This is a genomic window from Pseudoalteromonas sp. NCCP-2140 (genome assembly GCF_023708065.1).
GTDB lineage: Bacteria > Pseudomonadota > Gammaproteobacteria > Enterobacterales > Alteromonadaceae > Pseudoalteromonas.
In genome coordinates this window covers 230,686-288,356 of sequence record NZ_BRCZ01000002.1, presented here as the reverse complement: position 1 = coordinate 288,356, position 57,671 = coordinate 230,686, and the positions used below count along the sequence as shown (strand labels likewise).

At 41.9% G+C, this 57,671-nt stretch carries 57 protein-coding genes and 1 pseudogene (2 of these 58 only partly in view); 19 read left to right on the top strand and 39 right to left on the bottom strand.

The window, feature by feature from the left end:
- On the top strand, nt 1–1,716 hold the 3' portion of the coding sequence (locus NFU46_RS05275; protein WP_405030609.1) for an EAL domain-containing protein. It extends 399 nt beyond the left edge of the window; 1,716 of the gene's 2,115 nt are visible here — the last part of the coding sequence; its start codon lies beyond the left edge, outside the window; it ends in the stop codon at nt 1,714–1,716.
- Here NFU46_RS05275 and NFU46_RS05270 read toward each other — a convergent pair.
- Nucleotides 1,713–1,907, bottom strand: coding sequence for a hypothetical protein (locus NFU46_RS05270; protein WP_058586342.1), 195 nt, complete (start codon nt 1,905–1,907; stop codon nt 1,713–1,715). The two genes, NFU46_RS05275 and NFU46_RS05270, sit on opposite strands and share 4 nt — an antisense overlap.
- 221 nt (nt 1,908–2,128) lie before the next feature.
- On the opposite strand from NFU46_RS05270, the gene NFU46_RS05265 reads away from it, so the two are divergent.
- A complete protein-coding gene (locus NFU46_RS05265) occupies nt 2,129–2,605 on the top strand; it encodes a DUF4234 domain-containing protein (RefSeq protein ID WP_251600334.1) in 477 nt (158 codons plus the stop codon).
- Between the two features lie 69 nt (nt 2,606–2,674).
- Here the strand turns inward: NFU46_RS05265 and NFU46_RS05260 are convergent, their stop codons facing one another.
- The 7 genes from NFU46_RS05260 to yeiP all read right to left on the bottom strand — a co-directional run bounded on the left by NFU46_RS05260 (nt 2,675) and on the right by yeiP (nt 9,952).
- Nucleotides 2,675–3,994 carry a DUF58 domain-containing protein gene (locus NFU46_RS05260; RefSeq protein ID WP_251600331.1) on the bottom strand — a complete coding sequence of 440 codons (1,320 nt, stop codon included), beginning with the start codon at nt 3,992–3,994 and terminating at the stop codon, nt 2,675–2,677.
- On the bottom strand, nt 3,991–4,974 hold the full coding sequence (locus NFU46_RS05255) for a MoxR family ATPase (protein WP_054553208.1): 984 nt from the start codon (nt 4,972–4,974) through the stop codon (nt 3,991–3,993). Before NFU46_RS05255 ends, NFU46_RS05260 begins: the two co-directional genes overlap by 4 nt.
- A complete protein-coding gene (locus NFU46_RS05250) occupies nt 4,971–6,119 on the bottom strand; it encodes a DUF4350 domain-containing protein (RefSeq protein WP_251600328.1) in 1,149 nt (382 codons plus the stop codon). The genes NFU46_RS05255 and NFU46_RS05250 overlap by 4 nt, the downstream gene beginning before the upstream one ends.
- Nucleotides 6,109–7,569: a hypothetical protein gene (locus NFU46_RS05245; RefSeq protein WP_251600325.1), complete on the bottom strand. Its 1,461-nt coding sequence runs from the start codon at nt 7,567–7,569 to the stop codon at nt 6,109–6,111. Before NFU46_RS05245 ends, NFU46_RS05250 begins: the two co-directional genes overlap by 11 nt.
- Nucleotides 7,559–8,509 (bottom strand): stage II sporulation protein M, encoded by a 951-nt coding sequence (locus NFU46_RS05240; protein ID WP_251600322.1) that lies wholly within the window; start codon nt 8,507–8,509, stop codon nt 7,559–7,561. The genes NFU46_RS05245 and NFU46_RS05240 overlap by 11 nt, the downstream gene beginning before the upstream one ends.
- A complete protein-coding gene (locus tag NFU46_RS05235; RefSeq protein ID WP_251600319.1) occupies nt 8,506–9,234 on the bottom strand; it encodes an RDD family protein in 729 nt (242 codons plus the stop codon). The genes NFU46_RS05240 and NFU46_RS05235 overlap by 4 nt, the downstream gene beginning before the upstream one ends.
- 145 nt (nt 9,235–9,379) lie before the next feature.
- Entirely contained in the window at nt 9,380–9,952 is a 573-nt protein-coding gene (gene yeiP / locus NFU46_RS05230) for an elongation factor P-like protein YeiP (protein WP_055020721.1), read from the bottom strand.
- Nucleotides 9,953–10,142: 190 nt separating this feature from the next.
- Here yeiP and NFU46_RS05225 point away from each other — a divergent pair, with 190 nt between their 5' ends.
- A complete protein-coding gene (locus NFU46_RS05225) occupies nt 10,143–10,529 on the top strand; it encodes an MmcQ/YjbR family DNA-binding protein (RefSeq protein ID WP_054553214.1) in 387 nt (128 codons plus the stop codon).
- Between the two features lie 13 nt (nt 10,530–10,542).
- Here NFU46_RS05225 and NFU46_RS05220 read toward each other — a convergent pair whose 3' ends face one another.
- From NFU46_RS05220 to fadI, 3 genes are all read right to left on the bottom strand, one after another.
- Nucleotides 10,543–11,073: a GNAT family N-acetyltransferase gene (locus NFU46_RS05220; RefSeq protein WP_251600316.1), complete on the bottom strand. Its 531-nt coding sequence runs from the start codon at nt 11,071–11,073 to the stop codon at nt 10,543–10,545.
- A 134-nt stretch (nt 11,074–11,207) separates the two neighbouring features.
- Nucleotides 11,208–13,433 carry a fatty acid oxidation complex subunit alpha FadJ gene (fadJ, locus tag NFU46_RS05215; RefSeq protein WP_251600313.1) on the bottom strand — a complete coding sequence of 742 codons (2,226 nt, stop codon included), beginning with the start codon at nt 13,431–13,433 and terminating at the stop codon, nt 11,208–11,210.
- Nucleotides 13,433–14,743 carry an acetyl-CoA C-acyltransferase FadI gene (fadI, locus tag NFU46_RS05210; protein WP_054553218.1) on the bottom strand — a complete coding sequence of 437 codons (1,311 nt, stop codon included), beginning with the start codon at nt 14,741–14,743 and terminating at the stop codon, nt 13,433–13,435. The genes fadJ and fadI overlap by 1 nt, the downstream gene beginning before the upstream one ends.
- 336 nt (nt 14,744–15,079) lie before the next feature.
- On the opposite strand from fadI, the gene NFU46_RS05205 reads away from it, so the two are divergent.
- The 8 genes and pseudogenes from NFU46_RS05205 (at nt 15,080) to NFU46_RS05170 (ending at nt 23,304) form a co-directional block, all read left to right on the top strand.
- Entirely contained in the window at nt 15,080–16,036 is a 957-nt protein-coding gene (locus NFU46_RS05205) for a MoxR family ATPase (RefSeq protein WP_055020720.1), read from the top strand.
- Between the two features lie 3 nt (nt 16,037–16,039).
- The gene (locus tag NFU46_RS05200) at nt 16,040–16,984 is read left to right on the top strand and encodes a DUF58 domain-containing protein (protein WP_058586362.1); all 945 of its coding nucleotides are present in this window, start codon (nt 16,040–16,042) and stop codon (nt 16,982–16,984) included.
- Between the two features lie 2 nt (nt 16,985–16,986).
- Nucleotides 16,987–17,427, top strand: a complete 441-nt coding sequence (locus tag NFU46_RS05195) for a DUF4381 domain-containing protein (RefSeq protein ID WP_251600310.1) — start codon at nt 16,987–16,989, stop codon at nt 17,425–17,427.
- Nucleotides 17,420–18,406, top strand: coding sequence for a VWA domain-containing protein (locus tag NFU46_RS05190; protein ID WP_175082361.1), 987 nt, complete (start codon nt 17,420–17,422; stop codon nt 18,404–18,406). The genes NFU46_RS05195 and NFU46_RS05190 overlap by 8 nt, the downstream gene beginning before the upstream one ends.
- A gap of 1 nt (nt 18,407) precedes the next feature.
- Nucleotides 18,408–20,285, top strand: a complete 1,878-nt coding sequence (locus tag NFU46_RS05185; protein ID WP_251600307.1) for a VWA domain-containing protein — start codon at nt 18,408–18,410, stop codon at nt 20,283–20,285.
- Nucleotides 20,279–21,928 carry a BatD family protein gene (locus tag NFU46_RS05180; protein ID WP_251600304.1) on the top strand — a complete coding sequence of 550 codons (1,650 nt, stop codon included), beginning with the start codon at nt 20,279–20,281 and terminating at the stop codon, nt 21,926–21,928. The genes NFU46_RS05185 and NFU46_RS05180 overlap by 7 nt, the downstream gene beginning before the upstream one ends.
- Nucleotides 21,929–22,006: 78 nt before the next feature.
- A pseudogene (locus NFU46_RS05175) lies at nt 22,007–22,555 on the top strand (sigma-70 family RNA polymerase sigma factor); the annotation flags it as partial.
- Nucleotides 22,555–23,304 carry a DUF3379 family protein gene (locus NFU46_RS05170; protein ID WP_055197974.1) on the top strand — a complete coding sequence of 250 codons (750 nt, stop codon included), beginning with the start codon at nt 22,555–22,557 and terminating at the stop codon, nt 23,302–23,304. The pseudogene NFU46_RS05175 and the gene NFU46_RS05170, both read left to right, overlap by 1 nt.
- 79 nt (nt 23,305–23,383) lie before the next feature.
- Here the strand turns inward: NFU46_RS05170 and NFU46_RS05165 are convergent, their stop codons facing one another.
- The 4 genes from NFU46_RS05165 to NFU46_RS05150 all read right to left on the bottom strand — a co-directional run bounded on the left by NFU46_RS05165 (nt 23,384) and on the right by NFU46_RS05150 (nt 27,328).
- Nucleotides 23,384–24,574, bottom strand: a complete 1,191-nt coding sequence (locus NFU46_RS05165) for an amino acid aminotransferase (RefSeq protein ID WP_251600301.1) — start codon at nt 24,572–24,574, stop codon at nt 23,384–23,386.
- 73 nt (nt 24,575–24,647) lie between these two features.
- Nucleotides 24,648–25,307 carry a GAF domain-containing protein gene (locus NFU46_RS05160; protein WP_251600298.1) on the bottom strand — a complete coding sequence of 220 codons (660 nt, stop codon included), beginning with the start codon at nt 25,305–25,307 and terminating at the stop codon, nt 24,648–24,650.
- A gap of 45 nt (nt 25,308–25,352) precedes the next feature.
- On the bottom strand, nt 25,353–27,023 hold the full coding sequence (locus tag NFU46_RS05155) for a fused response regulator/phosphatase (RefSeq protein ID WP_251600295.1): 1,671 nt from the start codon (nt 27,021–27,023) through the stop codon (nt 25,353–25,355).
- Nucleotides 27,023–27,328 (bottom strand): STAS domain-containing protein, encoded by a 306-nt coding sequence (locus tag NFU46_RS05150; RefSeq protein WP_251600292.1) that lies wholly within the window; start codon nt 27,326–27,328, stop codon nt 27,023–27,025. The genes NFU46_RS05155 and NFU46_RS05150 overlap by 1 nt, the downstream gene beginning before the upstream one ends.
- A gap of 133 nt (nt 27,329–27,461) precedes the next feature.
- On the opposite strand from NFU46_RS05150, the gene NFU46_RS05145 reads away from it, so the two are divergent.
- Nucleotides 27,462–27,791 carry a translation initiation factor gene (locus NFU46_RS05145; protein ID WP_055020714.1) on the top strand — a complete coding sequence of 110 codons (330 nt, stop codon included), beginning with the start codon at nt 27,462–27,464 and terminating at the stop codon, nt 27,789–27,791.
- 26 nt (nt 27,792–27,817) lie between these two features.
- Here the strand turns inward: NFU46_RS05145 and NFU46_RS05140 are convergent, their stop codons facing one another.
- Nucleotides 27,818–30,817 (bottom strand): EAL domain-containing protein, encoded by a 3,000-nt coding sequence (locus NFU46_RS05140; RefSeq protein ID WP_251600290.1) that lies wholly within the window; start codon nt 30,815–30,817, stop codon nt 27,818–27,820.
- A 334-nt stretch (nt 30,818–31,151) separates the two neighbouring features.
- Between NFU46_RS05140 and NFU46_RS05135 the strand changes: the two genes are divergently transcribed.
- The 3 genes from NFU46_RS05135 to NFU46_RS05125 all read left to right on the top strand — a co-directional run bounded on the left by NFU46_RS05135 (nt 31,152) and on the right by NFU46_RS05125 (nt 33,253).
- Entirely contained in the window at nt 31,152–32,303 is a 1,152-nt protein-coding gene (locus NFU46_RS05135) for a chorismate mutase (RefSeq protein ID WP_251600287.1), read from the top strand.
- 129 nt (nt 32,304–32,432) lie between these two features.
- Nucleotides 32,433–32,951, top strand: a complete 519-nt coding sequence (gene dsbB, locus NFU46_RS05130) for a disulfide bond formation protein DsbB (protein ID WP_175079245.1) — start codon at nt 32,433–32,435, stop codon at nt 32,949–32,951.
- Nucleotides 32,951–33,253, top strand: coding sequence for a DUF6170 family protein (locus NFU46_RS05125; protein WP_055197970.1), 303 nt, complete (start codon nt 32,951–32,953; stop codon nt 33,251–33,253). Before dsbB ends, NFU46_RS05125 begins: the two co-directional genes overlap by 1 nt.
- Before the next feature lie 28 nt (nt 33,254–33,281).
- On the opposite strand, the gene NFU46_RS05120 is transcribed toward NFU46_RS05125, so the two are convergent.
- The gene (locus NFU46_RS05120; RefSeq protein WP_054562153.1) at nt 33,282–33,575 is read right to left on the bottom strand and encodes a helix-hairpin-helix domain-containing protein; all 294 of its coding nucleotides are present in this window, start codon (nt 33,573–33,575) and stop codon (nt 33,282–33,284) included.
- A 246-nt stretch (nt 33,576–33,821) separates the two neighbouring features.
- On the opposite strand from NFU46_RS05120, the gene NFU46_RS05115 reads away from it, so the two are divergent.
- A complete protein-coding gene (locus NFU46_RS05115) occupies nt 33,822–34,124 on the top strand; it encodes a YebG family protein (RefSeq protein ID WP_251600284.1) in 303 nt (100 codons plus the stop codon).
- A gap of 62 nt (nt 34,125–34,186) precedes the next feature.
- Here the strand turns inward: NFU46_RS05115 and putP are convergent, their stop codons facing one another.
- On the bottom strand, nt 34,187–35,698 hold the full coding sequence (gene putP / locus NFU46_RS05110) for a sodium/proline symporter PutP (protein WP_054562154.1): 1,512 nt from the start codon (nt 35,696–35,698) through the stop codon (nt 34,187–34,189).
- Between the two features lie 371 nt (nt 35,699–36,069).
- Between putP and NFU46_RS05105 the strand changes: the two genes are divergently transcribed.
- Nucleotides 36,070–37,293: an EAL and HDOD domain-containing protein gene (locus NFU46_RS05105; RefSeq protein ID WP_217874698.1), complete on the top strand. Its 1,224-nt coding sequence runs from the start codon at nt 36,070–36,072 to the stop codon at nt 37,291–37,293.
- Nucleotides 37,294–37,352: 59 nt separating this feature from the next.
- On the opposite strand, the gene NFU46_RS05100 is transcribed toward NFU46_RS05105, so the two are convergent.
- From NFU46_RS05100 to ccmA, 10 genes are read right to left on the bottom strand one after another with little or no spacing between them, the layout of a single operon-like run.
- Entirely contained in the window at nt 37,353–38,084 is a 732-nt protein-coding gene (locus tag NFU46_RS05100; RefSeq protein WP_054562156.1) for a VacJ family lipoprotein, read from the bottom strand.
- A 9-nt stretch (nt 38,085–38,093) separates the two neighbouring features.
- The gene (gene ccmI / locus NFU46_RS05095; protein ID WP_251600281.1) at nt 38,094–39,356 is read right to left on the bottom strand and encodes a c-type cytochrome biogenesis protein CcmI; all 1,263 of its coding nucleotides are present in this window, start codon (nt 39,354–39,356) and stop codon (nt 38,094–38,096) included.
- Nucleotides 39,357–39,818: a cytochrome c-type biogenesis protein gene (locus tag NFU46_RS05090; RefSeq protein WP_251600278.1), complete on the bottom strand. Its 462-nt coding sequence runs from the start codon at nt 39,816–39,818 to the stop codon at nt 39,357–39,359.
- The gene (locus NFU46_RS05085) at nt 39,818–40,387 is read right to left on the bottom strand and encodes a DsbE family thiol:disulfide interchange protein (RefSeq protein ID WP_251600274.1); all 570 of its coding nucleotides are present in this window, start codon (nt 40,385–40,387) and stop codon (nt 39,818–39,820) included. Before NFU46_RS05085 ends, NFU46_RS05090 begins: the two co-directional genes overlap by 1 nt.
- A complete protein-coding gene (locus NFU46_RS05080; RefSeq protein WP_062566817.1) occupies nt 40,384–42,339 on the bottom strand; it encodes a heme lyase CcmF/NrfE family subunit in 1,956 nt (651 codons plus the stop codon). The genes NFU46_RS05085 and NFU46_RS05080 overlap by 4 nt, the downstream gene beginning before the upstream one ends.
- Before the next feature lies 1 nt (nt 42,340).
- Nucleotides 42,341–42,820 (bottom strand): cytochrome c maturation protein CcmE, encoded by a 480-nt coding sequence (gene ccmE, locus NFU46_RS05075; protein WP_054562161.1) that lies wholly within the window; start codon nt 42,818–42,820, stop codon nt 42,341–42,343.
- Nucleotides 42,817–43,020: a heme exporter protein CcmD gene (gene ccmD / locus NFU46_RS05070; RefSeq protein ID WP_054553244.1), complete on the bottom strand. Its 204-nt coding sequence runs from the start codon at nt 43,018–43,020 to the stop codon at nt 42,817–42,819. Before ccmD ends, ccmE begins: the two co-directional genes overlap by 4 nt.
- Nucleotides 43,021–43,022: 2 nt before the next feature.
- Nucleotides 43,023–43,760 (bottom strand): heme ABC transporter permease, encoded by a 738-nt coding sequence (locus NFU46_RS05065; protein WP_054553245.1) that lies wholly within the window; start codon nt 43,758–43,760, stop codon nt 43,023–43,025.
- Between the two features lies 1 nt (nt 43,761).
- Entirely contained in the window at nt 43,762–44,448 is a 687-nt protein-coding gene (gene ccmB, locus NFU46_RS05060; RefSeq protein WP_054553246.1) for a heme exporter protein CcmB, read from the bottom strand.
- Entirely contained in the window at nt 44,448–45,068 is a 621-nt protein-coding gene (gene ccmA, locus NFU46_RS05055; protein ID WP_251600271.1) for a cytochrome c biogenesis heme-transporting ATPase CcmA, read from the bottom strand. The genes ccmB and ccmA overlap by 1 nt, the downstream gene beginning before the upstream one ends.
- Nucleotides 45,069–45,170: 102 nt before the next feature.
- Between ccmA and NFU46_RS05050 the strand changes: the two genes are divergently transcribed.
- On the top strand, nt 45,171–47,948 hold the full coding sequence (locus NFU46_RS05050) for a flagellar hook-length control protein FliK (protein ID WP_251600268.1): 2,778 nt from the start codon (nt 45,171–45,173) through the stop codon (nt 47,946–47,948).
- Nucleotides 47,949–47,953: 5 nt separating this feature from the next.
- Nucleotides 47,954–48,262: an EscU/YscU/HrcU family type III secretion system export apparatus switch protein gene (locus NFU46_RS05045; RefSeq protein ID WP_054562165.1), complete on the top strand. Its 309-nt coding sequence runs from the start codon at nt 47,954–47,956 to the stop codon at nt 48,260–48,262.
- A 30-nt stretch (nt 48,263–48,292) separates the two neighbouring features.
- Here the strand turns inward: NFU46_RS05045 and NFU46_RS05040 are convergent, their stop codons facing one another.
- The 11 genes from NFU46_RS05040 to NFU46_RS04990 all read right to left on the bottom strand — a co-directional run.
- A complete protein-coding gene (locus NFU46_RS05040; protein WP_248527840.1) occupies nt 48,293–48,697 on the bottom strand; it encodes a DUF2802 domain-containing protein in 405 nt (134 codons plus the stop codon).
- A gap of 15 nt (nt 48,698–48,712) precedes the next feature.
- A complete protein-coding gene (locus tag NFU46_RS05035; RefSeq protein ID WP_054553251.1) occupies nt 48,713–49,210 on the bottom strand; it encodes a chemotaxis protein CheW in 498 nt (165 codons plus the stop codon).
- Between the two features lie 21 nt (nt 49,211–49,231).
- Nucleotides 49,232–49,990, bottom strand: a complete 759-nt coding sequence (locus NFU46_RS05030) for a chemotaxis protein CheW (protein ID WP_055020708.1) — start codon at nt 49,988–49,990, stop codon at nt 49,232–49,234.
- Nucleotides 49,991–49,992: 2 nt separating this feature from the next.
- Nucleotides 49,993–50,763: a ParA family protein gene (locus NFU46_RS05025; RefSeq protein WP_054562168.1), complete on the bottom strand. Its 771-nt coding sequence runs from the start codon at nt 50,761–50,763 to the stop codon at nt 49,993–49,995.
- Nucleotides 50,764–50,774: 11 nt separating this feature from the next.
- Nucleotides 50,775–51,734 (bottom strand): flagellar motor protein MotB, encoded by a 960-nt coding sequence (locus NFU46_RS05020; RefSeq protein ID WP_054562169.1) that lies wholly within the window; start codon nt 51,732–51,734, stop codon nt 50,775–50,777.
- A 6-nt stretch (nt 51,735–51,740) separates the two neighbouring features.
- Nucleotides 51,741–52,505 (bottom strand): flagellar motor protein, encoded by a 765-nt coding sequence (locus NFU46_RS05015; RefSeq protein ID WP_251600265.1) that lies wholly within the window; start codon nt 52,503–52,505, stop codon nt 51,741–51,743.
- Entirely contained in the window at nt 52,498–53,661 is a 1,164-nt protein-coding gene (locus NFU46_RS05010) for a chemotaxis response regulator protein-glutamate methylesterase (RefSeq protein ID WP_251600262.1), read from the bottom strand. Before NFU46_RS05010 ends, NFU46_RS05015 begins: the two co-directional genes overlap by 8 nt.
- A 62-nt stretch (nt 53,662–53,723) precedes the next feature.
- Complete coding sequence (locus NFU46_RS05005) at nt 53,724–56,027, bottom strand: chemotaxis protein CheA (RefSeq protein WP_251600259.1); 2,304 nt, start codon at nt 56,025–56,027, stop codon at nt 53,724–53,726.
- Nucleotides 56,028–56,042: 15 nt separating this feature from the next.
- Nucleotides 56,043–56,810 (bottom strand): protein phosphatase CheZ, encoded by a 768-nt coding sequence (locus NFU46_RS05000; protein WP_054562173.1) that lies wholly within the window; start codon nt 56,808–56,810, stop codon nt 56,043–56,045.
- Between the two features lie 17 nt (nt 56,811–56,827).
- Nucleotides 56,828–57,211, bottom strand: a complete 384-nt coding sequence (gene cheY / locus NFU46_RS04995; protein ID WP_016708035.1) for a chemotaxis response regulator CheY — start codon at nt 57,209–57,211, stop codon at nt 56,828–56,830.
- Nucleotides 57,212–57,251: 40 nt separating this feature from the next.
- On the bottom strand, nt 57,252–57,671 hold the 3' portion of the coding sequence (locus NFU46_RS04990; RefSeq protein WP_175080836.1) for an RNA polymerase sigma factor FliA. 291 nt of this gene lie beyond the right edge of the window; only the last 420 of its 711 coding nucleotides appear in the window; its start codon lies off the right edge, out of view — the gene reads right to left on this strand; the stop codon is at nt 57,252–57,254.

Sequence of the window (57,671 nt, the reverse complement as noted above, 5' to 3'; positions counted from 1 at the left end):
ACTGTAAGAGATATTTCTCAACTTAAATCAACAGAAGCCCGTTTAAACCTATTCGCAAAATGTGTTGAATCGTTGACTGACGCCATCGCCATTTACGATAAAAACTTTAAGCTGGTTGACTTAAATCCAAGCTTCTTAACGCTATTTGGTGGTACACGAGAGCAATATTTAAAGAAAGATTTTACCTTGAATGGCTATGACCAAAGCTATGTGGATGAAATTAAAGCCACTGTAAAAGCCACGGAGCATTGGCAGCAAGAGGTTAAACTTCGCAATGCGAAAAGGCAGCTGTTACCGATTGAAATTTCAATTGATGAAATCAAAAATGAGCACAACCAAATATGTAACTATGTCGTTGTGTTTTCAGATCAAACTGAGCGTAAAAAAGCCGAATCGCAATTACATAATTTATCGAACCGCGACCGCACAACAGGCTTACCTAACCGAAACTTATTTTTCACTAACCTGAAAAAGCTCGCTAAGCAAGATAACCATCATGCTTTATTAGTGTTTGACCTAGATAACTTTAAAAAGATTAATGACTCTCTGGGTCACCAACTTGGTGATAGCTTGCTATCTAAGCTTGCGATGCGCCTGAATAAGTTAACCCGTGAAAAAGATGTGTTTTATCGCCTAGGCGGTGATGAGTTTGCACTGGTAATGTCGGGCACCAACGATATACATACCATCACTCGCATGGCTAAACTCTTTTTAGCTGCAATTGCCACGCCTTTTAATATGGCAGGTCACGAGCTAGTGATCACCTCAAGTGTCGGTATCGTGCTGTTCCCTGAAGATGGCAATACCCCAGAGCTATTACTTAAAAATGCGGACACAGCCATGTATCACGCTAAGAAAAAAGGCAATAGCTATCTGTTTTTCAACGACACTATGAACCGTGAAGCAGTTAAACGCTTACAAATCGAAAACTTAATGCGTTACGGCCTAAAAGAAGATCACTTTGAAGTATATTATCAACCGAAGATGAATATTCGTACAGGTAAACTCGATGGTATGGAAGCGCTTGTGCGCTTTATTACCCCGAAAAAAGGTGTGATCAGCCCAGGAGTGTTTATTCCTATCGCTGAAGAAACTGGGCAAATTATCGAAATTGGTGAAGTTGTTTTAAACAAAGCATGCCGCGATGTAAAAGCATGGATAGACCAAGGCTTATTCAACGGTCGTGTTGCTGTGAACTTATCAGCTAAGCAGTTTAGCTTACCAGATCTAACCACTCGTATTGATGTGATTTTACAAAAGAATGAACTGCCCTCTTATTTCCTTGAACTTGAGATCACCGAAGGTACGGTTATGGACGATCCTAACGAAGCAATAGCAGTCATGCGTTCACTCAGTGCTCGGGGTATTCACCTTGCAATGGATGACTTTGGCACGGGTTACTCATCTTTAGCCTATCTTAAACAGTTCCCGCTTAATACCTTGAAAGTTGATAAAGCCTTTATTGATGATATGCAATCAGAGCGTGGCCGCAATATGGTTGACTCAATTGTGACCATTGCCCATAACCTTGATTTGCATGTAGTTGCAGAAGGGGTTGAGCAAGCCGAACAGGTTGTGATGTTAGAGCAGTTAAAGTGCCAGACGGTTCAAGGCTACTATTACTCTAAGCCACTGTCTCAGCCTGAATTTACCGCCTTCCTACAAAAACAACTCGATAAATCTGCGCCGAGCCTGTTAAAAACAGCAAAAGTTTAAGGTCGCCAGCCACAAGATTGGCGGCCAACATGGCGCACAAATGCGCGGCGGTAATGCACGTTAAACAAACACCAAGCGACAGGCCCAAGCACTCCACCTAACAGCATCCAACGCTTTACTGGCATCCCTTTAGACAGAGACTCTAAATACATCACCAAAATAAATACACAGCTCAAAAATACAAATAACACACAGCACCTCATTAAAATCAGCGGCAGTGTACATAATTTCAGCAAACATTGAAACTTCACTCATGCTATACCCTCTATAAGGCTTATTTATACTGACCTTTATGGTAGTTAACCTTACTTTCTAGGCTGTTGAAATGATGTACAAAAACCAACCTTTTTGCTATTATCGGAACGTGCTACCAGCACCAAGGAATATACAAAAATAATCATGAGGAATCGTTATGTCTGAAGAATCAGCTAACATCTATGAAGCACCAGAAGCTGAGCTTACTCAGCAAAATAATGGTGGTAATAAACCTATTTTAAACTTTGACCGCTTCTCTGCTTGGGGCGTGTTCTTTTTAAGTCTTATCACATTGGGTATTTACGCAATTTACTGGCTAGTAAGCCGCACAAACAAAGCAAACGCGCTTGCCAAACATCAAGTTAACCAAAACCTAGTTTATGGTTATATAGCCCTTTACGTAATTAACATTGCAGTAGCGTTTACATCAATACCTGAAGTATTTTCTTCTATAATCTCAATTATTACTTTTATTGTTGGCCTAGTATTTATTTTCTCGTTACGTGCCTCACTTAAAGAGCTAATCAATGAAGGCAGTAACGAACCAGTGCATTTAAGTGGCATACTGACATTTTTCTTTTATGCTATTTATTTCCAATACAAAATTAACGAAGCTATTGATAATCAAAAATAATCGTTTCGTTATTTAATAAAAAAGGCATTGAATTCAATGCCTTTTTTATTGCGGGTTTGTATTAGGTTATTACAATGCCCCGGAGTGCTTCACATTTAGATAGGTGTTAAGCACATGCGGCAGTAACTGCTCAGGGTTACAGTCTATGGCTATCACCCCTTGCTTTTTTAGCTTCGCCATATTGGCTTTATGTGAATTTAACAGCGCTAATGCTGCACAATAGCTGGTTGCATCTTCGTACTTTTCAATAGGCTCATCGAGCACCTCATTTACAGCACGGTTATTAATATTGATAAGTGCCACTAGGTGGTGTTTTTGTAATAACTTTATTGCAGGCATCAACTCCTCAATGCTTTGCTCATCAAGGGTGGTGACTAATAACACTAAAGAACGTTTACTGCGTTTAGCGATTAATTGGTTCACAGCCACTAAATAGTCACTGCTGCTCTTATCTGGGTATAGATCATAAAAGTGATTCATCACCCTTGATACATTTTGTGCGCCTTTTACATCAGGTAACCAGCGCAGGTTTTGGTTAAAGCTTTGCATGCTAAACCAATCACCTTGCTTTAAAACTGTGTGCGACAGCAGTAATAATGCATTTAAAGCATGATCAAAGTGGCTGCCTTCATTGGCTTCAATGGCCATTTTTTTAGAGGCATCGAGCATCACTATGACGTGTTGATTTTGCTCTTCTTGATACTCTCGAGAAATGAGTTTTCGACGCTTACTGGTCGCCTGCCAGTCTATCTGTCTAACACTATCACCTTGGCGATATTCACGTAATTGCTGAAACTCGATACCATCACCGCGCTTTTTAGTGAGTTTTAAACCTGAAATAGGCTTATTCACTACGCCACTTAAATGCTGCTTTGAAGTAACACGGCTAAAATCTGGATACACTTTTAATTGAATCGCTTGCGCAGCTAACCAGTTTGTTTGCCAAAGGCCAAATGGCGACCCGACCCTAAGTTCAATGGCACTGATCTGCGCATCGCCTCGTTTGTGAGCACGTAATGTAAAGCTCTGCTTTACTTGTTGCATTGCATCAATAAACACCGTTTGCTGTGGCTTTTGCAGCTCAATAGCATTACTTAAATGAACACTGACATCTAGCATGATCGCATGCTTCGCTTTGTTTTTAATCACTACCTGCAATGCTTGGCGGCGATACAAAGCCATGTTGAGATTCGTTTGTGCACTTACTTCAAGTAAAGGCTCTGACTTCGCTGCCATATAATCTATAAATGCGACCAATAAAGGCACTAAGAGCAAGGCCGTTAGCACTAAGCTGTCAACTGATGCAATGGCACAGACAAGCAACAATAACAGCAACAAAGCTGTTAATTGTACTAAGCGTTTTGCAGGCCTATGCTTGATGCGTTTCATGAGCGCGGCGCTTCAACACTGGCTAAAATGGCATTGATCACTTCATCGAATGACACCCCTTCCAACTCCAAATCAGCCGATAAAATTAATCGGTGTCTTAAAATATTCACTGACACTGACTTCACATCATCAGGGGTTACAAAGTCACGGCCATTCATCAATGCCATTACTTTTGCCGCTTTAATGATATTAATTGAGGCACGTAACCCTGCGCCATGCAATACGCCTTGCCAAGTTCGTGAACTACGCACGATATCGACGGCATAATTCAGTATTTGCTCGTCTACTAAGATATCTGCACAAAGCTGTTTAATTTCCGCAATACGCTTAGCATCCAATACCGCAGGGAGCTGCTCTACTTTGGTTTCATTAGAGACAATTTGTGTATTTAGTTTTAAAAGCTCAACTTCCGATTCATGAGAAGGAAAACCAAGCTCAACTTTCATCATAAAACGGTCTAATTCAGCCTCAGGAAGTGGGTACGTCCCTTCTTGATCTAATGGGTTTTGAGTGGCTAATACCATAAACGGTGAATCAATAGATAATGACTCGCCATCAATGGTGATTTGTTGCTCTTGCATCACCTCAAGAAGGGCTGATTGCGTTTTAGCTGGTGCACGGTTGATTTCATCAGCCAGCAAAATATTAGTAAATGCTGGGCCTTTTTTGATATTAAATTCACCTGATTTCATATCATACAAACTATGACCAACAACATCTGAAGGCATTAAATCCGGTGTAAACTGCACTCGCGAAAAGTCTACATTTAAGCTTTTTGCTAAGGCTCTAACCAGTAGCGTTTTACCAAGCCCAGGAACCCCTTCAAGTAACACATGACCACCCGCAAAGAGCACCGTAAGCACATCTTCAACAATGGCATCTTGACCAACTAACACACGCGAAATGTTATGCTTTACTTGTTTTACTGCATCAGCTGCCTCAACTAAGCTCATGCGATTAGTGTCTAATTCCGTGCTCATAAGGCATTCCTTAATTGTTTAAATCGTTTTATATATTCTGTTCGTTGTTCTTTGGACTCAGGCAACTTGCTAGCAAGCAACTCAGCCACCTGTTGTTTTTCAAAATAAGTTAAATTAGCGATGATCTGCGCCTGCTTTTCAGCACTAAGCATCTTAAAGTTAGGCACTCGCGACTCTACTTTGGCGTAAAAATCTTTCTTGAGTGCAGTAAATAACTCGGCTTCGTGACCATGCTCTGAATAAAAGTTTGCTACTGCTCGAATATGCTGATTAAAGCTGGTTTTTATATCGAAGTCAGGAGCATAAGAGCGGCCGATACGACTACTGATATGCCACACTGCAAGCACAATTAATAACAGCAACGTCACCACAAATTGCCAGCTCCAGTGCCATAATTTGGCAAACCAATTTGGGTAAGTCAGGTAAGGTACATAGGTTACTTTTTCAGCCCCTTTACTTAACCAAAGTAATAAACTGCCATGATCCAGATGGCGAAGTCGGTAATTGGTAAAAGGTAACAGCGATGGCATCACAATGACCCTACCTTGACCAAATGCAAAGTCACACATCAAGGTATCGCCGTTATCATTGTTGGTACTCACACCGGGGCAGTTTTCAATAAAAAAGGCACGGCTTAGCTCAAGGTCAAGCTGAGTGTTTTCATCAATTGATAAAGTACTATTTTTATTCCCTTCTTTGAGCATCGCAAAGTCATATTCAAACACATTTTCTTGGCTTTCTACATTGATGCCAAGCTGACTAAAAAATACGGTGCTATCAATTGCCAGCTCATCACGTTGCCTGTTTAATACATAAATTAAACGTCCGCCATCAGCGACCCAATCAGCAAGCTGTACATCTAACTGGTAAGAGTCAGCAAGCACCGCCTCATCCAAAATTAAGATACTTTGTGGGTCTATGTTTAACTCATCACTTTGTGCTTGCTCTGCCAAGCGTTTGTTTTTATTCCAATCGATACCATTGGCTTTAAGTAGCCGCTTAGCCATCGTAAAGTTATCTCTTGCTACATCACTATGAAAGCCAATTTCTATTTCTTTTTTCTGCCAATCTAAAGAAGCAATACCAGCAATAACAAATAAGCTAAACACCACTAGCACCGCTATGAGCACAACCTTAAGCTTCATGGGCTTGCTCCTTAGTCTCTGTTGTCATTGCCGTAATTTGCTCTGTCAGCTCAATAAAGTCGATATCAGGGGTTTTATGGCCCCAAGCAACCGTAACCCACGCAGAAAATAAGCGGGCAAAAATTGCTTGCCCTTGATTTGGCACCCCAGCATCGATTGCACGTTTACATTCGCGCTCAGTCATAGAGCGGTGCAAGCGCACTTCATGTTGTTGCTGCGCCCAACTCAGCGCATGATGAAGCAAATACGCCAGCGCCAAGCGGTGCTCACCTTGCTCAAAACATTGCTTTGCAGCGGCAATTAAATCTGTAGGTAAATCCTTATTTTTAATTTCTGCAAATAAGGTTGGGATAACAGGCTCTTCATTCACTTTACTGCGCTCAGGCAAGCTTAAGTTGGCAAAAAAGCCACGCTTTTGCATCAGGTAATAAACTAGCCAAATAACTAATAAACCGACCAATACCCAAACTAACACGCCAAACACTTCGCCAATGGCAGTAAACACATCGATAAGCCATGACCAGTCACTATCTGATGAACTCGCTTTTGCTTCGATATTTGGCACCCATGTGGTCTCAGTTTCAATGACATTAGGCTCATTATAAAGAGCAGTAACTTGCTCTTTTACCGCTTGCTTATCGATTTGCTCTGCATAGCTTGTTGATGGTTGCAGCGTAAACGTTGTAAGTATAAGTAGTGCTACAGCACTGACTACGCCTGCAAGACGGGTGCGAATATTTTTAAATGCCAGCTCTATATCCCAGCCTTCTAGTTCAACTCGACGGTGTAAATAAGCAAGAAATCCACCGGTAACAAATAACGGTGCGACTAACGAGATACTGATGATATAAATAAAGTTAAACGCTATCTCAACCCAGATTGGCGCTTCGAGTATTTGGTACATGGCTTCTTGTGCAGAGAATGAATGGGGCACAAGTGCAATTGTCAGTGCCGATATTCCCATCAATAAGATAAACTCAAAATGTACACAGAACAGCATCCACAATGTCTGCTTAGGCTTAGTTGAAGCAAACAACACCTGCTTACGCTTAGTTTTGCGCTCACCTGATAGTCGTTCAAGCTGTTCAACTGGAGCTAAAAATGCTCTGTTTGGGCTGAGCCTAAAAACGGTTAAATGCGCCAACATATCAGCGATTTTTAACTGCTTGAGTGACTTTAAGCTACTCATTATGTTGACTGGCTGATTGAAAACCGCTTTTGACATGTAATCGAGTAAAGGTCGCTCAAATACAGGTTTAAGCCACCAAACAACAAAGCCACCTATGCCCCAGCTTAATAAAAAGCCGACAATCAAAAATACGGGTACTGCCAACATTAAATACAAAGAGACCAATGCCACAGCATGCTGCTTAACTAGCAACACTGTTAAATCAAAGGTTTCGTAAGCACTGCGTTTGCGAGGGTTGAAGCTAAGACGATTAAGCTCCATAGCGCATTCCTCTGTATAGGCGAAAAATGACATAAGCCCAGCAACCGCTGCCAACTAAATATTTAACTTCGTTAGCAATATCACGGGGTGACCAAAATGCTTCGATAAAAGCGGCAATGACTAACATCAAAAATGCGCCAACAATCAGTGGAAGCGCTTTTTGTGCAGCCTGTTTCATCGCATATGCGCGGGTATACTGTCCAGGGTTTAACAAGCCGTAACCTATTTGACACCCGGCCGCTGAGGCAATAATGATAGCGGTTAACTCAAACGAACCATGGGTTATTACAAACGAGAAAAATGGCCCTTCAAATCCAACATTCACAATGTGAGCTGCAACAGCACCAAAATAAAAACTATTGAACAATAAGAAAAAAGCAGCGCCAACACAGAACAATACGCCACCTGCAAACATCTGAAATGCAATTCCAATGTTATTGTAGATATAGACCCCGAACATCATCAGATCTTGCGATGCGCCGCGCTCAGCCGATTGAACGCTACCACTAGGGTTATACATTTGTTCGATATTAAGGACAGTGCCTTGCCCTAAAAATGTATACGCAGCATCAGGGTCAATTGTCACCCAAATAAAAGCAATTAAGGCCAATGCCCAAAATGCCAATAAGTTAATACCAAGCATTAAACGATTTTCATACAGTGCACGCGGAAATGCAGTGCGGGCCACATGCCATATTTCAGAAAATTGATTGCTTCGAGATAAATAAAGGCGCTTCTGCCCTAACTGCACCAACCTGTTTATTTGCTCAATCAACACCGGGCTGTATTGACGACTTTGCGCAATGGCTAAATCATTACAGACTTTGCGATACAAATTAGGGAAATTAACAGGTAAAGACTCTGCACTATTTTGTTCACAAAGCGCTTCAAACTCATCCCAACTGACACTATTTGATTTTACAAATTGAGTTTGCTTCATTGCTTACCCTCCTGCTGCGGGTAATCGCTATCGTGTTGAACTTGACCAGCAAAGTGGCGTGCATAGCTAACGAGCTGCGCCTCAATCTCATGCTCTGCGGCAGAAAACGGTGCAGCTAAGATAGCTGCCAACTCACGGCGCCTTGCATCAGATAATTCATCATGACGCTCTGCAAAAGCAAGCACAGCTAATTGCTCTTCGGTGGTTAAGCTAATGGTAGGAATATGCACTTCACCTTGAGATAATTCAGGGCGCGTAGCTAACTCATCGTCGTAAATGACCATGGTGCCTGCAGCCCAATCACCAATGCGTTTAAAACGGTTGTTAAACAACATAACCACAAGGCCTAAGAAATAGCCTATAGGTAGCATATCGGCTGGGCGTAGTAAGTTACGCACTATAATTTGCGAAAAGCTTGCCGGTAAACCATTGTCTTGCACAACACGGATTTTAAGGCGTTTTTTACCCGGCGTTTGGCCACTTTCCATTTCAAACAGGATGTTATAACCCCATGAAACTAAAAAGTAAGCAATTAATATAAGTCCCTGCCCAGCATCGCCAAAAAAGGCAAATACAGTACCTACAGCAAGTAAAACCAAACTACGGATAATAAAATCGATAATGTAGGCATAGCTTCGGGCAGCAACGCCAGCGGGAGTAATGGCGATATCAACGCCTTCGGGGAGTTTGATGTATTCTCTGTTTTCCAATCCGTGGTTCAACATTAATCTACTACTGGTATTTATTATTGTTTTCGTAAGCCAATAATAATGCGCGTTTTTCGTTCCTTTTTCAATGAATATTGTTATGAGCGCGTTACAAATAAAACAAAAAAACCGGCTATAAGCCGGTTTCTAAAAGGGTACAGAGTTATTTTTCTGCGCGACCCATAAATTTATGCTCAACGGTATTAATACGAATACGGTCGCCTGTTGAAATATGCTCAGGAACTTGAATCGTTAAACCCGTTGTTAAACGCGCAGGCTTTGAACGTGCACTTGCTGAAGCGCCCTTGATTGAAGGGTCAGTTTCTTCAACTACAAGCTCAACACTCGATGGTAAATCTAAGCCAACTGGCGAGCCATCAATCACAATAACGTGAAGACCTTGAGTTTCTTCATTAACGAATAAAATCTCTTCGCTGATCGCTTCTTTATTTAGGTTATATGGCGTGTAGTCTTCGTTATCCATGAAAACATACTCTTCACCGTCAATGTAAGAGAACATAGCTTCACGACGAATGAGATCAGCAAGCTTTAGCATGTCGCTGTCTTTAAATGTTTCATCAACTTTACCGCCTGTTACCACATCGTATAAACGCATGCGGTATAAACTGCCACCAGCACGGCCTTGTGGTACAGAACGTTGAATATCTTTAACTACTAAAACACGGCCGTTATGCTCGATAGCGGCGCCTTTTTTAACTTCACTTGCCTTAGGCATGGGTGTATTCCTATCGTTTTTTGATGACAGAAATTTACCACGTAATGACTTTTGTTCAATAAAAATTTACAGTTTTGACTCGCAGCCGTTATTTATTCGATTTTTCAGCAAATTATGACAATAGTTGTCTCAAAACTACGAAAAAGCTGCTATCTTTATAACTACGAAAAATGACTTCAAGGATTGGATCATGAATCAACACACAGTACACGAGTATTTAATGAAAAAGCCATTGGTGATGATCACCCAACCATTTGGCCAAGATGTCGACGTTTACAAGGTGAATCATAAAATGTTTGCCACCCTTGCCGAGGGCAAAGAAGGCCAAACAGACGATGAAGGAAACCTTGTATGGTGGCTAAATCTGAAATGCGATCCAGATGAAGCCCAAGCACTGCGTGATATTTTCCCGTCGGTGATCCCGGGTTATCACATGAACAAACGTTTATGGAATACGGTTATTTTAGACGGCACCGTACCACAAGGAGAGATTGAACGAATGATTGATAATTCGTTTGATTTAGTGGTTGCGAATATGCCAGAAAAAGACAGAAAAGCGATTGAGCTTCATCTGTAAAATTGCGCACTGATCACGCTCGGTGATCAGTGCAACTTAAATGAAAATGATGATCGGTATACAAAACACCGCCAATAGCATACGCATCTAGCTGCTTATCGACTAACTGAAAACCACATTTCTCAAGTACTTTTTCTGAACCGATATTACCCTCGGTAACAACCGCTTTAAATTCACGTACAGCATGTTCTGATTTGGCGTAATCAAGCACTGCTTGCAAAGACTCTGTGGCATAGCCACGACCATAAAAATTAGGCAGCAACAAATAACCGACTTCTTGACTATCTGGCACTGTTGATGAAGTAAACCCAGTTACCCCCACCTCTTTACCTGTAATGGTTTCAACAATAACTAAACAAAGTGGTGAATTCGAATTTGGCTGCCAAGGCTTTAAACGTTCATTAAACTTAGCTCGCAACTGCGCCTCTGAGGGCTTATCGAAGCATTTAGCTATAACTTCAGCATCATTATGCAAAGTATAAAACAATGGCCAATCATCGGCATTTAACAGCCGTAATGTTAATCGCGCAGTGGTGAGAGTCATGGTGATTAATCGCTTTGTAAATAAACCTAGTTATAACAAACAGATTTCGTGAGTTAAATACCACTTATGGCCAATATAGAAGAAAAAAGCCCCGCTCAATGAGCAGGGCTTTTAAAATTAACTAATTTAAAGAATTAGCTTTTAGTCGTTTCTGTATCGGCATCTTCTGACGCTTGCTCGTCTTCAACCACTTCTTTGGTTACTTCAACCGGATCGACAGGCGTAGCTTCAACTACTGCCGGCTCTTCGCTTTCTGCTTGGTAAAAACGACCACCTTTTTCAGCCATTGCTTTTAACGTATCGCAAGGTGTGAAAATTGGGTTGTAGTTAGCAAAAGTCGCCATTTCAGAGCTCACTTGTGCTGCACCCAGTTTATCCATATAGCTAAATGGACCGCCTAAGAATGGTGGGAAACCAATACCAAAAATAGCACCAATATCACCATCACGCGGGCTTGCAATAATGCCATCATCTAAACAGCGCACCGCTTCGTTTAGCATTTGCGCAACACAACGTTTAGCAATTTCGCTCTTGTTTAAACGAGGTGATGGCGTAACACCAAGTAGCTCGTATACTGACTCATCCACTTTTTTATCTTTCTTGTCGTAAAGATAAAAACCACGGCCAGTCTTACGACCTAAACGCTTAGAATCGATTAAGCGATTAAAGGCGTCAGGTGCTTTAAAGCGATCGCCCAATTCTTTTTCAAGGATTGGCGCAATTTTAGAACCGATATCAATCCCTACTTCATCAAGAAGCGCTAAAGGCCCTACCGGGAAACCAAACTCAACCAATGCTTGATCAATCTTTTCAATCGGCTCACCTGCTAGCAGTAAATTAGCCGCTTCATTTACATAAGGCGCTAAGATACGGTTTACATAGAAGCCAGCCATATCTTTAACCACAATTGGTGTTTTACCTTGCTTACGGGCAAAGTTAACAACGCGTGCGATAGTCTCTTCAGACGTACCTTCATGTGGAATGATCTCAACAAGTGGCATTTTCTCAACAGGTGAGAAGTAATGAAGACCAATTACATTTTCTGGGCGTGCTGCATCAGCAGCAATTTGTGAAATTGGTAATGATGAGGTATTACTTGCAAAAATCGTGTTGCCTTGGCACTCACGTTCTACATCAGCCACCATACCTTGCTTTAAAGCAAGATCTTCAAACACGGCTTCGATAACGATATCAATGTGTTTAAAGCCGCTGTAATCGGTGGTACCGGTAATGCGGTTCATGGTTTGTTGTAGATCAGCTTTAGATAAAATACGACGCTTTTGCTTTTTATCTAAAATCTTATAGCTGTAGTTCATTGCATTGCTGATGCCCTTTTCAGCCACATCTTTAATGCGCACTGGAACACCCGCTTTTACAGCACTAACATGGGCAATACCCGCGCCCATGAGGCCGCCGCCTAATACGGCCGCTTTAGCGATTGCTGGCGCATCATCATTACGCCACTCTTTTTTCATTTCAGTGGTTGCAAAGAAAATACCGCGTAATGCTTTTGACTCATCACTCATTACCAGCGTGGCAAAGCCTTCAGCTTCAGTTTTGTATGCTTTTAACTGATCAAGTTCAACACTTGCACGAACGGCTTTAATAATGGCTAAAGGTGCCGGGTAGTGACCGCCTGTTTTCTTCAGCACGTTTTCTTGTGCTTTTTTAAAAATAATATTGCGACCAAATGGGTTTGACTCAAGTAATTGACTTAAACGGTCTAGCTTAGGTTTAGTAGCCTTCGCCTTACCTTTCAGAGCAAACTCTTTAGCAACGTCAAGTAATACACTGTGTGGTACACAGTCATTTACTAAGCCTGTTTTCTTCGCTTGCTTAGCACGCACTTGCTTACCGGTAAGCATCCACTCAAGTGCTTTTTGCAAGCCAACTAATTTAGGTAAACGTTGAGTACCGCCACCACCAGGTAATAAGCCTAACTGTACTTCTGGCAAACCAAGCTTAGTGATATCGCTGTCTGAACACACGCGATAATCACAAGCTAAAGCAAACTCTAAACCGCCACCCAATGCAGCACCATGAATAGCACTCACTGTTGGGAAAGGCAGCTTTTTCATATCGAAAAATGCTTGCTGACACATTTCGCTTAACGCTAATGCATCTTCACGGCTATTGGCACTATCAAGCATTTTAATATCAGCACCGGCGATAAAGTTATCGCTTTTACCACTGATAAATACCATGCCTTTTACTGCTTGCGCTTGTGCGTCTTTAAGTAAGGTTTTTAAATCTTCTGCAAAACTGCTGCGCAGGGTGTTCATTTTCTCACCCGGCACATCAATGGTTACAACGGCTACGCCGTCATCTGCCACTGATAAACTAAATACTGAATCTGTCATTACGCACTCTCCAATACAAAGGCTGCGCCTAAGCCACCCGCTGCACACGCAGTCGTAAGCGCTAAGCCGCCACCGCGACGATTAAGTTCATGTAAGCTTTGCGTGATCAGGCGCGCACCTGTTGCCGCAAATGGGTGACCGTATGCAAGTGAGCCACCTAATACATTGAACTTGTCCATGTTAATTTCGCCGATCGCTTTGCTGCGACCTAGCTTTTCTTGTGCAAATTTATCTGACGCAAACATCTTCATATTAGCCAGTGTTTGCGCTGCAAATGCTTCATGCATTTCGATTAAATCTAAATCAGCTAATGTGATACCTGCTCTATCTAGGGCAATTGGCGTTGAGTGCGCCGGACCCATTAGCATATCTTCATGTACACCAATTGCTGAGAAAGCAAAACTGCGTACATAACCTAGAATGTCGTAACCCAATGCTTTGGCTTTACTCTCACTCATCATTAATACCGCAGCGGCACCATCAGTTAATGGCGTTGCGTTAGCTGCAGTCACTGAGCCGTGCTGACGGTCAAATACTGGTTTTAATTTCGCGTAGCCTTCAACCGTTGAGTTATGACGAATGTTATTATCTTGCTCAATAAAGCTCTTATAAGGTGCAACATGGGCAGTCATTACTTCGTCTTTCAGTTTACCATCAGCCCACGCCTGACTTGCAAGGGTGTGTGAACGATGTGCTAAGGCATCTTGATCTTCACGGCTGATGCTATGTGTTTTCGCCATTTGCTCAGCCGTTTGACCCATAGATAAGCCAGTAGAGTACTCAGCGACCGCAGGCGGTACAGGAAGTAAATCTTTTAGACGTAGTTTAGAGAAAATCTTTAATCGCTGACCAAGCGTACGTGCTTTGTTTAAATCAACAAGGCTGCCCGCTAATTTTTTACTAACACCAATAGGTAATACAGACGATGAGTCAGCACCACCAGCGATACCTACTTGCACTGAGCCTGCCATAATTGACTCGGCTACGTTAGCAATGGCTTGGAAACTTGTCGCACACGCACGCGAAACAGAATAAGCATCAACAGAAACAGGCATACCCGTACCTAATACGATTTCACGGGCAATGTTTGGCGCTTCTGGCATTTGCACTACTTGTCCAAATACAAGTTGGTCAATTTCAGATTTATCAAAGTTAAGTCGTTCAAGCATTTCGTTGACAACTAACTTACCCATATCAAGGGCTGGTACATGATGGAATGCTGTGGCTTGCTTTGCGAATGGCGTTCGCAGGCCGCTAACGATAGCGATACGATCGCCTTTTGCTGTTTTAAGTATATTTTGCTCAGACATTTATGCTCTCCCGCTGACAGGTCTGACCTGTTTGTTTTTCCTGATTCTAAAACAACCCGTGTACGAATGCCAATAGTAAGTTTTCAACCATAGGCTTTTTTCGGCCTATTTACAAAAAAACACCGTATTTATATGGTAGGCTAAAAATCCTTAAAAAATAACGAACTATTTGAGGATTTTGTGTCTAACACTTGTGTTATAACTTTTGAATCCTTATAACTTGTTAATAGCGCCCCACCACGGTACCGCGCAGAGAATTTATCGGTACTGAATATAACTCATTGGCGCATAACAAAAACAATTTTTGACTCACGCTTTTAGGACAGTCTCTTTATTATGGCAGTTAACGCATTTTCACAATTAAAATCATACCTAGACACGCAAATTATCGGCCAACCACAATTAACTCAAGCACTGTTAATCGCAATTTTGGCAGATGGCCACTTATTAGTTGAAGGCCCTCCGGGTCTTGCGAAAACGCGTGCAGTCAATGCCTTAGCGAAAGGCGTTGAAGGCAGTTTCCAACGTGTGCAATTTACCCCAGACTTATTACCTGCAGATGTAACTGGTACCGATATTTATCGCCAGCAAACCAGTGAGTTCGTATTTGAAAAGGGCCCGTTATTCCATAACCTAATTTTGGCTGATGAAATTAACCGTGCTCCTGCTAAAGTGCAATCAGCCCTACTAGAAGCCATGGCTGAACGCCAAGTAACGGTTGGTAAAAACACCTATCCACTGTCTGATCTATTTATGGTTATGGCAACCCAAAACCCGCTAGAACAAGAAGGCACATACCCACTACCTGAAGCTCAGCTTGACCGCTTCTTATTGCATTTGAGCATTGATTATCCGGGTGCTGAACACGAATTAGATATCCTACGCCTAACCCGTGGCGAGGCTATTTCTGATATGCAGGCAACGACACAACAAATTAGTCAAAGTGAGCTATTTGCTGCCCGTAAAGCGATATTAGGTTTGTATTTAGCTGAGCCGCTTGAGAAATACCTAGTACAGTTAATTGTTGCCACTCGTGAAGCAGCTGAGCTTGATGAGCAACTTGGTCGCTGGATTGAATATGGCGCAAGCCCACGTGCAACCATTGCCCTTGATAAGTGTGCCCGCGCGCATGCTTGGCTTGAAGGCCGTGACTTTGTTGCCCCAGATGATATTCAAGCAGTGCTGCATAATGTATTGCGTCACCGTATTATCTTAAGTTACGAAGCACAGGCCGATGGCATCAGTAAAGACGATGTGATCAGCCGTATTTTAGAATTGGTGGCAGTGCCATAAGCTATGTCGAGCCAATTTGATACAGCGGCGTGGTTAGCAGCGAGTCATAGTCAAGGCGTCAATTTATCACTCAAAGAGTTGATGTATTACAAAGCCAAAGCTCGCTTGCTAGAACTTGCGCCCAAAGTAAAAATCAAAAACAGCTTAGCTGGGCAATACCTTGCACCTCATAAAGGGCGTGGTATGGAGTTTGCCGAGGTGCGTCATTATCAAGCCGGTGATGACATACGCTCTATCGACTGGCGTGTTACTGCACGGACTGGCGAAACCCACACTAAGCTGTTTCAAGAAGAAAAAGAACGCCCTGTTTTTGTATTTACCGACTTTTCTAACTCGATGCTGTTTGGCTCAAAGTTACTGTTGAAGTCAGTGCAAGCAGCGCACATTAGCGCATTGGTTGCTTGGTCGGCGTGTCAACGAGGTGATCGCATTGGTGGCTTGGTGTTTAATCAGCAAGGTCATCACGAATTAAAACCGACCTCTCGAGAAAAAGCAGTGTTAAAGCTTTGTCACAACTTATGTGATATTCACAGCCAGGCTCTGACTAATATCGATAAAACAGCCACCAGCTTATTTAGCGAAAACCTTAAACGCCTTAATCATTTAGCAAAACCAGGAAGCTTGGTTTATATCGTTTCTGATTTTAGTGCCCTTGATGAAGCCAGCTTCAAACAACTTGAAATGCTGAGCAGGCACTGTGAATTGATTGGCTGCCATATTAGTGATCCGTTCGAGCACCAGCTACCAGCTTTCAAACAAACGGTGACTGTGTCGGCAAATGGCCAAGAACTTGCTTTACCACTAATGGATAAGCAATTTCGCGAGCGCTTTGCTAAGTCTGCCGAAGAGTCGTTTTCTAACAGATTAAAACGCTTACAAAAATCTGGGCTTAGTTTAATTTCATTCAGTGCAGCCACTCCTCTTGAGCTGCAATTAGTGAGAAAGTAACAATGCAAAAAAATCCGCTAGATGGCTTACATGATGTCATTGCACCGACCGAGGTTGCATGGTGGCCACTTGCTCCAATTTGGTGGCTGATCATTGCCTTAGTTGGTTCGTTATTAATTATCAGCTTAGTGCTTTTATATAAAAACCAGCAATTTAAAAAAGCCAAAAAGCAAGCCATTAAGTTAAGTAAAACCCTTAGTGATGATGACGCGCAAGAGCTACACATTATTTTAAAACGCTTAACTCGCCATTATTACAGCAATCAGCTTGCTTCTCAGCCCTTGGCAAAGTGGTCTGAAAGTTTATCGAAACTAAGTGGCGATAACTTTAGTTACGACGAATTGATGCCGCTTTATCAACAACAAAGTAATAATGCTGAGCTCGGGGCTAAATTACGCAGTGCCATTAGCAACTTTAAACTCAAGGAGCCAATTAATGTTTGAGTTTAGTTGGCCATGGTGTTTTGTGCTTTTACCTCTGCCTTGGATATTAAGCCGCTTTATGCCGTTAAAGCAGCAAGGGCAGTTACGTTTACGTATTCCGGGCTTTGCTAAGCTTGGCTTAAATAATCAGGCAGTACAGCAACATAGTCGCAAAGTTTCATTGCTCGAATGGGCTGTTTGGGTCTCTTTAGTTGTCGCTATTGCAAACCCAACTTGGCTTGATGAACCTATCACGCTGCCTAATGAAGGCCGCGATATTATGCTGGCGGTGGATTTATCTGGCTCTATGACAGAGCAAGATATGGCCTACCAGAATCAATATGTTGATAGGCTTACCATGGTAAAAGCTGTACTCAGTGACTTTATTGAACAGCGTCAAGGTGACCGCCTAGGTCTTATCTTATTTGGTGATACCGCATTTTTACAAACGCCTCTTACTCGTGATGTTAAAACCGTAAGCCAAATGCTCAGTGAAGCACAAATTGGTCTAGTAGGTAGAGCAACAGCCATTGGTGATGCATTAGGTTTATCGGTGAAGCGTTTCGCTAATAAGGATGAAAGTAACCGTATCGTAGTACTATTAACCGATGGTCAAAATACCGCGGGTAACCTTGACCCAGAAGATGCCCTGTTGTTAGCCCGCGAAGAAGGCATTAAAGTATATACCATAGGTGTTGGCTCTGATAACCCTCGTGGTTTCAGCCTATTTAATATGGGTGGTATGAGTGGCGGTAACTTAGATGAAAGCCTACTCAAGCGTATTGCCGAGCAAACCGGCGGCTTATACTTTAGAGCAAAAGATGTGGCTGGTTTACAGCAAATTTACCAAGAGCTCGATAAGCTTGAGCCAATTAGTAGCGATGAACAAACGTTCCGCCCACAAATTTCATTGTTTTATATTCCACTGCTTGTGGCGCTAGGCTTAATAAGCTTAGCAATGCTTGTCAGTTTTATTCGCCAATTTAAGCAGGAGAGCTAGTATGGATTTTGAATTTATTCGCCCTGCCCTACTTTGGTTATTAATCCCCGCGCTGATTATTTTTAGTGTGCTGTTGGTACGCAACAAAAAAAGCGCCCCAGCTGATTTAATTGCCCCCCATTTGGCGCAGTTTGTAATGAACGGCAATCATAAAAAACAAAGCCAACCGCTTTGGCTAGTTGCTGTATTTACTCTATTAGCCATCGTTTTTGCAGCAGGCCCAAGCTTTGAAAAGAAACAAGTCCCGGTGTTTCAAGCAAAGAACGCGCGAGTTATTGTGATGGACATGTCGTACTCCATGTTCAGTACCGACATAGCACCAAATCGATTAGTGCAGGCTCGATTTAAAGCTCTTGATATGATTGAGCTTTTCAAAGAAGGTGATACGGCATTAGTGGCTTATGCAGGCTCTGCATTTACTATTTCGCCACTAACCAATGACGCTAGCACTTTGGCTAACCTTATCCCAAGCCTAAGCCCTGATATCATGCCGAGCAAAGGTTCGAATGTTATTGAAGGCCTAGAAAAAGCCGACGATTTACTTAAACAAGCTGGCTATTTAGATGGTGATATTATTTTAGTCACCGATGGAGTTGATAGCCTAGATCAAGAAGATATTAGCCGCTTTACCGCTCAGTCTAATTATCGTTTAAATGTCTACGGCGTTGGCACAGAGCAAGGTGCGCCGATTAAGCTACCTGAAGGAGGCTTTTTAAAAGACATACAAGGGCAGATTGTGATTCCAACGCTTAATGTCAGCCGTTTAAGCTCGCTTGCACGTAATAGCGGTGGCAAATTTGCACTGTATCAAACCAGTAATAAAGATATTCAAACATTTGCCCCCACTGCCAATGCTGAAGTACTCAAAGATGAGAAGCAAAGCCAAGCGTTATGGCGAGTTGATGCAGGTATTTACGGCCTGATTATTTTATTGCCGTTAGCACTCTTTTTAATTCGCCGTAGTAGCCTAGTGGTTGGCTTTTTGTTTGTTATGCTATTACCTCAGCAACAGGTTTACGCCGCTGAATTACCTGAGGTGTTTAAGAACCAAGACCAACGGGCACTTGATGCCTATCAGCAAGATCAATTTGAACAAGCCGCCCAAGCACAAAACACGCAATTAAAAGGCGCAGCTCTTTATCAGCAAGGTAATTACCAAGCGGCCATGGATGCGTTTAGTGAAGATAAATCTGCAACGGGTTTGTACAACTACGGTAATGCCCTTGCTAAGGCCGGTGAGCTAGAACAAGCCATAGAAGCTTATAAGCAAGCCCAACAGCTTAAAAATGACTTCACTGAGGCAAAAGAAAACCAAGCCCTCGTAGAACAGTTATTGCAGCAGCAAGAGCAACAACAGCAGCAACAAGATCAACAGCAAAACAATGATCAACAAAACTCTGATGGCCAGCAAGATAACCAGCAAAAGCAACAGGGTGAAAATTCACAGCAAGGTGAAAACTCAGAGCAGAGTGAGCAGCAAGATGGCCAACAACCTTCAGAGCAAGGTGAGCAATCAGATCAAAAAGGTGAGCAAAGCGAATCTAATAATGACCAGCAAAACAAACCTGAAATGGAATCACAAGCAGACACGTCGTCACAATCTGGAGAACAACAGCCAGAGCAAGCTCCCGAGCAACAAGAGGCCCAGCCACAGCCATCGCAAAGCGACGAACAAGCTAAACAGCAAGCAGAGCAACAGGCTATGCAGGCACAAGCTGCTGAACTGACCAATGAAGAGAAAGAAAAAGCCCAGCAACTTAACCAGCTGCTGCGTAAAGTTCCCGATGATCCTGCGATCTTATTAAGAAATAAAATGCAATTAGAAGCACAAAAACGAAACTACCAACGTCGTCCACGAGGAGCCGAAAAATCATGGTAATGCGATTATTATGTTGTTTATTGCTAATCGCGGCAGCGCCGCTATGGGCTGCCACCCAGCTACAGGCAAGTGTTGATAAAAACCCTGTCCTTGCCGGTGAGTTTTTTGTTTTAACCATCTCAGCAGACGACTCTATTAACAGCGAACAACCAGACACTTCTGTGCTATTAAAAGACTTTGTTGTAGGGCCAACCAGTGTCAGCTCGCGCACTAATATTATTAATGGTGAAATCAGTAAGCAAACTAACTGGTCTGTAAAGCTGATGACCCGCAAAGAAGGCACTTATACCATCCCTGCATTTACTGTAGCTGGTGTCAGTTCAAAACCGATTGAGCTAACGGTAGCTAAACGCAGTCAAACCTCAGAGCAAAATAAAGAAGCCTTCATTAAAACAAGCATCAAGCCAAGTAGCTTATACGTGCAAGAAGCCGGTGTTTATACGGTTAAATTGTATTTAGACAACAACAAAGAATTGCTTGATGGCAACTTAACTACGCCAGAAATGGAAAACGCTGAGCTAACCCCAATTAACAAGCAATCTGAAGACTATGAGTTAATTGATGGCAAACGCTATTTAGTGATCACCCGTGAGTACTTAGTGCAGCCACAAAAAAGTGGCGTAAATACTATTACAGCACCTGTGTTCAACGGCCGTATTCGTCAAAACTATCGCCAAATGGCTGTGTCAGCGATGGGCGAAGATGTTGATGTTGAAATCAAGCCAATTCCAGATAACTATACAGGTGCATGGCTACCAAGTGAACTGGTTAACCTTGATGAGCAATGGCAGCCAAAAGATGACACCGTTGAAGTTGGCACGCCAATCACTCGAACTATCACCTTAACTGCATTAGGGGTTACTAAAGAGCAACTTCCTGATATCGATATGCCGCAGGTGCAAGGTTTTAGAAGTTACCCTGATGAAAAAGAGAGTAATCATCTGGTACGTGATGGCCGTGTTATCTCACAGCAAACGGCTTCTTATGCTTTATTACCGCAAACACCGGGCACTTACACATTGCCTGAAATAAAGCTGCCTTGGTTTAATACTAAAATCAATCGTATTAGCTACGCAACCATACCTGCACGCACACTAACCGTTGTACCAAGTACAAATCCACTCACACCAACAGCCCCTGCTATCGCAGAGCCGCAAACCACAAGCTCTAATGAGCCGAGTGATACGCCAACTAATGCACAAACCGTTACGCAAGTTACGACCCCTGTGTGGCTTATTATCGTGGCAATTGTCGGCTATGGACTTTGGTTAATCACCTTAGTGCTTTACATTAAAAAGCGCCCTCAACAGTCGGCAGCTGAGCCATTACCTACCAGTGGTTCATCAGTATCGTTAAATGAGCTTAAGCAATTTGCAAAGCAAAACAATAGCTCAGGGTTTTATAACGCATTGAACCTTTATGCAAAACAGCAGACTGGTAAAGATGCTGCGGCCATCGAATGTTTACTAGCATCACTAAAAAACATACAACTTAATGATGAAATTGCTAAATTACGCACTAAACTTTATAGTTCAGCAGATGAACAGGTTGATTTAAGTTTAATCGTCAGCTTGCTAAGCCAAGCAACAAAGCACACTAAATCGACAAGTATTGATACTGAATTAAAAAATCTTTACGATTAACTATTAACCTAATAGGTTGAATATAAACGGCTAATCTTGAATTAGCCGTTTTTTTAAGAAAAAAATAATAATCTCAGAAAGTTTTTTTCTGATAGGCAGGTCTTAGTTACTATGACAGAAAAACAAAAGCGATATGAAGCGCTGGTTCATGTCTACCACAGTGAGCTTTTTCGCTTTGCGTATTGGTTGTGTCGTGATCAGAACATTGCTGAAGACTTAGTGCAGGAAACCTTCCTGAGGGCTTGGCGTGCCTTGGATTCACTGCAAGATCAACAAGCAGTCAAACCTTGGCTGTTAACTATTTTGCGCCGCGAGAACGCACGCCGCTTTGAACGTAAACAATTTGATTACGCCGATGTTGAAAACGACACCCTTGTAGATGAACAAAGTACAACCCTTGATGCTGAAATGGAACAAACAGTGATTCAACGACAAATAGGAAAGTTATCACAAGAGTATCGAGAGCCACTGCTTTTACAAGTAGTAATGGGTTGCTCTGGCGATGAAATCGCCCAGATCCTCGATTTAAATAAAAATACTGTCATGACACGACTTTTCCGTGCCAGAAACCAGCTTAAAGAGGCTTTAAGCAGTGATGATGATCAACTTAGAGGAGCATCAAATTAATGGATGAACTCGAGTTTCGCCGCCGCATCCTCGCCGAGCCAAGCACTATTGATAAGGAACTTGAAGCGTTTGCCGAGCAGGACACAGATAAACAGGCGTTTATTGATGATGTTCGTGCTTTAGACGATGAACTAAGTAATGCGCTTAACATCCCCGTGCCTGAAAATTTAGCAAAGCGAATTATTGATAATACCTATGCCGCAGAAGAAGCGCCATCAGAGCAGCCACTAGACACCATTATTGAGGCTAAGTCGCGCTTTGCCTTTAACCGCTTGTATTTAGCCGCTGCAGCGTCGTTTTTAGTAGCAATTAGTGTGTTCTTTGTCACTAACAAACAACATACGTTATACAGCGTGGGTGAGCATGCCTTTGCGCACCTATACCATGAGATAGGCTCGCTAGATAAACATGAAGCCATAGACCTTGCCTATGTGAACGAAAAGTTTGCCACCATTGGCGGACATTTAGATGAGCTACCAGGTAAAGTAACCTATTTAATGTTTTGTGACTTTCAAGGCAAAAAAGGCCTGCACTTGGTGTTTGAGTCTGATTTTGGCCCAATGACGGTTTTCATTGTGCCTTCTGACGAGCAACCATTTGGCACTGGCTCTGACGATTTCAATGATGAGCGTTTCGCTGGCCACATCAACCGTGGTGAGCGAGCGGATACTATCTTAATAGCGAGTATTGGCGCTCCACTTGATAGCTACAACAGTATGATCAATGACGCCATTCGCTGGCTGCATTAATACCTACTCGTAGTAACACATATTACAGGCATAAAAAAACCGCAGTCACACTGCGGTTTTTTTATCGCTATAAAGCAGGTTACTTACAAACGTCTGCTACTGCATTTGCAAAGTAATCAATGTTTGCATCACTGATACCAGCAACGTTTACACGGCTAGAACCAACAATGTAGATTGAGTACTCTTTTTGTAAGCGCTCGATTTGCTCTTTATTAATACCTAGGAATGAGAACATACCATTTTGACGGTCAATAAATGAGAAGTCTTGCTCAATACCTTTCGCTGCTAAGCTTTCTTTGATTAAAGTACGCAAACCATTAATACGATCACGCATTTCATCAAGCTCGTCATGCCACATTTGCGTCAGCTCAGTGCTACCTAAAATCGTGCTAACAATATCAGCACCATGTGCAGGAGGCATTGAATAGATGCTACGTACAACGCTTAATAATACAGAGTTTGAGATATCAGCAGTCGCAGCATCTTTAGCGATGATTGAACATGCACCGATACGCTCGCGGTATAGACCGAAGTTTTTCGAACAAGAAGAACAGATAATTAGCTCATCTACCGCTGCTGCTAATTTACGAAGACCCGCTGCGTCTTCTTCAAGGCTTGAACCAAAACCTTGGTAAGCAATATCAACCAGTGGCGTAAAACCAACTTCAACAGCAAGATCAGCAACTGTGCTCCATTGCTCAGCATTTAAATCCATACCGCTTGGGTTGTGACAACATGCGTGGAATAACACAACATCACCTTTAGGCACTTGCTTAAGGGTATTGATCATGTCATCAAATAAAAGGTCTTTATTTTCGTAATCATAGTAAGGGTATTCTTTTACTGTTAAGCCCGCCGCTTCAAATAAGCTGATGTGGTTTGCCCACGTTGGCGTAGTTACCCATACTGTCGCATCTTTATTGCAACGCTTGATGAATTCAGCTGCAACACGTAATGCACCTGTACCACCTGGTGCTTGTGCAGTGCGAACACGGTTAGCTAAAAGTGCTGGATGCTCTCCCAGTAATAAGTTTTCCATTTTTTGACAGTAATCTAGGTTACCTGCCAAGCCAATGTACGATTTACTGGTTTCGTTTTCTAAACGAAACGCTTCCGCTTTTTTAACCGCTTTTAATACAGGCGTATTGCCTTGCTCATCCTTATAAACACCTACGCCCAAATCAATTTTCTTTGGGTTTGTATCTTGTTTAAAGGCCGCCATTAGGCCAAGAATAGGATCTGTTGGTAATGGTTTTAATTCTGAGAACATTGACTATCTCTTTTTATAGGGGTTAGCGTTGCCACTAGCTTAACATAAAAACCCAGCCTGATTACTAGTTAAATTAGACCAAGAGTTGAGGAATTTTAATACAACAAGCCACAAGTAATGCAAGGGTTTGCTGATCAAAGAAATCATTATTAAATGCTTCTGCATCTATAATACCTAAGCATTCATTTTTGTCTGATAATAATGGTAAACAAGTCTCGGCTTTCACCTTCGGGTCGCAAGTATAATACTCACCACCTTGTGCAAGGTAATCGGCTACGTTATTGATCACACGCCCTTGTTTAGAAAGCGCAACTTGAACATTGTTACTACCTTTAGCAAACGCTTCAGTTAGCGGGAATAATGGACGGCTCGGTGCACCATGATAAACCAGCTTTAATAACTGAGAACCTTCATTAGTCTCTGTCGCTTGATAAATACCAAACCAATCAACTTGAGTTTGGGCAACAACAAAATCGATAATTTGCTGCAGCTTAGCCAGTTTTTCAGTATTGGTAGCATTATCGGCAACATAATCATTTAATTTGAATGGTTCATCTTGTAAGTAGCCAAACAAGCTACACGCACCACCCTCGCCTAGCTCAGGAATTTGATACTCCCAACGCACTGCTGGTAAAGCTGACTCTGCAAGATAATGTTCAAGGTTTGATAATTGCTCAGCAACCAAATTTTCTGATAATGCAAGCTGAGCTGTCGATAAGTAGTTAGAAATCATTTGGCCATCCAAACATCTATAATGCCAGAATGATAACATGCGATTTTAGTGTGAGCTAGTACTGCTTGCTGTTAATTGATAATAAATTTCGACTTGGTTGCCTGCACTATTGAAGGTCACTTTTGAAGCTACTTCCCCAAGCAAGCACAAGCCTCTACCATGCTCTCTTGCAAGGCTTTGTTGATTTGCCTGATCTTTACTAAAACCATTTCCTGAGTCGCAAACAGTAAAATATAAAGCAAGTTCTTCTGGGCAATAGCGAATATCAATAATGATTAAGGCATCGGTTAAATTAGCTAATGCCTCTTCACGCTGTTGATAATAAATTAAAAAACCATCTTCTTGATTTTTAACCTCTGAGTCGAGGCCTAACACGCCGTGGTCTAAGGCGTTATTGTAAGCCTCTGAGAGTATCAAAAAGATATTAGCGCGATGAGCGTTTAACCCAGCTACTTTGCTTATTACATCAACGACTTCCAGCACCGGATCGGTGCTTTTGATTTGCTTTGAGTTTAGGCTCAATGAAAAGTTAAAAGGTAATGCGGATAGCTGTTCAGACTTTTGCTCAGGCTCACGCATTGGTAAGCAATTTAATAATACTAGGCTCAAGTCGTCTTGTTGTTTATTACCACGGGCAAATTTATTGACTCGCTCAAGTACTTGCTCAGTAGAAATAGCCGGTTTTGAAGCGAGTACCTTTTTAAAGCGGTGCTCACCAAAATACTCGTCATGTGGGCTAGTCGTTTCAATGATACCATCAGTCGCCATGACAATACGGCATGTGTCTTCAACCTCAATATGAATAAGGGCACGTTCAAATTCATCTTCTTCTAAAATACCCAGTGCCATGTGCTGAGATTCTAGTGTTCTAATAACTTCACCATTTTGGTTGATGATATAGGTATCGGGTAAGCCGCCAAGCCATGCCGAAACACTTTTTCCGGTACTGCTGAGCTCTATAATGGTCGCGGCGCAAAACATGTGGCCGGGCAGTAATTTACCTAATACTGAGTTAATTTCTGCAGCAATATCACTTACCGACATGCCCTTACCCACCATGGTATAAAATACTCTTGAAGCAGGGAGAGCACCTACTGCAGCAGCTAAACCATGACCAGTAAAATCACCAAGCATGCAATATAAGCTACCTATTGGGCTTTGTGCTACCAAAAACATATCACCATTAAACATAGCCGCAGGTGATAAATGAAAGTCTAAATGCTTTGGAAAGGATTGTTGATTTTCGAGGGCGTTATTAAAAATATGTTCGACAATTTCATGTTCGCGTTCGACTTGATTTTGATGATATTCAAGTTGTAGATTTTGCTCTCTTGCCTTTTGGCTTAAATTACGGATCCGGCTATGCGCTTTAATTTTCGCGTTAAGAATCACTTCTTGAAACGGCTTATGCAAAAAGTCATCACCACCAACCGATAAGCAACGCTCAAAGCTCGCTTCGTCTTCTAATGAGGTAATAAAAATAATCGGTAAGTAAACTTGGCTAAAGCGCTCTTTGATAATCGCTGCGGTTTCAAAGCCGTCCATCACAGGCATAATGACATCGAGTAACACAATATCAATGGTGTGTTCTTCGAGCAGATTTAAAGCAACAAGACCGTTCTCAGCGGTATAAACACGGTAGCCCTGCTGCTCTAACATCACGGTTAATAAGCGACGATTTAAGGCAAGATCGTCTACAACCAGAATATTAAGCATCAATCAATATCGAACTTTTTATCAAAACGTGAAATTTGCAGGATTTTTTTCAGTTGCGGTTGGCAGTTACTAATTTGAATTGTTTCAACTTTGCCTGATAGGTTTTTTTTCATGTTCAGCAACATACCTAACGCAGAGCTGTCCATGTAATCTGTTTCTCTGAGATCTATAACCACTTTATCGATATTGTCGTTGAGATCGGCGTAGGCCTGACGAAAAGATTGCACCAAATTAAAATCAAATTTTCCTTTGATTTGTACGGTTAATATAGCGCCATCAGCAGAAGTGCTGCGCGTTAAACTCATAATAAACTCCTAATAAACAAATCTTTCCTGATACTTAACTAAATATAACCGCTTAAAACAAATAAGCCAAAAATTAAAACACTTAGGATGAAATTTGTTATCATTTAGCCAAGCTTCTATAACGAGATCCACTATGAGCGAAAATAATCTAGTTTATTCAACTGCTACGGGTCGCATTGAGCAACCTAAAGAAAGTAAACCAAGCCAAGGTAAAATTTTTAAAGACGGCTTTTTACGCATTGAACGTCAAACCAAAGGACGCAAAGGTAAGGGCGTGATGTTAGTTGTTGGTATCGACAGCGAGCAGCACGACTTAAAAAAATTAGCCAAAACCATTAAAAGTAAAATGGGCCAAGGTGGTGCAGTAAAAGACGGTATCATCGAAGTTCAAGGTGATGACAGAGATAAGCTAAAAGCGATTCTCGAAGGACTAAAGTTTAAAGTTAAAATTGCAGGGGGCTAATCCCCCCCTTTTTTGCGTTCTGTATTTTATGAATTCAACGAGTTGAGCTGTTCATAAAGTGCAGGCAACTCATCTTCAGGGATAGGCTTACTATAGTAGTAACCTTGCACAATATAACAGTTGTTGTTTTGTAAAAACTCAATCTGCTCGATAGTTTCCACTCCTTCGGCAACAACGTTAAGCTTTAGCTTTTGTGCCATAGCAATAATCGCAGCGGTAATTTCCATATCATTACTGTCTTGTGGAATATCTTTCACAAACGAGCGATCAACTTTCAAAATATCCACAGGGAAACGTTTTAGGTAACTCAGTGAAGAATAGCCAGTACCAAAGTCGTCGATTGAAATTGATACACCCAAGGCTTTTAACTGATGCAGTTGTAAAATAGCGGCTTCAACATGCCCCATTAGCATACTTTCTGTTAGCTCAAGGTGTAAGCGTTTAGGCTCAACACCTGTTTGCTTGATGATCTTATCCAGTGTCGACACCAAGTTGGCATCTTTAAATTGACGTGCCGACAGGTTGATTGAAATATTATTCTTTAAGTCTTGGCTTGCTAAACGTGCAGCAAACTCACACGCTTCTTGCAGTATCCATGCGCCTAATTCAACAATTAAACCAGTTGCCTCAGCAATAGGAATAAACTTAGTTGGTGGGATCATACCTTCTTTAGGATGGAACCAACGAATAAGTGCTTCGTAGCCAACCACTTGGTTATTACGACAATCCACTTGTGGCTGATAATAAACCCTAAACTGCCCTTCGCGAATACCAGTACGAAGCTCATTTTCAATGAATAAGCGCTCGTTTGCTGCAGCATTTAGCTCTTGGCTATAGAAGTGGAAAGTATTACGCCCTTTCGCTTTTGCTTCATACATCGCAAGGTCGGCATGTTTAAGTAGCTGATCTTCTTCTTGGCTATCAAATGGTGCCATTGTGATACCAATACTGGCACTGATGATCACTTCATTGTTACCTAACTTGATAGGTTCATTAAGTGTGCGCTGAATCGTATTAGCCACTTCCATGGCATGTGTTTGATGCTCAATACCACTTAATAATACCGCGAATTCATCACCGCCTAAACGCGCTATTGTATCTTCGGTACGCAAACGCTTTTTCAAGCGATTAGCCACTTCTACTAATAACTGATCCCCTGCATCATGTCCTAGCGTATCGTTGATACGTTTAAATTCATCTAAATCAAAATAAAACAAGGCAAATGCATAATGACCACGCTCAGCGAGTGCCATTGACTTGCGCAGCTGCATTCTGAAGAAAGTACGGTTAGCAAGCCCAGTTAAGGTATCAAAGTAAGCCAGTTGCTCCATTTTACGTTGGCTTTCTTTCACAAACGAAATATCTTGAGCAGATGCCACGTAACTGGTGATCTCACCACCATCTTCACGAATTGGTGAAATACTTAGCGAAACCCAAACAGATTGACGATCATTAGCTTGTAATAAGGTATCCCCGCGCCAATAATTGCGGCTACGTAAATCGATATCAATGTCATCGACTAAAATCGCCATTTCTTGGGAAATAACATTCAATAGCGGCGAGCCAATGAAATGACGCTCCTCGAAACCAGTCATTTCAACCATTTTAGGGTTCACATATTTAACTTCAAAGTCTTGGTCAGTGATCACCACCCCGGTGCCCGAGAAGGCCACAGCTTTAGATAAACGATTCGCCGCTTTTTCAGCGATTTCTTTTTCGCTAATGCGTTGGTTTAAGCCATCAATCAACTTACGTATTTCAATAGCCATATCTTTAAACGAGCCATTAAGCGTGCCAATTTCATCTTTATTGGCCTTTGGAAACTCTGTTTGTAATTGCCCTTTGCCAAAACTAACCACCGCATTAACCAACGAATGAATACGACGCAGTACTAATTGATAAAGTGCTTGATGCAATAACAAGGCAACTAAAATTGCGTACAGGATAAACAAGCCGAAGAATTTTACTTTTAACTCTTCAAGCGCAGAAAGTGCCGACGAGCGCTTTTTGTAAATACCAATATACCAGTTTAGGTTTTCCACTTTACGAATATTGATAATGTGAGTTTCGCCATCTTGTACAAATGAATTTGCAGATTCTGGTAATTTTAAACGAATAGTTTCAGAGACTAGCTTTTGCAGATCAGGATTAACAAAATCTTCGGTAAGTAACTTTTTATCTTCTCGACCATATTGCTCAAGCGTTGTTTTATCTAAATCAGGGTGAGCTAATAGCTGACCTTTAGCATCAAACACCAATAGATGTTGCTCACGGTCGCCAATAGGTAGTTGTGCCAATAAAGTTTCAAGAGCAATATCACTGCCTGTTACTCCAAAAAATTCGTTTTCGAAGTAAATAGGCACTAGCACACTCACCACCCATTTATGCCAAATTCTGTCGTAATAGACTTTTGACCAAACAGCTTCACGACTGGGGTTAGTTGCAGCCTGAGCGTAATTGAAGGTTTCGTCTTTGGTGAAATCAAAGTCACCGGGGACATTCAACGCCCAGTTTGGTGGCGCGATACGAATAAAGTTATCTTTAGTAACTAAGTAAAAATTAAAGAAGTCTTGGATTAAGGTCGGTGAAACTATTTTCCAGAGTGACTCAGAATCGTTTATAAGCTGTTTATAAAATTCAGAATAATTATCTTGAGGGATAAAGGCAGCCGATAAGCCATCTTCTGAGGTACTACGGATACTGCCATCGACGGCAAATTTGATATCTGCACTACGTTTACTTTGTAAATGCGATTCGTTTTGAAGTAGTTGGCTGCTTACGACGTTATTCGCCTGCTCGGCAATGTTGATTTTAGTTTTGATCAGGCGGTTAAATTGACGACTCAAGCGTTCACTAGAGTGCTTTAAAAGTTCGTGCTCTTCAAAAACAAGCTGTTTTTCTTCAGATTTAAGCATTAAAGCCGCAGCACATATACCCGCAATCAAACATATTGCAGAGATCAGCAGCGACAATTTCATACTTAATGAATTCACACCAAAACGTGATGGCGGTCGTCGATACACCACAGGACTACCTTATTAATAATTGTTATTATTTATTGTGCAAAAACAAATATACCAGATTCATTTTTATATTTATAAATTTTTTATAAATATAAATGAATTTTCTGAGTAAACACCGATGTTTTCTAAATTAGCTGCGATAGGCAGTTGACTTTACATACAAGTGTTTTTACATTAGTTCAATGAAACAAATTATCTCTCGCACTTACTTTTCGTTTTTTAGCTTCTTTAGATAGAGGAGGCTTAACTGTTTGCGAGATAAATTCACCGAATAGCTAAAGCCTCCCTCTTGGGAGGCTTTTTTGTTTGTGCACTGTTTTGGAATGAGGAAACCAACATGAGCATTGATACATTAAATGCGTTACGACACGATATTAATGAAATAGATTCCGACTTACTGGTATTACTGGCTAAAAGACGCCGAATTAGCCACAGCGTAGTTGAATATAAAATTGCAAATAACAAACCAATTCGCGATGAAGCTCGCGAACAAGCATTACTCGAAAAACTTATTAATTATGGTAAGTCACTTGGTCTAGATGCGTACTACATCAATAATGTGTTCCAAACCATACTTGAAGATTCTGTTTTGAACCAGCAAGCCATGCTACAAAAGAATCTAAACCCTGAAGCAATGAGCGAAAGTCATCGTGTTGCATATTTAGGTGGTCAAGGCTCTTATAGCCAATTAGCCTGTCATAAGTATTTCAGCCGTCGCCCAGGTAAAGTGATTGAGATGGGCTGCTCGAGCTTTGATCAAATCACGGGTAAAGTTGAAAGTGGCCAAGCTGATTTTGGCTTACTGCCTATTGAGAACACCAGTTCAGGTAGTATCAATGAAGTGTTCGATTTATTACAACATGCGCAAGTATCAATTGTCGGTGAGGTCACTCATAGCGTTGAACATTGTTTATTAGCAATGCCAGGTACTGAGCTTTCTCACATTAATAAAATCTTTGCTCACCCACAGCCTTTTGCTCAATGTAGCCGCTTCATTCAAGGTTTAGGTGATATTCAACATGAAACCTGTGACTCAACCTTCCATGCATTACAATCAGCGGTTGAAACTGCAAACAGCGCCGCTATCGGCTCAGCACAAGCAGGTAAAAATGTAGGTTTAGAAGTCGTTAAGTCTGGCCTTGCAAACCAAAGCGAAAACCATAGCCGCTTCATTGTCGTCGCGCGTAACCCGTTGCAAGTATCTAAGCAAATTCCAACAAAAACTAGTTTAATTATGGCCACCAAACAACAAGCGGGTTCATTGGCTGATGCCTTGATGATTTTTAAACAACATCAAATTAACCTGGTAAAATTGGAATCTCGTCCAGTACCTGGAAACCCATGGGAAGAGGTGTTTTATGTTGACCTTGAAGCAAACCTTGATGACTCGCATGTTAAGCAAGCGCTTGAAGAGCTAAAAGAACACACCCAGTACACACGTGTATTAGGCTGTTATCAAAGTGAGTCTTTGCAAGCTGTTAGTGTGTAACAGCCAGCCTAGATATGATTAATGAAAAGGAGCTGGTTGGCTCCTTTTTCGTATAATTTCATCTTAGATACTTGCACCCAATGCCCTGTCTAAGCATAATCTTGAAAACAATTTGAAATTGGAACTTTCATGAATTGGTTAGCAGAATTAGCAACTAAAAGAACACCTTGGTTATTATTAGCCGTTATTTCCCTCGCATTTGAAATCACTGCGTTATTTTTTCAATACAACATGGGCCTTGAGCCATGCATCATGTGTATTTACCAACGTACCGCTGTTTTAGGTTTACTTGCAGCAGGTGTGATGGGTGCAATTAACCCACAAAATATGGTTGTTCGCTTAGTCGCATTTGCCACTTGGGGTGTCTCTGCAATTTGGGGTTACTTTATTGCCAAAGAACACATTGCAATGCAAAACAATACTGACCCTTTTGCATTTAGCTGTGCATTTGAACCTAACTTCCCAAGTTTTATGCCCCTGCATGAATGGATCCCTAGCTTCTTTGCCGCTACTGGTGATTGCGGAAATATCGATTGGCAGTTTGCTTCTATGAGTATGCCAGCATGGATGGAAGTGATTTTTGCAGCATTTTCAGTGGTATTTGTGGCTGTTTTAGTTAGCCGATTAGTGAGCAAAAAGTCGCTATAATGATTTATTTTTTTACTAGTCAAATCCCTGCTTTAAAAAGCTTTAAAGTAAGGCAACGTCAGCAAATAATTGCTCTTGCTTTGGCTCATTTAAGTCCAAGCAAAAAGATCATTTTATCGGTTTGTAAGCTTGCTTTTTTAGCGCCATTATTTTTAGGCTTAGCCTACTTTGAAGGTTGGATGCTTATTCCTTGGTTGTTGTTAGCAGGCTTAAGTTACCCACTTATTACAACACCTATCGAAAACATGTTCGCATTAGCGCATTTAGACAAAGCTATCGATGAATTTAAACAGGGCGAATAACGCCCTGTTTAGGTGTATAGCCTGCTGTTTATAATGTAATTTTCCCCTCAAGTTTAGCAAATAGCTTATCGCCTATTCCTTTTACTTCTTTTAATTGCTCTACCGACTTAAACGGTCCCTGTTTTTTGCGGTGCTCAACAATTGCTTTAGCTTTTGACTCCCCAATACCCGGTAATTGAGTAAGTTGATCTATGCTGGCTTTGTTTATACTGAGCTTTTGCATTTTAACTTGTGTTGCTTCTGTTGGTTTAACGGCGAATGCCGATGTAGCAGGTAGTAACGCAATACTTGTGGCAAGTAAAATACTTGATAGTAATTTCATAATTTCCTCCATGATGTCCATCTTGGACAGATAGTTAGCTATTACCCAACACTCACTCCATCGCTTGTGTTTAACTTTGGGTAACAATTTAAATAAAGCTAATGTCCCTACTATTGTCAAATTTGTTAAATAAAATTTTTCTCAAGTTACTTGCAAAGTAAGCCTCGAAGCATTACTGTATATAAAAACAGTAATCAAAGTAGCGGTATTGCGCTGCAAATGCCACGCTTAAATGCAGGAGAAATCATGGCTGTTGTTGTTAAATATGTTGTAGAAAGAAACGGAGTCGAGCGCATGACGTTTACTACTAAGAAAGAAGCTGATGCGTATGACAAAATGCTCGACATTGCTGAGTCATTAGAACTAATGCTTGAAAAAGTTGATGTACCATTAAGCGAGCAACAAATTGAGTCACTGGCGCTTGAAATGGCAAAAGAAAAAGACCAATTTATGGCGGTACTTAAAGGTGCAAAAGACGCCCCAGCTAAGCCTAAAAAAGCAAAGTCAGACGACAACGTTGCTGATATAACAGAAAAAGCGGCAAGCTAAACGCAAATTTAGATCATAAAAAAGGGCAACAGATGTTGCCCTTTTTTGTGTTTAATCAAAAACTACAGTGACGACTCAACTTCATCAAATAAGTCTGTAATTTCTTTTTTCGGCTCAGCAGTTGTAAGGCTAACAACAACAATAGCAATTGTTGATAAAATAAAGCCTGGGACAATCTCATAAATGATTGCACTTAATGCTTGGCCATCAATTGTAATTGGCGCGTAAATCCAAAACAGCACTGTTGCAGCACCAACAACCATACCACTAATAGCGCCTTGTAAGTTCATACGCTTCCAGTAAAGGCTCAGTAATACGAGTGGACCAAATGCAGCACCAAAACCAGCCCATGCATTACTCACTAAATCTAAGATAGAGCTATCGCGGTCATAGGCTAGGTAAATAGCAAATAGAGCAACCAAAATAACACTAATACGACCTACTAAAACCAGCTCTTTTTGAGATGCACTACGGTTTAAATAAATCTTATAAAAATCTTCGGTTAGTGAGCTTGAACAAACTAATAACTGTGATGAAATAGTACTCATAATCGCCGCTAAAATAGCTGCCAATAAGAAGCCGGCAATTAAAGGGTGGAAGATAAGCTCAGACAACACTAGGAAAATCGTTTCTTTATCATCAATTGGCATTTGGTTTTCAAGCATATAAGCAGCACCAAATAGACCTGTTAGCACAGCACCAATAGCAGAAAGCGTCATCCACGACATACCCACACGGCGCATCGTCGGCATATCTTTCACAGAGCGCACAGACATAAAACGCACAATAATATGTGGTTGACCAAAATAACCAAGGCCCCATGCCATGGCAGAAATAATCGCTATCGTTGAACCACCTGCAAACCAATCCATCATATTAAGTGCATGAATTTCTGATTCTTTTGGTGAGCTTAATAATAAGTCATAGCGTGCATTTGCAAGTGTATCCATAACTGGCTGATCAAGCATGGTAAACGTTGCAATTGGCACAGCCAGCAACGAGATAAACATGATACAGCCTTGTACAAAGTCAGTCAGGCTCACTGCTAAGAAGCCACCAAACAAGGTATATAACACGACAACACCTGTTGTGATGTACAGACCCATTTCGTAGCTCATATTAAATGAGTTTTCGAACAACTTGCCGCCTGCAACAACACCTGATGAGGTATACAAGGTGAAGAAAACAATGATTACAATCGCAGAGATCACACGCAGAATATTTTTATTATCATCAAAGCGGTTCGCGAAGTAATCTGGAATGGTGATTGAGTCATTCGCCTTTTCTGTGTAAACACGTAAACGAGGCGCGACTAGGAAGTAGTTAGCCCAAGCACCGAGTACTAGACCTATGGCAATCCAAACCTTGCTTAAACCAAACAAATACATTGCACCCGGTAGACCCATTAGCAGCCAACCACTCATGTCTGATGCGCCAGCTGAAAGCGCAGCAACACTTGGTGATAAATTACGACCACCTAGCATATAGCCTGATACATCGTCGGTAGATTGCTTATAAGCATACAGCCCAATCCCCAGCATGACGATGAAGTACATTGCTAACGAAATTATCATTCCTGTTTCCAAATTAGCCTCCAAAAGTTGTTTAATGTTGGCTTTTAATCCGAATAATGACTCGCAAGTTATTTAATTTTAAGACATTATTGGGGTAAAAACCGATATCATCCATGACTATAACACGCTTCTGCCCCACAACTCCAATCAAGCCGATCAGTGACAGAGTTTACAATTTCAACCTTTTTATAACAAAAATATGATATTTAATCGCAAGTTATAGAATTCAATTACAAATTATCCTAGTCTTAAGGTAAAAATAAAATCAGTATTTATCCTCAATTATTCGCATTTAATTAATGCTATTTCAGGCACAATGACATATATTGCTGATGGATAAATGAATTAACCGAAGTGGACATGCCAGGACTATGTATTTTTACGCTGCACGCCAACCTATTTTAGATAAGGAAAAGAAACTTGTCGGCTACGAACTCCTATTTAGGGATGGCGTAGATAACGTGTTTCCAGACATTGATGGCGATGAAGCAACATCACGGCTCATTGAAGGTAGTCAGTTTAATTTTGGTTTAGAAGATTTAACGGATAACAAACCAGCTTACATTAATTTCACTTTAGAGACGCTCCAAAAAGGTTACCCTCTGTTATTGGGCAAAGAGCAAGTCGTTGTCGAAATTCTTGAAACTATTCAACCTGGCAAGCGTTTACTTGCACTGGTTAAAGATTTAAAAGAGCGTGGCTATACTCTAGCCCTTGATGATTACATACATCAACCTGTGTGGCGTCATTTTTATCCGTTTATCGATATGATCAAAATTGATTTTTTAACCACAGACAAAGAGTCAATTGAAGCAGTTATTGAGGCAATAAAACCTCACCCGCACATCAAGTTGCTTGCCGAAAAAGTCGAAACTTACGAGAAATACCAGCTGGCTCTGGAAATGGGCTTTAGTTACTTTCAAGGCTTCTTCTTTTCAAAACCTGAGATGGTTCAAAGCAAAACCTTACCACCCTCAGAGATGGCCCTTGCCGAGCTATTGTATGAAACGTCAAGCATGGATTTAAACCTCAAAAAAATCACTGAGGTATTCGAGCGTGATGTTAACTTATCTTACAAACTGCTTCGCTACTCGAATTCAGCTGCTTTTAAACGCCGCGCCGAAATAAGCACGATTAAACAAGCACTTATTGTTTTAGGTAGTGAAGAAATCAAACGTTTCTTATCACTTTTATTTGCTGCGCAAGTTGCCGCAGATAAACCTGCTGAGTTAATACGTTTATCACTAACCCGCGCCCGTTTTGCTGAATTACTAGCAATCAGTCATGGTAAATTACGTGATACCGGGATGGCATTCTTAACAGGCATGATGTCATTAATGGATGCTATCTTGGATGAAGATATGCCAAGCGTTATGGGCAAACTGCCATTAACGAATGAAATAAAAGGTGCCCTTCTTCATGGTGAAGGTTTGCTGGCAACTTACTTATCACTTGTTAAGTTCTATGAACAGGCAGATTGGGACAACGCAAAAGAGATTCAGCAACAGTTAGGGCTCAAACCTGAAGAAGTACCTGATGCTTATCACGATGCTCTAAGTTGGTCTAATGAGCAGATGAGTGTGTTTGGCGACTAATAAATACCAACCCCTCAATTGATATTAAAAATGCCAGCAATTGCTGGCATTTTTATGACTTAAAGATTCTCTAAAAAGTCTTCGTCAAAATCATCCGTTTCTTTTTCAACTGGCGGATTACCATCATGTAGCTCATATAATTGACGCTGGAAGTAAATATCCTTCACGAAAATATATGGGTCTAACGACTCGTTTAATAAGCTCTCTTGTGGCATTAATGAAGCACGGGCCTCAACCGCTTTAAGCGCGAACACTAATATTGTCTGTGGTGTCGTTAACGTGATTTCAGGTAAGACAAAGTTATCTACCACATCACCAGTTAAGTTTCGTGCAGTACTTGGTCCCATACCTGGGATCATCAAGTATGCGCCATCACCTACACCCCATACACCTAGAGTTTGTCCAAAGTCTTCATCGACAATTTCTAAACCCAGCGATGAAGCTACATCAAAAAAACCGAGTAGACCAACCGTAGAGTTCACTAAAAAGCGTGCCAAGCTAATACCCATATTGCCAGGTTTACCTTGCAGGCCAGCATTGACCATATCCGTTGGTGCAGTGATGTTATCGGTAAAATTAACAATGCTGCGTCTTACTGGTGTTGGCGTTACTGTAACGTAGCCAACGGCTGCTGGGCGAAGAATATAAGCGTCAAGCACGTCCATATTAAAATCATACATAGGACGGTTGAACGACTGTAATGGGTCTCGCTCATCCGCTTTTTCTTCAGGTATTTGTGCGCATCCTGCAAGCACTACAAAAAAGATAAAAAATATACTGTGCCTAAACATCGGCTATCCTTAAGGTATTAACTCATTAATTAGCAACGAATATTCTTTTACGTTTGCACGCTCTAAAACATCCGACTTGCCTTCCAACTCGCCGCTAGAAGTTACCACAGTTGCATCTTTTGATAAACGCGCAGTTAAAATAATTTTATCGACACTTGATAGGTTCAAACCTTCAACCATGGCATTTGTATCACTCAACGTCACGGTTAACGGAAAGCTATATTCGGTCATTTTTACCACAGCTAATGGCATTTGTGGACCACTGGCTGCTTTTGCAAAAACGAATAACGTGCCGTTTTGTGGCTGCGAATCTGCAAGTGCAGAGTCTAAATCAACAGTGATGCTAATTTCACTGCTTGAAGCTTCTGCGAGTTTTGTATTTGTAACTTGCTGCTCATTATTTAAATGGGCATCAATTTCAGCAATACGCTCTGCAATCATGCTATAACGCGGGTCGTTTTGCTGCATACTTGCAAGCAGTACTTCAAACGCTGTTTTTGCTTGCAGCCAATCTTTACGCTCATAAGCAATCAGGGCTAGCAATGAGATAGCATCAATATTGGTCGGGTCTGCTTTTAACACTCTCGATAACATAGTCGCCGCACGAGACATATTCGCATCACTGCCTTCCATTAGCAGAACTTGCGAGTAGCTGATCAGCACTTGCTTGTTATCTGGGTTCATTTTAAGAACCTTATCAAATGACTGCATTGCCATATCAAATTCATTTAATGACATCGCAACACGACCTAGCAGCATCCACGCCACTTCATCATCACCACTTTGATCAAGCTTGGTACGCAATGCTAAAGCAAATGCTTGCAGCTCATTCGGTGTTAACGGCTCACCATCTTGCATTACGGCACGCTCACCATACGACTTAAGGTTTGCCATCGCGTCATGCCAGCCTTTAATTTGCTGCTGACTACCCGTGTAGCCATAAAAGATAGCCGTTAAAACAATTAAAAAGCCTGCGCCAGTAAGGGCAAAAATACGGTTGTTACCTTTACTATTTAGCGCTTTTTCTGGAGACAACTCATTGAGTAAACGACGCTTTTGTTCGATAACTGACTCATCGTGCATTTGTGCATCAATACGCTGGTTATCTAAGTCAGCTTTAAGCTCGTCTAAACGTTGATGATAAATTCGGATTAACTCCGAGTTTGCATTGTGATCAAGGCGTTGAATACGTTCGCGTTTAAAAAACGGAACGACAACAAATAGCAATGCAACCAGTGTGAGTAAAACAAAAGAAGCCCACATTAATGCCATCTAGCTTTGCTCCTGACGTTGATTTTGTTCAATTAACTTTGCAAGCAGTGCCTCGTCTTGCTCTGTCCATGTTTGTTTTACAGATGCCTTACGTTGGCGTAAAACAATAAAGCCAAAGCCAAGTACCACAATTAATACTGGCAATACCCATAACACTAAGGTTGCTGGTGTTACTGGTGGATCGTAATGTACGAAGTAACCGTAACGGTCAATCATATAATCGATGACTTCATCTTTGCTTTTGCCACCTTTTACCAGCGTTAACACTTTGTCACGTAAGTCTTTGGCTACAACGGCGTCTGAATCGGCAATGTTCTGGTTTTGACATTTAGGGCAACGAAGCTCTTTGGTTAGTTCACTAAAGCGAACAGCTTGCTCTTTATCATCAAATTGATACTTGTCTTGCTCTGCAAATGCGCTAAACGTGATAAGCAAACTTGCTAAAAAAATCACGAGTCTCATTACTGTAACTCCTGCATTAACGGTGCGAATTTGGCTCGCCACACACGCGGGTTAATATCGCCGGTATGGTGCAGCAAAATAGTGCCTTGTTTATCGACTAAAAAGGTCTCTGGTGCGCCAGACACACCTAAATCAAGGGCTAATGTGCGTTTTAAATCTAAGATATTAAATTGATATGGGTCGCCAGCACGATTAAGCATGCTAGTGACATCTTCGCGTAGTGCGTTAATATCAAACTGACCATCAAAGTCAAGGTCATAGCCTTGCTCGTAGTATAAGCCAACAATCTTAACGCCCTGCTCTCTAAGCTCGGTTAAATAGCCTAACTCAGCTAAACAAGTCGGGCACCATGTGCCCCACACATTAAGTAAGTAAACTTCACCTTTTAAATCACTATCTGTCCAACGCTTTGACTCATCCATCAAATCTGGCAGATTAAAAGCTGGCATAGCCTGCCCAATACGCCCTGTTTGCAGCTCACGCGGGTTAGCAAACAAACCTTGATATAAAAACACACACAGTAAAACGAAAACCAGTAAAGGTGCTAGTGCGAGTAGTTTACGGTTCATGCTGAAGCCTCCTGCTTAGTCGATTTTTGGCGATAGCGTTTATCACCAAGTACTAAAAAGCCTGCCAGTGAAATCAAGATACCACCGAGCCACATCCAACGAACATAAGGCTTGTGGTAAATACGTAACGACCACGCACCTTGGCTTAATTGCTCACCCAGCGCTAGATATAAGTCACGTGTGAAGCCTGCATCAACAGCCGCTTCAGTCATAAACTGCATGCCAATGTCATAACGGCGTTTTTCAGCATGTAAAACGGTTACTTGTTTATCGTTTTTCAGCACAGTGACAACCCCAGCATGGCCGCTATAGTTAGCGCCGCGAATAGATTTAACACCATCAAAACGATACTGGTATTCATTTAAAGCCACAGTGTCACCCGGCTTCATTGATACATCACGCTCTACTGAATAAGCAGAGGTTAGCGTTACACCTGCAATTACGAACGCTAAACCAACGTGGCCTAAAACCATCGCCCAATAGCTTAGCCCTAAACGTTTAAAGCCTTCGCCTAAGGTTTTGTGAATAGTTACTTTTGCCGCTAAATCAACCACTGTAGTAACAACAATCCATACCGCTAGCGCAGTTGCAATAAAGGTAATAGGCGCAATTACATCGTAACTTGAATATAACCACGCTGCCGTTGCAACTAGACTAACTACAGCCGATAGCGCAAATTTGTTTTGCAACATCGACCATTTATTTTGTTTCCAACGTAACAGCGGACCCATACCCATTAAAATGGCAAACGGTACCAGTAAAATAGCAAACATCTTATTGAAGAACGGCTCACCAATCGAAATGCTACCTAAGCCAAGTTCTTTGTGGATCATTGGCAGTAATGTACCTAGCAATACAATCAGCGTTGCCACAACTAAGAAAATATTATTAAGCCAAAGCGCAACTTCACGTGAGGCAAACTTGTAACGGCCTTCACTTTTCACCTGTGAGACGCGTAATGCATAAAGCGATAAACCACCACCAACTACAATGGCTAAGAAAGCTAAAATAAACATACCGCGGTTAGGATCTGAGGCAAAAGCATGCACAGATACAATGATACCCGAGCGAACAATAAAGGTACCCAGTAAGCTTAACGAGAATGCTGCAATAGCCAACAATACGGTCCACGACTTAAATACACCGCGCTTTTCGGTGGTTGATAATGAGTGCAGCAATGCGGTTGCCACAAGCCATGGCATTAATGATGCGTTTTCAACTGGATCCCAGAACCACCAGCCACCCCAGCCAAGTTCTGAGTATGCCCACCAACTACCAATGGTAATACCGAGTGTTAAAAAGCCCCATGCTGTCATAGTCCAAGGACGAGACCACTTAGCCCAAGTATTATCAAGCTTACCTGTAAGTAACGCTGCAATAGCAAATGAGAACGACACAGATAAACCCACATAGCCCATATAAAGCAATGGCGGGTGAATGATCATACCTGGGTCTTGCAATAACGGGTTTAAATCGCGACCTTCAACAGGGAAATAAGGCAATAAGCGCTCAAATGGGCTCGACATTAATAAGGTGTATAACATAAAGCCAACACCTAAAAAGCCTAGTACACCCAGTACACGAGCACGTAATACCCAAGGTAATGATTGCGAACGCATAGCAACTACAGCGGTCCAACCCGCTTGCATTACTAACCAGAGTAAAATTGCCCCTTCATGACCACCCCATGTCGAGGTTATCTTGTAGTACCAAGGTAAGGTGCTACTTGAGTGATAAGCAACATACGAAACAGTAAAGTCGTCGGTTAAACTGGCATAAACAAGTGCAGCAAAAGACAAAAGTACAAATACGAATTGTCCAATTGCCAGTGATGGGGCGGCACGCATTAAACGTAAATTGCCGGTATGCGCGCCCCACAAAGGAAAAATACACAATAGAACACTGAGCACCATGGCCAGTGTTAAAGAAAAATAACCGAGTTCTGGGATCATATTAATTGCCGTTATCTAAGTTATACGTCGGTTTTTCGTGCTTGATACCCTTCACAGCTTCAGCAACTTCTGCAGGCATGTACTCTTCATCATGCTTTGCAAGTACTTCAAAGGCATCAATTTCATTGGCTTTAACTAGCACGCCCTGCGCCACAATCCCTTGGCCTTCACGGAATAAGTCCGGCAAAATCCCTTGATAATTAATTGTCACCATAGGGCCTTTATCAATCAGTTTAAAGCTTACCTTTAAGCTTGATTCGTCACGAACAACTGAGCCAGGTACAACCATGCCGCCAATACGTAGCTTCTGACCAATATGCGGTTTTTCTTTGTTTGGTCCTTTACCCTCAACAAGTTCACTTGGGGTATAGAATAAATTGATGTTTTCTTGCAGTGCGTACAGCACTAAACCAATCGTTGCACCCACACCAAAAATAATGGCTACAACAGCTAATAAACGTTTTTTACGTCTTGGATTCATTGCCCTGCCTCTTGCTTCGCTTTCTTAATGCGCTCTTCACGTTGTGCTTGCTGCTTTACTGAAGAGAAAATACGTTTTGTATCGTTTAACGAACTAAATAAAATACCAAGTAAAATTAATGCACAGCTACCAAAAGACAACCATACATAAAAGCCATAGCCACCCATGGCAATAAAATCTGCAAAAGAATCAAACTGCATGATTAACCTCGCTCAACCATATCACGCACCCAAGGGCGATGCTTTTCACGTTGGAGAATTTCGTTTTTAAGACGGATTAACGTCACCACACCAACAAAACCTGCAAACGCAACAATGTTAACCATTAATGGCCAAAACATGCTTGGATCAATGGCTTTAGTATCAAACTTTGTAATGGTTGCACCTTGATGCAAGGTATTCCACCACTCCACCGAGAAGTGAATAATCGGTAAGTTGATAACCCCAACAATGGCTAAGATACAAGCAGCACGCCCCGCTGCTTTTTTATCTTCAAAAGCATGATAAAGCGATAACACACCAAGGTATAAAAATAACAGAATTAACTCAGAGGTAAGACGTGCATCCCAAACCCACCATGCGCCCCACATAGGTTTACCCCATGCTGCACCGGTAATTAATGCTATCGCTGTCACACATGCCCCGACAGGTGCAATTGCAATCACTGCAAGTTCTGCATTACGTAATTGCCATACTAGTGCGATCACTGCTGCAATCGCCATAGAAGAGTAAGCGCCCATAGATAAAATAGCTGAAGGCACATGGATAAAAATAATTCGGTAGCTGTCTTTTTGTTGGTAATCGGCTGGGGCATAAGCAAGCCCCCAGACCCATCCAACAATCATACAAACCACCGTAACGACGGCGAAATAAGGCAGTAAGGTGTTACACAATTGGTAAGCACGATCTGCTTTTGCGTAGGGATGTAACCACTTCCACATATTAACTTACACTCACTTTCAATGCTGACGATATGGCAATTGGCGCCGCTATAATCGCTACGATTAGCATGGCACCAAGGATTGCAAGCTGTCCGCTATAGGCAAGCTCCATAGAGCTGGTATCAATAGCCGAGGTTGCAAAAATTAGTACAGGGATATACAAAGGCAAAACAAGCAAACTCATTAAAATGCCGCCTTTTTGTAGTCCCACAGTAAGTCCAGCGCCAATTGCGCCAATGAAGCTAAGCAATGGCGTACCTAACAATAAGGTCAGAACGGTTGCTAAAAGCGCTGAACTTTCTAAATTCAATAACAAAGCAAATACCGGGGTCATTAACACTAAAGGCAGCCCAGTGATCACCCAATGCGCTGCCACTTTTGCAAGGACAGTTAAAGGTAATGGGTATGAAGATGCAATTAATTGCTCTAATGTTCCGTCGTGATAATCATCACGAAATAGCTTATCTAGGCCCAACATAGTTGAGAGTAACGCAGCGACCCAAATAATGCCCGGTGCCATACGAGCAAGTAGACCGGGTTCAGGGCCAATTGCTAACGGAAAAAGTGTAATAACAATAAGAAAAAACAAGATAGGGTTAACGATTTCAGCACGCTGACGAAACGCTAATTTAAGATCTTTAGAAAAAACCGCAGAGAATAATTGCCAATACGAATGCTGTTTTACCATCAGTGGCGATACTCCAAAGTCACTGTTTGTAAGTCACTAAAATGTGTCGTTAAATCTTGGTGGGTAGTTAAAAGAATCGCGCCGCCAGCATTTAGGTGCTCAACAAAGCGTTCTTGTAAAAATGCCACACCGCTTTTATCAAGGGCTGTAAATGGCTCATCAAGGATCCATAGTTTGGCATTGTTTAACCACAGCCTAACTAGAGCTACACGGCGCTGTTGCCCTGCTGACAACATACGAACGGGCTCATCCTCAAGACCTACTAAGCCAATTTTAGCTAGGATCGGATACAAGTCTTGTTTGCTATCGTAGCCATTAATTTTTAGCCAAAATGCGACATTCTCAAGGGCGGTAAGCTGTGTATTTACCCCTGTTTTATGGCCGATGAATAATAATTCTTGTGCAAATTCATCATAGTATTTTGTAATCGAGCGTTCTTGGAACAAAACATCGCCTTCATCCGCCATAGCGAAACCCGCGATAATACGCAATAATGATGTTTTACCAGCCCCATTCGGACCAGCTAACTGCATAATTTGTCCCGATTTCAAGCTGAAATTAAGATCCGCAAACAAACAACGATCTTGCTTGATGCAGGTGACGGCCTTAATGTGTAACAAGATGACGATTCTCTATACCCAAAATTAGGCGTTAGTCTACCATAATGATAGGGTAATACGAATATTGCTTTAAAACGATTAACTTATATTTGATCTAAAATAATGAATAAACAAAGCCAGTTGACTCTCAGCACTCAGCTTAATCTAGACCCAAAAGCAATCAGCAGTGCATCACAGCAATCACCTAATGATGCCTTGAAAATGCTGGCTGAGCAGAGTCTAACTGCCCGTAATATCGTGATTGGTAAGCACAGTGTGCAAATGGACGTGCTAATCAATAACTCATGGCAAACATTACGCTTATCAACAGAGCAAGAAAATCTTAAAACTGAGCGCTTTTTAGCGGCCAATATTCAATTAAGTAGTGATGGTAAACAGCTGACTATCACACCAGCACCGCTGACTATTACACTTGGCAAAAGCCAGCAATTACAAGCACTACTGAACTTGCTAACGCAAGGGAGCGCAAATACAAATATGCCTCACCCAGCTCAGATTGCGCCAAGTAAACCTTTACTACAACTACCAACATTAAAAGCTGAGTTTGCTCTTAACAATAGCCTGGTTGCTCTTTTAAAAGCTGAAGCACCACTTAAAGCCATTTTGCTGCCTGCTACCAACCAACAAAATAGCTTTAATTTAAACATTATTAATCGCTTTGGGGATTCACTCCATCAGCAAAGTGTTAGCCAACAAAAAGTAGCTGAATTGGTGGCTAAGCTAACCCCTGAAATGAATTTAAAATTAGCTGGGCAACAAGTACAGTTAAGCGTTGCAAACAAGCAAAGTAATGAATTAACTTTACCGCTACCTACAATATCGCCAAAACAAGCTAAGCAAATTCAAGCGCAGTGGCAATTTCATCCTCATGCATTAAAACTAATACCCCAGCAAGTTAAAAATACTGTTGAACTTATAAATAAAGCGCCTGTGCAACAAATACTGTTAAAGAACTCGCTGTCAGAGACATTCAATCAAGCATTAAAAAGCCAAGCTGTTGAACCTAAGAGTACGTTTTTAGCGCCATCGAGCAGCTCAAATTCCCCCATTAGCTCTTGGCTAAAAGACAGTTTTGCTGATTTAAAAACGCGTATTAGTGATGCAGTGCGCTATTTTGAAAAGCTCCCTGCTACCACCAAAGCGGCTGTTTACCAGTCAACGCATCAGCTGATTGAAAGCAAAAATACGATTAGCCAACTGGGCTTTAATGCTAATAAAATCAATATAGTAAAGTTTGCCGCTATTCAACAAAGCTCGCCACAACACGCCGCCCCCCAAGTATCGCAAAATACCAGTGGGCCAGTTACAGCAAATACGCCATTACCTGCGACTAAACAGACAGTGCCATTAACCGAAAGTCAGTCTGCAAAGCAAGTTAGCTTACCAGTGAGTTATAACAAGGCTCCACCATTAATACAGTTACTGCAACGGATAAAAGTCAGTTTAGAGCCGCTTGTTAGTGCGCAAACTCAGGCGAGTCAACCAGCAATAAACAGTAGTAAAACACAACCACCATTGCTGAGCACAGATAACAATTTGCAAAAAGCACCTGTAGACAACAAAGCGGTTAGTGGCGCTGTTACTGCCATGAAATCTGACAAACCAGCCACAGAGCAGCTCGCCCAAGCTAAAAGTAACCTTGCTAATTCAGTAGTTAAAAACCCGAATGAGCAGGTTACACAAACTAAACAAGCGACATCAAGCACAGACCCAAATCCCACGGCACAAAATGTAAAGCCTGATTTAAAAGGGGCACCTGCTCCTTCGCAACAACAAGCTGTAAAAACAGTGGTTAAAAACCTTTTAGCGGCAGCGCCTAACGAGCAAGTAAAACAGAATAACTCAGCGACTCGAGCACCAGCTGAGCAAACAGCAGGGTTACAAAAAGTTGCTCAGCAGCAAACTCAATTACACGCCCCCTTTTTAGCAACAAAAGAGCCTAACTTAGCTCAACCCTTATTGCCGATAAGACCGATTGAGGCAGCACTGATTGCTAAGCTATTACCGCTTCCTGAAAGCAAACCTTTAGCAAGCACACCTCTACCGGTGCAATTAACAGAAAAACTTGTAGCTCTGAGTGAGCAAAACACATCGTCTTCGGTAGATTTAAATCGACTCGTTAATCAAGCATTTAATCGCATGATCTCGAGTCAAAACATGCATCCTACTACGATTGAACGAGAGCTTTTAAGTATCCTCAGGCCAACAGCATTACCCAGCCAGACTCAGCAAGCGAGCTTTAGCCAAGGGTTAGAACAATTAGCAGTGGCTTCACTAGCCGCGCCAATTATTAATCAAGCACCAACTAACCTTAGTTTTAATAATCAGACTGGTCTTGATGCCTTACTGCAAGTGTTAGTGCCCAACTTTAAAGCCGTTAACGGTAATAAATTACTCGAGCAGCTACAGCAGCCTGCGATGCAAGCCATGGCGGCTGAAGCTTCACAACTAAAAAACACGTTGGCTCAGGTGCAAACAACGCCTATCAATCAGCAACAAGATAATAGTGCTTTAGCGCAGTTTTTCTTACCGATGAAGTTACCTCCTGAAACAGGGCAAACAGAAATCAGCTTAGGACAATATAAAAAGCCAAGTAAAAATAAACTCGAAGCTAAGAATGTCTGGTTTGTGCGCTTGAACTTTGATTATGCTCAGCTTGGCAAGTTACAAATTACCGCAGAGGTGATGGATAAAGCGGTTGATTGCCAGTTGCTAGCGTCTTCACAAGAAGTGACAGCGCTTGCTCATCCGCATTTAGAAACGCTGCGTCATAAATTAGCAGGCCATGGCTTAAATGTAGGTGAGTTAAACTTGCAACAAGGGACGTCAAGCCACCAAGCTTTTTATAAATCCCATGCGATTATTAACATTAAGGTGTAATTCTTATGAGTGAACAAGCGGTGCATAAATCAGCAATTGGCTTACTCTACGAAGCTGGTAGCTCGCCACGAGTAACCAGTAAAGGCTTTGGTGAATTGGCTGAAGAAATCGTTAAACTTGCTGAACAAAAAGGTATTTTGATACACCAAGATGCTGATTTAGCACAAACCTTATCGCACCTTGAGTTAGGTGAAGAAATACCGAAAGAGCTCTATTATGTCATTGCCGAGTTAATTGCTTTTTCGTACGTATTACGAGGTAAATTTCCACCAGGTTGGCAAGACTTTCAAGGTAAGCTCAACATTCAAGCCTAGTGCTCAAATGTACTCAAATAAAAAAGCGCCTTATTGGGCGCCTTTTTGTTTATGAAGTGACATGAGTAGCTCAGCTTCGGCTCTAGGTAATTCGCATTCACGAATTATTTCTTCTAAATCAGCGCCTAACTCAACCATTTTAACCGCTCGCGAATAAATTTTCGCATTCGGATCATCATATTTTTGTGCATCTTGTAGTTGTTCAAGCTCTTTACTTTTTTCTTCAACAGCAACAACGCGTTTGCCAATACTCAGCATGCCGGCTCGCATCTCAGCCACTTCGCTACGTAAAATACTCAATTGCTGTTGAGCTTCTTGTAACTGTTTTTGCTTGGCTTGAACCGCCGCCGCTTGCTTATTATTATTGACAAAAATAAGCCCCAAACACACTAATACAAGTAAGATTGAGGCACCAAACAAAGAGTATAACAGCATATAATTTCCAAACGCTTATAGTGCGCTTAGCTCGTCCCACTCATCGTCATTTAATAATTTATTAAGATCAACCAAGATCAGTAACTCACCATCACGGTTAGATACACCTTGGATAAACTTAGCACTTTCTTCAGTGCCAATATTTGGCGCACTGTCAATTTCAGAGCTACGTAGATAAACCACTTCAGCTACACTGTCGACTAAAATACCGATCACTTGCTTTTCAGCTTCAATGATAACGATACGAGAATTATCAGTGACCTCAGCACCCATTAAGCCAAAACGTGCACGAGTGTCGATAACAGTAACAACATTACCACGTAAGTTAATAATACCTAACACATAAGAAGGCGCACCTGGTACAGGAGCAATTTCGGTATAGCGAAGTACTTCTTGTACCTGCATTACGTTAATGCCGTACGTTTCTTCTTCAAGTTTAAAGGTTACCCACTGTAACACTTCATCGTTGCTATCAGCGTTTTTATTTGCTGACAGTAGTCTTTCTTCACTCATGCTATTACTCCGTAAAAATAGTTACTGCTCACGGCTGTCTAAGCCCTGCTCTAGCAATTGATTTAAATTTTCAACGTCAATCAAGGCGCACATTTTCTCTTTGATGACACCTGCAAGCCAAGGCCGCTTACCTGATTTTGCTCGCCATTTTACATCTTCCTTACGAAGCGTAATATTATTTACGAGCTTTTCAGCCAATAATCCCCATTGGCTGTCACCTAAGGTGATTAAATACTGATAATCTAATGATTGTTCTAATTTTTCATCATACTTTTCTGGCATAACCCAACGTGCAGTATCAACAACATTTAGTTTTTCTTCACGGTTTAGCATTACACCTTTAAACCATTTAGGTTTACCAAATAATTGGTTAACCTCTGCCAGCTGATGAATTCCCCCTAATGCTTTTAACGGTACAGCAAGCGTTAACCCTGCGACCTCAAAGAATAATGCCTGAAATTCACCATCAAAATAGTCTTCTTGACGATCAGACGAGGTTTTTGCAACCAGTTCAGCTTTAGGTTCTGCGACTATATCTTTGATATTAGCTTGGTTCTCGGTTTTCTCAAGCTCTTTAGTCGGTTCTGGGGGTGGTAAAACAGGTTCTGGAGTAGGCTGAACGTCTGTCAGCTTTTCTTCCGTCTTAGTTTCAGGCTCTTTAACCTGCTCCAGCAGCTTTGCGACTGGCTCAAGATTTTGGTCTGTAGGCTCATCTTCACACAACAAAGCGCCCAAATATTGGGTCATCACTTTTTCATTGGCAAATAAATGCTTACTCATCTTTAACCTTGTGCAACTAAGTAATCAAGCAGCGCGCGATAGGCAAATACCCCACGCGAACGCGGGCAAAATTGAATCGGCACTTGTTGTGCTAAACTAGCATCTCTAAACTTTGTATCGACAGGAACCACGCCTGACCATACTTTATCTTTGTAATTATCCTGCAGAGTCTTGTAAGCTTCAAGTGATGCTTTAGTACGTTTATCGTACATTGTAGGAATAATTGTATATTGGTACTGTTTTGCTTGCGATGTTTGCATCAACTCCATCGTACGCATCATACGATCAAGCCCTTTTAAGGCCAGAAATTCTGTTTGTACTGGCACTAAAATTCGCTCACTAGCTGCAAGAGCATTGACCATCAAAACCCCTAAAACAGGCGGGCAATCAATAATTGCATAGTCATAATGGTCGCTAATTTTGGCCAGTGCTTTTTTAAGTATTAAGCCCATGCCATTTTTATTGCCCATGCTTCTATCAAGCGTCGCGATTGCCATCGTCGCAGGTAAGATATCAAGGTTTTCAAGTGTTGATGGACATAGGGCCTGTAAAATTTCTTCACTGGCCATGTTATTGCCGCGCGCAAAGATATCATACACGCTAACTTCTAAGTCTTCTGAATCTATACCAAAATAATAAGTCAATGATGCATGCGGATCGGTGTCAATAAGTAACACGCGTTTTCCTTGTAAAGCGAGAATACCAGCAAGGCTAACGGCTGTTGTTGTTTTCCCTACCCCACCTTTTTGATTCGCTACGGTCCAAACTTTCACATCACACCTTATTATTGTTCATTGCGCGTGGTAATCCTAATGCCACCATGTGGTAATTGAATCACTTTAATGCTGTTATCATCGCTTGGCAACTCAATTTCTGTCGTCTGTTGCGGTTGGTTTTGTGACTCTTGTTCAGTATTTTCTGGCTCTTTTGGCGGTAAACCATATTTAGACAATGCAACAACCACTTTGCGGTTTTCTGCGCGACCTTGCTCAGTGTCATTACTTGCGAAGGGCGAATACTGCCCGTAACCTTCAATAGCCATACGCGCAGGGTTAATGCCTAAACTCTCAAGCTCAACCAGTACGGATGTAGCCCGCGCTACAGATAGCTCCCAGTTTGAGCGAAACATCTCATTACGAATACCTTCGTTATCGGTATAACCACGCACGCGAATGTAGTTATCAACCGGCGCGATAATATCTTTCACTAAACCAACAACTTGCTTGGCACGCTGCTGTGCAACAGCACTGCCCGATGAAAATAACATACCTGAACTTAATTCGATGATAAGCCAATCTTGGTGAAGCTCTAAACTCGCTTCGCCATCACGAATTTCATCAATAAGCGCAGACTGTAATTTAGTCAATAAGCTGTCGAGAGGCTTGCCGAGATGTTTTTTCTCAATATTGCTGGTTTCGCTTTGTCCATCGAGTAATTCAGGACCCTGCTCATCTTTACGAATGCTCTCACCGTATAGAATGTCGTTCTCAGGACTAACTCTGTCAGTTAATATGCCTGTGCCGTTAACCCCAGTGCCAACCTGTTGTTGCTGACGAGCTGATTTTTCGAACACCTGCTCCAGTGAGTCTGAGAGAATCTGAAAGTCTTCATTTTTACTAATTGCGATAGCATACATGACCACAAAAAAAGCAAACATGATGGTCATGTAATCGGCATAAGAGACAAGCCAGCGTTCAGTATGTTGGTTTTTTGACGTGTTATGACGCAGACGACGGCGCATCATAATAAATTACTCGTCAACTAAGCTTGGGCGCTCTACACGGTACGCCTCAAGTTTTAGTTCGATATTTAGTGGGCTTTCACCTTGCGAAATAGCAATAATGCCTTCAGCAAGTAGTTCATGATACAGCATTTTTTGCTCAACTTGTTGCTTAAGTTTATTCGCCATCGGCAAGAATAATAAGTTAGCTAAACCAACACCGTAAATAGTAGCGATAAACGCAGTAGCGACACCGGCACCTAGTTTTTCAGGATCGGTGATAAATTGCATAGCCTGAATCAACCCGAGTACCGCACCTAGAATACCAATTGTAGGGCTATAACCGCCCATGGCTTCGTAAACTCGGCTTACCTCAAGTAAGCGTTCGCGTTCAAGCATTAAATCAATTTCAAGGGTATCTCTAAGCTTTCGCTCATCAATCCCATCAACAAGTAGACTCAACCCCTTTGCCGCATACGGGTCTGAATGCGACAGCGCATCAGACTCAAGGGCTAAGTATCCTTCTTGGCGTGCTTTGTGTGACCAACGCTTTACTTGTTCAATGGCTGCATCAATATCGTGATACGGCGGAAAGAACACCCAATGACTGATCTTCAGTGTTTTAGTAAAAACACTTGCAGGGGTTTGAAGCATCACAGCCCCAAGCGTACCACCGAGTACGATGATAAGCGCAGGACCATTAAACAGTGCAGAAACAACCCCGCCCTCTAATGCATAACCAAAGGCGATGGCACTTATCGCGACAATTAAGCCAAGAAAAGATAGCTTATCCACAGCCAGTCTCACGCGTTAGGCGAGCTGCAACATCAGTGAGTGCTAAGCTCTCGCTCGCCAGCCCCGCATTTGCAACAGCTTGTGGCATACCATACACCACACTGGTTTTTTCATCTTGCGCCCAAATAGTAGCACCGACTTGCTTAAGCATACGCGCACCATCACGGCCATCTGCGCCCATGCCCGTTAAAACTACAGCTAGCACATCACCACCAAAGGTTTTTGCAGCACTAGCAAAGGTCACGTCAACGCTCGGTTTATAAGTAATACGCGGACTGTCGTCTTCAAACACACGCAGTGTGCGAGAGCCGCCTCGTCCTTCTATTAGCATTTGTTGACCACCTGGCGCTAAATAAGCGGTACCAGGCACTAAACGGTCACCATTTTGCGCTTCTTTCACATTGATTCTGCATAAGCCATTAAGGCGTGCAGCAAAAGCAGGTGTAAACGCAGCTGGCATATGCTGAATAAGCAAAATAGGATGCGGAAAGTTAGCTGGCAGCTGAGTTAAAATTGTTTGTAGCGCTACAGGCCCACCGGTTGATGTGCCAATAGCAACTAACTGATATTGCTTGCCCGAAGCGCGAATATTACTCGTACTCGAAGACGATGCAGCTGGCGAACTAGCAGGAGCAGGACGGCTAAAGCTGCGATCTGGCTGAACAATACCGCTACTCGTATTTGCAGTGCTACTGCTCCTTGGTGCAGGAGCCGGAGTTGGTCGCGAAATAGGTGCTGGGCGCGAAAAACGAGAAAGGCGACGGCGACCAATTTCTTTTACTTTATTTTGCAAAAGTGCGATTGCATCTTCATTGTTGCGTGCAATGTCTTCAAATTTTTTCGGTAAAAAATCTAACGCCCCAGCATCCAGTGCATCTAGGGTTGCGGTTGCACCATCACGAGTGAGTGATGAGAACATTAAAATAGGAGTTGGTGTTGCTGCCATTATTTCTTTTACGGCACTAATGCCATCAAGAACCGGCATTTCAACATCCATAGTAATTACATCAGGTTTTAGTTCACGGGCTTTATCTACCGCTTCACGACCGTTTACGGCAAAACCTATCACTTGAATATTGCTGTCTTGCTCTAAAATTTCGCTGACACGACGGCGAAAAAAGCTTGAATCATCAACAACTAATACTTTGACTGCCATTGGCACTCTCTTGTTTTATATCATTCAAAGTGCAGCTAAATACTGCACTTTATTATTTATTATTAGCCAACGTAGTGTTTAAGCATGCTAGGTACGTCGAGGATCAGTGCAATCCCACCATCAGAAGTAATTGTCGCACCTGCCATACCTGGTGTGCCTTGTAATAAGGCATCTAAAGGTTTAATAACAACTTCCTCTTGACCAATTAACGAGTCAACAACAAAGCCCACTTGCTTAGTACCTATTTGTACAATAACCACGTGACCTTCTGCTTTACGCTCTTGGCGGTTAGCACCTTTTACTAACCAATGTTGTAAATAGAAAAGCGGGATCGCTTTTTCACGTACAATAATTGTCAGTTGGCCATCAACTACGTTAGTTTTAGTTAAATCAAGGTGGAAAATTTCGCTAACACCAGCAAGTGGTAATGCGAAGGTTTGCTCACCCACAATAACCATTAAGGTCGGTAAGATAGCAAGTGTTAATGGCACCTTGATTTCAAGTGCAGTACCTACACCCAGCTCAGACTGTATATTAACCGAGCCATTTAACTGAGTGATTTTAGTTTTAACAACATCCATGCCGACACCACGGCCTGAGATGTCAGAGATTTCTTCTTTGGTTGAGAAACCTGGTGCAAAGATTAAGTTGTACGCTTCGGTATCCGACAAGCGACTTGCTTGGTCGTGATCAATCACACCTTTGCTAATTGCGATTTTTTTCAGTTTCTCAGCATCCATACCCGCACCATCATCACGAATGGTTAGTAGGATGTGATCACCTTCTTGTGATGCCGAAAGCGTTACGGTACCTGTACGTGGTTTACCTGCGGCTTCACGCACGTCTGGCATTTCAATACCATGGTCAACAGAGTTACGCACTAAGTGCACCAATGGATCAGCAAGTGCTTCAACAAGGTTTTTATCTAAATCGGTTTCTTCACCAACTAGCTGCAGGTTAATATCTTTTTTCAAGCTACGGGCTAAGTCACGAACAACCCGTGGGAAACGGCCAAATACTTTCTTAATTGGCTGCATCCGGGTTTTCATCACCGCGCCTTGCAAGTCTGCGGTTACCACATCTAGGTTAGAGATGGCTTTACCCATTGACTCGCTATTGCTGTTATTAGCAAGGCTCACTAAGCGGTTTCGGACCAATACCAGCTCACCCACCATGTTCATGATTTCATCGAGACGTTTAGTATCAACACGTACCGTTGTTTCTGCCTGTGGTGGTGGCGCTTTTTTCGGTGCAGCAGAAGCAGCAGGCGATTTTTCTGGTGCTTTTGCAGGTGCTGGAGCCGGTTTAGGCGCTGCGGCAGCAGGTTTAGGCGCAGGTGCCGGTTTTGATACTGCAGGCTGTGCTGGTTTTGCAGGTTCTGCTTTTGGTGGTTCAGGCGCTTTTTCTGGCGCAGTCGTTTCTAAAGACTGAGGAGCAGTACCTTTACCATGTAATTCATCAAGCAGTGCTTCAAACTCGTCATCGCTAATTTCATCGTCTGAGTCATTGCTTGCAGGTTCTGCTGCAGACGCCTGAGGAGCAGCCTGTGCAGGCTTTGTAGCTTCAGGCTGAGCAGGAGTATCTTGTTTTACTTCACCAAAGTTACCAACCCCATGCAGTTCGTCTAATAAGCTGTCAAATTCATCATCAGTAATATCGTCACTGTCATTGCTTACAGTATCTGCAGCAGGTGCTGCTGGGCCTTGGCCTTTACCATGAAGTTCATCTAGTAGGCTTTCAAATTCGTCTTCGGTGATTTCGTCAATATTTTGTGACTCAGCGCTGCTATCTGCAAGACCGCCGCCATCAAATAACATATCGAACGCAAATGGGTCATCTTCATCGATGTTGTCTATTGTTGTTTCTGCTGTGACTTCAGGCGTATCAACAACTGGCTCTTCAACTGCGGGTTCTTCAGGTGCAACTGCAACATCGTCTGCTACAGATAAATCTTCACCTGCAAGCTCTTCTGCAGTCGGTGGCTGACTTAATTTATGAAGGACTTCTAATAGGGCTGGGTCTGCAGGCTCTGGCTGTTCGCGATTTTGAATCGTAGCGAACATTTCGTTGATAGTGTCGAGAGCCTGTAAAATTACGTCCATTAGTTCTGGTGTTACACTGCGCAGACCTTGGCGTAATAAATCGAAAACATTCTCTGCACCATGACACGCATCTACAAGCTCAGTCATGCTTAAGAAGCCTGCACCACCTTTAACAGTATGGAAGCCTCTAAAAATGGCGTTTAATAGATCTTTGTCTTCTGGGTTGTTTTCAAGCTCAACTAATTGCTCTGACAAAAGCTCTAAGATTTCTCCTGCTTCAACAAGGAAATCCTGTAATATATCTTCATCGACTTCAAAGCTCATGCAGCTACTCTCCTCTTAGAAGCCCAGACTTGATAATAGATCATCGACTTCATCTTGTCCTGAGACAACATCATCGCGAGACTCTTTATCAATAATTGGCCCTTCAGGACCTGCTAGTGTGTCACTTGTTGCAGGTGCTTTTTCTATGGCCTGTTTTTCTTGTTGTTGATGACCATCTTCTTGACTGCCAAACACAGTTAAGAGATTAATTAAACTGTCTTCTACCTCTCGCACTAACTCAATAACACGGCGAATAACTTGTCCGGTTAAATCCTGATAATCCTGCGCCATCAGCACATTAGTCATCAAACCTTGGAGCTCATCGGTTTTGGTATGCGAGTTATTCATGAACTTATCTAAGCTATGACATAACGATTTAAATTCACCGAGTTCAATTTCTCGGTTCATTAAACGATCCCACGTAGGTTTGATTGCGGCAATTTCATCAGCAAGTTGTTGCGCTATAGGTAAACTTGCTTCAACCGCATCCATGGTTTTATTGGCGGCGCTTTCTGTCATTTCCATAACATAATTTAAGCGCTGCTTAGCGTCTGGGATCGCGTCGGTAGTTAAATCAGTGAGACGAGTATCTAGATCAAAGTTTTTTAATGCTTCATGAAGCTGACGCGTCAATTTGCCGACTTCAGCAAACAACTCTGATTGTTCTTTTGATGCAGCGTCAAGAATGAGCTTATCCGCTTTTTCTTGTTCACCATTTTCAAGATACTCAACAAGTTGACGAGCTTGCTCTAAACTTATTTGAGGCGCAGCAAGTGCTGACATAAGCCTCTCCCCTTAGATTAACCTAGACGTTCAAACACTTTTTCCAATTTGGTTTTAAGTGTCGCAGCAGTGAATGGTTTAACGATATAGCCATTTACACCTGCTTGAGCAGCAGCAACAATTTGTTCTTTTTTCGCTTCAGCTGTCACCATTAAAACAGGAATATGCTTAAGGCTATCATCAGCACGAATTGCACGTAACAAATCAATACCTTGCATACCAGGCATGTTCCAATCTGTTACAACAAAATCAAATTCTTGATTTTGTAGCATTGGCAATGCTGTTGAACCGTCGTCAGCTTCCTGCACATTGGTAAAACCTAAATCCCTTAATAGATTTTTAATGATACGTCTCATTGTAGAAAAATCATCAACAACAAGAATTTTCATGTTTTTATCCAAAACATCCTCCGGTGAGGTTTGAACCTTTATTTACTTACTACTAATTAATCCAGTCATTGATTTTTGCTTTGAGCTTAATCATCGCCTGACCATGTATTTGACTCACACGCGACTCGCTAACATCGAGTATGTGTCCTATTTCTTTTAAGTTCATTTCGTCGTTGTAGTACAAAGACAAAACGAGAGCATCTCTTTCTGGTAACGATTGGATAGCCGTTAATAGAGACTGGTTAAACCGCTCATTTTTAACGTTATTAAACGGTTTGTCTAGTCCTAAATCCTGACCTACTGGTGTGATAACGTCTTCATCTACACCTAAATCTTCAATACCTAATACTTTACTCGAATTTACATCATGTAGAATATGATGGTACTCATCTAGCGTAATATCAAGTTTTTCAGCGACTTCAGTATCTTTGGGCTCACGATTTAAAGAGCTTTCTAATTCGGCAATGGTTTC

Bases quoted from the DNA above. Each gene is read 5' to 3' on its own strand.
- NFU46_RS05105 (WP_217874698.1), top strand. From the start codon at position 36,070: ATGTATTTTTACGCTGCACGCCAACCTATTTTAGATAAGGAAAAGAAA.
- yeiP (WP_055020721.1), bottom strand. From the start codon at position 9,952: ATGCCTAAGGCAAGTGAAGTTAAAAAAGGCGCCGCTATCGAGCATAAC.
- NFU46_RS05035 (WP_054553251.1), bottom strand. From the start codon at position 49,210: ATGAGTGAAGAAAGACTACTGTCAGCAAATAAAAACGCTGATAGCAAC.
- NFU46_RS05030 (WP_055020708.1), bottom strand. From the start codon at position 49,990: ATGAGTAAGCATTTATTTGCCAATGAAAAAGTGATGACCCAATATTTG.
- NFU46_RS05045 (WP_054562165.1), top strand. From the start codon at position 47,954: ATGAGTGAACAAGCGGTGCATAAATCAGCAATTGGCTTACTCTACGAA.
- NFU46_RS05080 (WP_062566817.1), bottom strand. From the start codon at position 42,339: ATGATCCCAGAACTCGGTTATTTTTCTTTAACACTGGCCATGGTGCTC.
- NFU46_RS05135 (WP_251600287.1), top strand. From the start codon at position 31,152: ATGAGCATTGATACATTAAATGCGTTACGACACGATATTAATGAAATA.
- NFU46_RS05235 (WP_251600319.1), bottom strand. From the start codon at position 9,234: ATGTTGAACCACGGATTGGAAAACAGAGAATACATCAAACTCCCCGAA.
- NFU46_RS05245 (WP_251600325.1), bottom strand. From the start codon at position 7,569: ATGGAGCTTAATCGTCTTAGCTTCAACCCTCGCAAACGCAGTGCTTAC.
- NFU46_RS05160 (WP_251600298.1), bottom strand. From the start codon at position 25,307: ATGATTTCTAACTACTTATCGACAGCTCAGCTTGCATTATCAGAAAAT.
- NFU46_RS05005 (WP_251600259.1), bottom strand. From the start codon at position 56,027: ATGAGCTTTGAAGTCGATGAAGATATATTACAGGATTTCCTTGTTGAA.
- NFU46_RS05255 (WP_054553208.1), bottom strand. From the start codon at position 4,974: ATGAGCACGGAATTAGACACTAATCGCATGAGCTTAGTTGAGGCAGCT.
- NFU46_RS05065 (WP_054553245.1), bottom strand. From the start codon at position 43,760: ATGTGGAAGTGGTTACATCCCTACGCAAAAGCAGATCGTGCTTACCAA.
- NFU46_RS05085 (WP_251600274.1), bottom strand. From the start codon at position 40,387: ATGAACCGTAAACTACTCGCACTAGCACCTTTACTGGTTTTCGTTTTA.
- NFU46_RS05125 (WP_055197970.1), top strand. From the start codon at position 32,951: ATGATTTATTTTTTTACTAGTCAAATCCCTGCTTTAAAAAGCTTTAAA.
- NFU46_RS05250 (WP_251600328.1), bottom strand. From the start codon at position 6,119: ATGAAGCTTAAGGTTGTGCTCATAGCGGTGCTAGTGGTGTTTAGCTTA.
- NFU46_RS05050 (WP_251600268.1), top strand. From the start codon at position 45,171: ATGAATAAACAAAGCCAGTTGACTCTCAGCACTCAGCTTAATCTAGAC.
- NFU46_RS05145 (WP_055020714.1), top strand. From the start codon at position 27,462: ATGAGCGAAAATAATCTAGTTTATTCAACTGCTACGGGTCGCATTGAG.
- NFU46_RS05000 (WP_054562173.1), bottom strand. From the start codon at position 56,810: ATGTCAGCACTTGCTGCGCCTCAAATAAGTTTAGAGCAAGCTCGTCAA.
- NFU46_RS05020 (WP_054562169.1), bottom strand. From the start codon at position 51,734: ATGATGCGCCGTCGTCTGCGTCATAACACGTCAAAAAACCAACATACT.
- NFU46_RS05185 (WP_251600307.1), top strand. From the start codon at position 18,408: ATGGATTTTGAATTTATTCGCCCTGCCCTACTTTGGTTATTAATCCCC.
- NFU46_RS05170 (WP_055197974.1), top strand. From the start codon at position 22,555: ATGGATGAACTCGAGTTTCGCCGCCGCATCCTCGCCGAGCCAAGCACT.
- NFU46_RS05155 (WP_251600295.1), bottom strand. From the start codon at position 27,023: ATGCTTAATATTCTGGTTGTAGACGATCTTGCCTTAAATCGTCGCTTA.
- ccmB (WP_054553246.1), bottom strand. From the start codon at position 44,448: ATGGTAAAACAGCATTCGTATTGGCAATTATTCTCTGCGGTTTTTTCT.
- NFU46_RS05180 (WP_251600304.1), top strand. From the start codon at position 20,279: ATGGTAATGCGATTATTATGTTGTTTATTGCTAATCGCGGCAGCGCCG.
- NFU46_RS05150 (WP_251600292.1), bottom strand. From the start codon at position 27,328: ATGAGTTTAACGCGCAGCACTTCTGCTGATGGCGCTATATTAACCGTA.
- NFU46_RS05240 (WP_251600322.1), bottom strand. From the start codon at position 8,509: ATGAAGCAAACTCAATTTGTAAAATCAAATAGTGTCAGTTGGGATGAG.
- NFU46_RS05090 (WP_251600278.1), bottom strand. From the start codon at position 39,818: ATGAGACTCGTGATTTTTTTAGCAAGTTTGCTTATCACGTTTAGCGCA.
- fadJ (WP_251600313.1), bottom strand. From the start codon at position 13,433: ATGACAGATTCAGTATTTAGTTTATCAGTGGCAGATGACGGCGTAGCC.
- NFU46_RS05225 (WP_054553214.1), top strand. From the start codon at position 10,143: ATGAATCAACACACAGTACACGAGTATTTAATGAAAAAGCCATTGGTG.
- ccmE (WP_054562161.1), bottom strand. From the start codon at position 42,820: ATGAATCCAAGACGTAAAAAACGTTTATTAGCTGTTGTAGCCATTATT.
- fadI (WP_054553218.1), bottom strand. From the start codon at position 14,743: ATGTCTGAGCAAAATATACTTAAAACAGCAAAAGGCGATCGTATCGCT.
- NFU46_RS05260 (WP_251600331.1), bottom strand. From the start codon at position 3,994: ATGAAACGCATCAAGCATAGGCCTGCAAAACGCTTAGTACAATTAACA.
- NFU46_RS05010 (WP_251600262.1), bottom strand. From the start codon at position 53,661: ATGGCAGTCAAAGTATTAGTTGTTGATGATTCAAGCTTTTTTCGCCGT.
- NFU46_RS05120 (WP_054562153.1), bottom strand. From the start codon at position 33,575: ATGAAATTACTATCAAGTATTTTACTTGCCACAAGTATTGCGTTACTA.
- putP (WP_054562154.1), bottom strand. From the start codon at position 35,698: ATGATAATTTCGTTAGCAATGTACTTCATCGTCATGCTGGGGATTGGG.
- NFU46_RS05100 (WP_054562156.1), bottom strand. From the start codon at position 38,084: ATGTTTAGGCACAGTATATTTTTTATCTTTTTTGTAGTGCTTGCAGGA.
- NFU46_RS05115 (WP_251600284.1), top strand. From the start codon at position 33,822: ATGGCTGTTGTTGTTAAATATGTTGTAGAAAGAAACGGAGTCGAGCGC.
- NFU46_RS05040 (WP_248527840.1), bottom strand. From the start codon at position 48,697: ATGCTGTTATACTCTTTGTTTGGTGCCTCAATCTTACTTGTATTAGTG.
- NFU46_RS05220 (WP_251600316.1), bottom strand. From the start codon at position 11,073: ATGACTCTCACCACTGCGCGATTAACATTACGGCTGTTAAATGCCGAT.
- NFU46_RS05190 (WP_175082361.1), top strand. From the start codon at position 17,420: ATGTTTGAGTTTAGTTGGCCATGGTGTTTTGTGCTTTTACCTCTGCCT.
- ccmD (WP_054553244.1), bottom strand. From the start codon at position 43,020: ATGCAGTTTGATTCTTTTGCAGATTTTATTGCCATGGGTGGCTATGGC.
- NFU46_RS05200 (WP_058586362.1), top strand. From the start codon at position 16,040: ATGTCGAGCCAATTTGATACAGCGGCGTGGTTAGCAGCGAGTCATAGT.
- NFU46_RS05205 (WP_055020720.1), top strand. From the start codon at position 15,080: ATGGCAGTTAACGCATTTTCACAATTAAAATCATACCTAGACACGCAA.
- ccmI (WP_251600281.1), bottom strand. From the start codon at position 39,356: ATGGCATTAATGTGGGCTTCTTTTGTTTTACTCACACTGGTTGCATTG.
- dsbB (WP_175079245.1), top strand. From the start codon at position 32,433: ATGAATTGGTTAGCAGAATTAGCAACTAAAAGAACACCTTGGTTATTA.
- NFU46_RS05165 (WP_251600301.1), bottom strand. From the start codon at position 24,574: ATGTTCTCAGAATTAAAACCATTACCAACAGATCCTATTCTTGGCCTA.
- NFU46_RS05195 (WP_251600310.1), top strand. From the start codon at position 16,987: ATGCAAAAAAATCCGCTAGATGGCTTACATGATGTCATTGCACCGACC.
- NFU46_RS05265 (WP_251600334.1), top strand. From the start codon at position 2,129: ATGTCTGAAGAATCAGCTAACATCTATGAAGCACCAGAAGCTGAGCTT.